Below are 54,230 nucleotides of genomic sequence, written 5' to 3' on the forward strand. Positions count from 1 at the left end.
GCCCAGCGGGGAACCGTCCGCCACCGAGTCCGCCGCCTCCGGCACACCGGGCGACGCGGCCTCCGGGTCGGCGCCGGAGGAGACCCCGGCCGGGGGCTGAGCCCCGTAGGTCCGCGGGTCCGTGGGCCCGCAGGCACGTGGGTCCTCGGGTCCGTGGGTCCTCAGGTCTGTGGGCGCCCTCGGGTCCGTGGGCGGGAGTGGGACAGCGGCGACATGCGAAGGGCGGGGCCTCCTGAGGGGAGGTCCCGCCCTTTCGCTGTCGCCCGTCGCGGCGGGTAGCGCGGTTTACGGCTCGAACTTGTAGCCGAGGCCGCGGACCGTGACCAGGTAGCGCGGGGCGCCCGGGTCCGGCTCGATCTTGGCGCGCAGGCGCTTGACGTGGACGTCGAGGGTCTTGGTGTCCCCGACGTAGTCGGCGCCCCAGACGCGGTCGATGAGCTGCATCCGGGTCAGGACGCGGCCCGCGTTGCGCAGCAGCATCTCCAGCAGGTCGAACTCCTTGAGCGGCAGGTCGACCTTGGCGCCGCCGACGGTGACCACATGGCGGTCCACGTCCATCCGGACCGGACCGGCCTCCAGGGCGGCGGGGGCCACCTCCTCGGGCTCGCCGCGGCGGCGCAGCACGGCCCGGATACGGGCCACCAGCTCCCGCGAGGAGAACGGCTTGGTGACATAGTCGTCGGCTCCTATTTCCAGCCCGACGACCTTGTCGATCTCGCTGTCCTTGGCGGTCACCATGATGACCGGGACATTGGACCGGCCGCGCAACTGGCGGCAGACCTCGGTGCCCGGCAGGCCGGGCAGCATCAGGTCGAGCAGGACGAGATCGGCGCCGTTGCGGTCGAACTCGTCGAGTCCGTCGGGCCCGGTGGTCGCGACGGCGACCTCGAAACCCTCCTTGCGGAGCATGTACGACAGGGCGTCGGAGAAGGACTCCTCGTCCTCGACGACGAGCACTCGGGTCACGGAAGGACCTCCGGGGCGGAAAGCGTCTGGTACGCGGTTGAGTCGGGGGCTGGATGGGATCGGGCGTGGGACGAACCCGCGGACTGCCCGGCCTCGTCGAGGGCGGGGGTGTGCTGCTGCTGCGCCCGGTCGCGGGCGACTCCCGCCTCCGGCAGCCGCAGGGTGAACGTGGAGCCCTGTCCCTCGGAGCTCCACACCGTGACCTCCCCGCCGTGCGAGGCGGCCACGTGCTTGACGATCGCGAGACCGAGGCCGGTGCCGCCGGTGGCACGGGAGCGGGCCGGGTCCACGCGGTAGAAGCGCTCGAAGATGCGCTCCTTGTCCTTGTCGGAGATGCCGATGCCCTGGTCGGTGACGGCGATCTCGATGGCGTCACCGCCCCGGGCGCCCACCCGGCGGGCGGCTATGCCGACGCGGGTGCGGGCGGGCGAGTAGTTGACGGCGTTCTCCACCAGGTTGCCGAGGGCGGCGGCGAGCTGGCCGCGGTTGCCCCAGACATGCAGCTCGGCGGTGCCGCCGGCCGCCATGGTGATCTGCTTCGTCCCGGCCGCGTGGCGGCAGCGGTCGACGGCCTCGGCGACCAGTTCGTCCACCCGGACCGGCTCGGCGTCCTCCAGCGGGTCGTCGTTCTGGACGCGCGAGAGGTCGATCAGCTCCTGGACCAGGTTGGTCAGCCGGGTCGCCTCGATCTGCATCCGCCCGGCGAACCGCTGCACGGCCTCCGGGTCGTCGGAGGCGTCCATGACGGCCTCGGACAGCAGGGAGAGCGCACCGACCGGGGTCTTCAGCTCATGGCTGACATTGGCCACGAAATCGCGCCGGACGGCCTCTATGCGGCGGGCCTCGGTGAGGTCCTCGACCAGCAGCAGGACCAGCCGGGAGCCGAGCGGGGCGACCCGGGCGGAGACGGCGAGAGCCTCGCCGCGGCCGGTGCCGCGACGAGGCAGGTCCAGTTCGACCTGGCGTATCTCTCCGTCGCGGCGGGTGTCCCGGGCCATCTGGAGCATGGGTTCGACGGCGAGCTTGCCGCCGCGCACCAGTCCGAGGGCGTAGGCGGCGGAGCTGGCCTTGACCACCGCGTCGCCCTCGTCCAGGACGACGGCGGAGGAGCGGAGGACCGACAGCACCGTGTCCACCCCGGGCGGGAGGACCGGGTCGGTGTGCAGGGACGTGCGGGTCGGGCGCCTCAGGTCGCGCTCGCTCCAGCGGAACGCCAGCATGGCGATGACACCGGTGAGCACACCGGCGATCGCTGCCGCTGCGGCAACCGCCGCGTTCACGTCCATGCTCCCAGGTTAGGCATGGGGTACGACATGCCCACAGCCATCGGCGGTCCACCTCGAACACTCGTCGCCCAGAGTTCACCTTGGAGCCAGTATCGGTTCATTTGTGGTGGCGGATTCCGACGCGTACGCGGTCGAGGGTGACAGCGTGGGGTCCACGGTGCCCGAGGGCACCCCCCGGACGACGGTGTGTGATGCCGTAGGGCAAGGTCGGAACCCTGACCCCGAGCACCCTGGAACGACGTACGAGAGGGAACCGAAGATGCGGGACGCGTACCACGAGGAACTCGACTCGATCAGTGACAGCCTGGTCGAGATGGCCCGGCTGGTCGGGTCGGCTATCGGACGCGCCACCACGGCGATCCTCGACGCCGATCTGAAGCTGGCCGAGAGCGTCATCGAGAACGACAAGAAGATCGACGAACTCCAGCACGATCTGGAGGCCCGCGCGATAGACCTGCTGGCGCGGCAGCAGCCGGTCGCCACGGATCTGCGGATCGTCGTCACCTCGCTGCGGATGTCCGCCGACCTGGAGCGCTCCGGTGATCTGGCCCAGCATGTGGCCAAGCTCACCCGGCTGCGGTTCCCGGAGCGGGCCATCCCGCACGACCTGCACTCCACGATCCTGGAGATGGGCCAGCTCGCGCAGCGGCTGATGGCGAAGGCGGCGGAGGTGATCATCACCAAGGACGTCGATCTCGCGATGCAGATGGAGACCGACGACGACGCGATGGACCTGCTGCACCGCACGCTCTTCCAGCACCTGATGGACGACCGCTGGAAGCACGGCATCGAGACCGCGGTCGATGTCACCCTGCTCGGCCGCTACTACGAGCGCTTCGCCGACCACGCGGTGGCCGTCGCCAAGCGGGTGGTGTTCCTGGTCACCGGTGAGCACGCGGACGAGCTCCAGCCGGACGCGCAGGCGGTGCCCGGCGTGGAAGGCGCGTAGCGCAGGCGACAGGGCAGGCGATAGGGCGAGCGCAGGGCAGGCGCCAAGGCGGGCGAAACGGGCGCATAGGCACCCGGCATCTCCCCTGCGCGCCGGGGGCGCGCGTGAGCATCGATGCGCCGTTGATGCGACCGCGGGAGGGGGCGTCCAATGGGCACAGGTACGTGCCCCCAGTCCCCCAGGGAGGGACCCATGGCCGATTCCCCCAGCACCCCGCCCGACCCCACCCGGGACCGCCCCACCGAACAGCCGGTCCGGCCGCTCGCCCTTCCCCTGATCGCGGCCTGCGGCTGCGGTTCGGGCTGCGGCTGCGGCTGCCAGCAGGGCAACCCCTGTCAGTGCGGGTGACCCCACCTCCACCGCCGCTCCGTCTCGAAGGGCCCCGTACTCCGGTACCGGGCCCTTCGCGCGTTCCGCGCCCGGTCGCCCCGGTGGGGCGGGAGGGCCCGCTCCGCATCCCGGTCGCCCTCGCGGGGCGGGAGGCGGACGATGGAGTGAGGAAGCGCGGTCATGAGGGGAGTTGTGGATCATGGCCCAGTACATGGACGTCCACCATGGGATGAACGGCATCACGGCCGATCAGTTGCAGCAGGCCCATCAGGCCGACCTGGCCGCCGAGAGCGCGGAAGGGGTGCACTTCCAGCGCGCCTGGGCGGACCCGGAGTCGGGCACGGTCTACTGCCTGTCCGAGGCACCCTCGGCGGAGGCGGTGCAGCGCGTCCACGAACGCTCGGGGCACCGGGCGGACGAGATCCATGAGGTGCCGTTGTCGGTGTAGGGCGCGGTACCCCGGCGCGGTACCCCCACGCTGAGGGCCCACCGTGGGCCCAGGGCGTGAGAATGCCCCCGACTCGCGCCGTGTGCGCAGGTCGGGGGCATGGTCACAGAACCTACTTCTTCTTGCCCTGGTTCTTGACCGCCTCGATCGCCGCCGACGCCGCCTCGGGGTCGAGGTAGGTGCCGCCGGGGTTGAGGGGCTTGAAGTTGTGGTCGAGGTTGTAGGAGAGGGGGATGCCGGTGGGGATGTTGAGGCCCGCGATGTCGGCGTCCGAGACGTCGTCCAGGTGCTTGACCAGGGCGCGCAGGCTGTTGCCGTGGGCGGCGACCAGGACCGTGCGGCCGGACAGGAGGTCGGGGACGATGGCGTCGAACCAGTACGGGAGCATCCGGACGACGACGTCCTTCAGGCATTCCGTGCGCGGGCGCAGCTCCGGCGGGAGGGCGGCGTAGCGCGCGTCGTCGAACTGGGAGTACTCGGCGTCGACGGCCAGCGGCGGGGGCGGGGTGTCGTAGGACCGGCGCCAGAGCATGAACTGCTCCTCGCCGAACTCCGCGAGGGTCTGGGCCTTGTCCTTGCCCTGGAGGGCGCCGTAGTGGCGCTCGTTCAGGCGCCAGCTCCGGTGGACCGGGAGCCAGAGGCGGTCGGCGGCTTCGAGAGCCAACTGCGCCGTGCGGATCGCGCGCTTCTGGAGGGACGTGTGGACCACGTCGGGGAGCAGGTCGGCGTCTTTCAGCAGCTCACCGCCGCGGACCGCCTCCTTCTCGCCCTTCTCGGTGAGGTTCACGTCCACCCAGCCGGTGAACAGGTTCTTCGCGTTCCACTCGCTCTCGCCGTGGCGGAGCAGGATCAGCTTGTACGGTGCGTCGGCCATGGGGTCGAGCGTAATCGAAGGGTTGCGCGGCCCGCGCGGGCCGCCCGCACCGCGGACGGGGGCCGCACCCACGGGCAGGGGTGGGCGGACCGACGGGCAGGGGTGGGCGGAGCAGGGGGCAGGGGTGGGCGGAGTAGCGGGGAGGGGTGGGTGGAGTAGTGGGGCGGGGTCGGCGGGCGGTGGGGGCTCGGACGGTTGACGGGAATTGTTAATTCGCTCGATTCCGGTGGGGCCTCGATCGTAAGGTCTGCTCCGTAGGAGTGACTCTTACATCCGGCCCCGGTCGGCTGACCGGTCGGCTGACCTTCTCATCGCGGCTTCGGCCATCAGTGTCCTCGGGGGGATCCTCTTGTCCGTCGCCGCTGTCAGACGTGCCCTGTCCGAGACCGTCTCCGGTCTCCCGCGCGAGTTCTGGTGGCTGTGGACCAGCACCCTGGTCAACCGCCTCGGCGCCTTCGTCGCCACCTTCATGGCGCTCTATCTGACCCTGGAGCGCGGCTACTCCGCCTCCTACGCCGGACTGGTCGCCGCCCTCTACGGGCTCGGCGGGGTCATCTCCTCGCTCGGCGGCGGGGTGATGACCGACCGGCTCGGGCGGCGGCCCACCCTGGTCATCGCGCAGGGCTCGACCGCCGTCTCCGTCGCGCTGCTGGGCTTTATGCAGCACCCGGTGGCCATCGCCGCCGTGGCCTGTCTCGTCGGCGCCGCCTCCAACGCGTCCCGCCCTGCCGTGCAGGCGATGATGGCCGACATCGTGCGGCCCGAGGACCGGGTGCGGGCCTTCTCCCTCAACTACTGGGCGATCAACCTGGGCTTCGCGATCTCGGCGGCCGGTGCCGGGTTCATCGCCGAGTTCAGCTATCTCGCCGGGTTTCTGATCGAGGGCGCGATGACCGCCGTCTGCGCGGTGCTGATCTTCATCAAGCTGCCCGAGTCCCGGCCCGAGCGGACCGCCAAGGAGGCCGCCGCGCACAACGCGGTCGGGCTGGGGACGGTGCTGCGCGACGGGCGGTACATGGGGGTCGTCGGGCTGTCGTTCCTGATCGCGCTGATCTTCCAGCAGGGGGCCGTCGGGCTGCCGGTCGCCATGGGCGCCGCCGGGTTCACCCCGGCCGACTACGGCATGGCCCTCGCCGTCAACGGGGTGCTGATCGTCGCCCTCCAGATCCCCATCACCCGGTTCATCGAGCACCGCGACCCGCGCCGGCTGCTGGTGGTGTCCTCGCTGCTCGCCGGGTACGGGTTCGGGCTGACCGCGTTCGCCGGGTCGGTCGGGGTGTTCGCGCTGACCGTCGTCGTCTGGACCCTCGCGGAGATCGTCAACGCGCCGACCCAGACCGGGCTCGTCGTCCGGCTCTCCCCTGTCCATGGCCGGGGGCGCTACCAGGGGATGTACACCATGTCCTGGTCGGTCGCCGGGCTGATCGCCCCGCTGATGTCCGGCTTCGTCATCGACCGCTGGGGCGCGGATCTGCTGTGGGGGCTGTGCGCGGTGCTGGGGATGGTGACGGCGGCGGGGTATGCGGCGCTGATGCGGGCCCTGCCGGAGGGGGAGGCGGGGGGCCTGCCGGAGCGGGAGGCGGAGGGGGGCGTACGAACCGCCGCCGCGCCGGCGCCCGCCACCGAGGTAAGCGCCGACCAGTAGTTCAGTGAGTGGCAGAGAGTGGCAGTAAGTGCCAGAGAATGTCAAGGAGCGTCAGGGGTGCATTCGGGCGCCCTTCATCACCTTGTCCACCGCGTTCCTCGGTCCGTACACCGCGAGCCCCACCAGGTCCAGGTCCGCCGTGCCGACCGCGCGGACGGCGGAGCGGTTGTCGCGGTCGTTGCCGGTGGTGAAGAGGTCGGCGGTGAACAGGGCGCGCGGCAGGGCACGGGTCAGGGCGCGGGTGTGGGCCGCGCGGAGCGTCTCCTCGGTGCCCTCGAAGACCAGCACCGGCTGCCGGAACATCCGCAGATAGGCGACCCGGTCGGCGTCCGCGTAGGGCTCGCCGATGACCTCGGGGAGTTCCGTGCCCAGGCCGCTGACCAGGAACGCGGTCACATTCAGCCGCTGCCAGGTCGCCAGGTCGTCCCGCAGCAGGACGGCGATCTTGGTGTCGAAGCGGACGGGGGGCAGGGCGTCGGAAGTGGTCATGAGCGGCAGCCTTGCCGGTGGGCCGCCGGACGGTCTTGTACGTTCTTTGCATGGCCCCCTCGCGGCTGGACGCCACCGTCTCCGCCTGGCGCCCGCCGGTCCCGGGCGTCGTGGAGGTCTTCCACGCCCACTTCCCCGCGTACACCTACCCGATGCATGTCCACGAGGCGTGGACGCTGCTGATCGTGGACGACGGGGCTGTGCGGTACGACCTGGAGCGGCACCGGCACGGCACGCCCGGTGACACCGTCTCCCTGCTGCCGCCGCACATCCCGCACAACGGCTCCCCCGCCACCCCGGGCGGTTTCCGCAAGCGGGTGCTGTATCTGGACACCTCCCGGCTGCCGGAGGAGCTGATCGGCGCCGCCGTCGACGGCCCCGATCTGCGGGACCCCCTGCTGCGGCGCCGGGTCGGGCAACTGCACGCGGCGCTGGCCCGGCCCGGCGAGGAACTGGAGGCGGAGAGCCGGCTGACCTTCGTCGCGGAGCGGCTCGGCGCGCTGCTGCAACCCCGGTCCGCCGCCGTCGCCGCCTCCGTCGCCGCCGTCGCCGCCGATGCCCCGCGCACCGGTCCCGCCCTGGCCCGGCGGCTGCGCGAACTCCTCGACGCCCGGGTGACCGAGGGGGTGGGGCTGGCGGAGGCGGGTGCCCTGCTGGGCGCCCACCCGGCCCACCTCGTACGGGCGTTCAGCGCCGCCTACGCCATCGCCCCGCACCAGTACCTCACCGCCCGCCGGGTCGAGCGGGCCCGCGCGCTGCTGCTGGCGGGGGCGGGCCCGGCCGAGACGGCGAGCGGCACCGGGTTCTACGACCAGGCGCATCTGACCCGGCACTTCCGGCGGCTGGTGGGGGTGACCCCGGGCCGGTTTCAGCGCAGCGCGCGCTGAGCCTCGTACAGGTTCGGCGGGTGCACGGCGTCGGTGGTGCCGTACAGCTCCAGGCGGGAGTGGAGGTCGCCGGTGAAGTCGGGGACGTCGATCTGGTCGAACTCGCGGACCTCGTTGATGCCGACGGTGGCGGAGTAGGGGGCGAGGCCGTCGATCTTCATCAGACCGGCGCGGCCGTTGGTGACGCGGATGTTCCAGTGGGCGAAGCGGGCGCCGAAGAGGGGGCCCGCGATGGCGTCGCCGCCGTGGCGGCCGTTGTTCTCGACGGTGATGTCGGTGCGGACGTTGGCGAAGGGCAGGCCGCGATGGCTGTCGAAGGTGCCCATCTCCATCACGCCCCGCGACCACACGTTGTAGGAGGACAGGCCCTCGACGTTGATGCCGTGGAGCTGGGTGCCGGGCGGGGCGGGGGTGGTGCGGCGCTCGACGGTGAAGTCCTCGATCAGGTTGTCGTGCGAGCCCTCGCGACAGAAGTAGGGGTGGTGGACGCCCCGGCCGCTCACGCGCGTGCGGCGCAGGGTGCAGGCGGAGGCGGCGACCAGCCCGAACCCGTTGTCGACATGGCGGACGGTGACGTCGTCCACCCAGCAGTCGTAGGCGCATTGCAGGGTGACCCCGTTGTGGCCCTTGTCGAGGAGGTGGGGTTGCTGGGGGGTCTGGACCGCCTCCAGGGTGAGGGCCTCGACGCCGGAGCCGGTGAGGGCGGGGACATGGGTGGTGAGGCGGGGGTTCCACTCGGGGCGGGTGTCGAGCGGGAGGGGGCGTTCGAGGGTGACGCGGCGGCCCCGGACCCGGGTGATCCGGACCGGCCACTCGTAGGGGACGTAGGAGGTCAGCTTGGTCATGGCGGGCCAGTCGTAGGCGTCGGTGCCGGGGCCGTCGCCGCACATGTGCTTCAGGAGGGAGTGGTCGGGGGCGTCGGCGAGCTGGAGGAGGACCAGGTCGCCGGGGCGCAGGGGGGCGGGGTCGGTGACGGTGACCGTGCGGTCGCCCTGGCGGGCGGGGGCGACGGCGGTGAGGGTCCGCCATTCGTCGCGCCGGTTGCCGGTCCAGCCCTCGAACGGCCAGGCCCTGGCGCGGATCGCGGCGGTGAGGGAGGCGTAGCGGGCCTCGGGGGCGAGCCAGATCAGGCCGCCCGCCCAGGACCAGGACGACTTGTCGCCGCCGTAGCGGGAGCCGTAGACGCCGATGAGTTCGGTGAGGCTGCGGGTGGCGAGGAGGGTGGTGCGGGTGCTGCCCGCGCCGCGCAGAACGACGTTCGAGTGGCCGACGCGGATCACGTCGTCGACGCGGAAGGTGCCGGGCGGGACGGTGACCGTACCGCCGCCGGCCGCGCCCGCCGCGGCGAGGGCGCGGTTGATCGCGGGGGCGGAGTCGGTGGTGGCGTCGGGGACGGCTCCGTAGTCGCGGATGTCGGCGACCACGCGGGGGCGGGGGAAGCGGGGGGCTCCGCCGCGCCGGCCCGCTTGTCCGGTGTAGGGGATCTGGGGGTGGGTGTACGGGGTGCGGGTGAACTCGCGCCAGAGGGCGGGGGTTCGGGGGGTGGGGGGTGTGGGGGGTGACGGGGGTGTGGGGGCTGCGGGGGGTGTGGGGGTCGGGGGTGGGGTGCCGGGTGCGGCGGTGGCGGGGTGGGGGGTGAGGGCGGCGGTCGCCGCGGCGGCGGTGATCGCGGTGCCCAGCAGGGTGCGTCGGGTGATGCCGTCGTGCGCGTGGCCCATGCTCGTCCGCCCTTCTCCTGACGGGGCGGCCGTCCCGGCCGTCGCCCGTCCACCAGCGTGTGGATTTCAAGGATGTGAACGATGTTCAGGTGTGCGTTGGTGGTGAGCATGCCACGGGAGGGAGGGGCAGGGTAAGGGGTGCGCAGGGGTCGGGGGCGGTCAGTCCGACGGGCGCTGGATCAGATGCATGAACGCGTCCAGATTGCGCGTCGATTCGCCGCGCTCGGTCCGCCAGGCGTACTCCTTGCGGATCGCGGTGGCGAAGCCCAGTTCGAGCAGGGTGTTGAAGGCGCCGTCGGCGGCCTCCAGGATCTGGCCGAGCAGTCGGTCGACGCTCTCCAGGGTGACCGCGGCGAGCGGCTGCCGGCCGGTGACGTAGATGTCGCCGAGCGGGTCGACGGCGTAGCTGACGCCGTAGAGCTTGAGGTTGCGCTCCAGCAGCCAGCGGTGGACGGCGGGCTCGTTCTCGTCCGGGTGGCGGATGACGAAGGCGTTGAGGGAGAGGGAGTGGCGGCCGACGATCAGGGAGACGGTCGTGGACAGCTTGCGGGTGCCGGGGAGTTTGACGACGTAGTGGCCGGGGCCGGGGCTCTCCCACGCGATGTCGTCGTCGCCGAGCACACCCTCGATGACCTGGGCCGCACGCCGCTGCGCCGCCGTCAGTGCTTCCGCCATGGGGGGAGCGTACGTCAGTGCGGCCCGGTGTCAGGCGTGGTGGGTTCGGGCGCGTCAGGGGTGGTGGGGTCAGGGGTGGTGGGCCTGTCCGGCTCAGGACGGGCGGGGTCAGGGATGGTGGGCCTGTCCGGCTCAGGACGGGCGGGGTCAGGCGTGGTGGGCCTGTCCGGCTCAGGACGGGCGGGGTCAGGCGTGGTGGGTGCGGGCGCGGCGGCGGTGGGCGTGGATGGCGGCGGTGTAGACCTCGGCGGTGGCGGCTGCCGCCGCGTCCCAGCCGAAGGAGCGGGCGTGCCGGGCCGCCGCGGCGCCCATCCGGTCGGCCAGCTCCGGGAGGTCGGCGAACCGGCCCAGCACCCGGGCGTACGCGGCCGGGTCGTGCCCCCGCACCAGGAACCCGGTCTCGCCGTCCCGCACGGCCACCGGCAGCCCGCCCACCGCCGCGGCCAGCACCGGTGTCCCCGCCGCCTGCGCCTCTATGGCGACCAGCCCGAACGACTCGCTGTAGGACGGCATCACCAGCACGGACGCGGCCCGGAACCAGTCGGCCAACTGGTCCTGCCCGACCGGCGGCCGGAACCGTACGACATCCGCGACGCCCAGCCGCGCGGCCAGCTTGTGCAGCCCCTCCGGTTTGGCGAGGCCGCTGCCGCTGGGCCCGCCGACGACCGGGACGACGATCCGGGAGCGCAGTTCGGGGCGCTCGTCGAGGAGGACGGCGACCGCGCGCAGCAGTACGTCCGGTGCCTTGAGGGGCTGGATCCGGCCGGCGAAGAGCGGGATCAGCGCGTCCTGGGGCAGACCGAGCCGGGCGCGGGCGGCGGCGCGTCCGGCGCCGGGGTGGAAGCGGCCGAGGTTGACCCCGGGGTGGACGACGGCGACCTTGCCGGGGTCGGCGCCGTAGTGGTGGACGAGTTCGTCGGCCTCCTCGGCGGTGTTGGCGATCAGCCGGTCCGCGGCGGCGACGATCTGGGTCTCGCCGATGACGCGGGCGGCGGGCTCGGGGGTGTCGCCGTCGGCGAGGCTGGCGTTCTTGACCTTGGCCATGGTGTGCATGGCGTGCACCAGGGGGACGCCCCAGCGCTGGGCGGCGAGCCAGCCGACATGGCCGGAGAGCCAGTAGTGGGAGTGGACGAGGTCGTAGTGGCCGGGGCGGTGTCCGGCCCATGCCTGCATCACCCCGTGGGTGAAGGCGCAGAGCTGGGCGGGGAGGTCCTCCTTGGCCAGCCCCTCATAGGGTCCGGCGTCGATGTGGCGGACCAGGACGCCGGGGGCGAGTTCGACGGTGGGCGGGAGGGCGGCGGAGGTGGCGCGGGTGAAGATCTCGACCTCGATGTCGATCGCGGCGAGGCGCTGGGCCAGCTCCACGATGTAGACGTTCATGCCGCCGGCGTCGCCGGTGCCGGGCTGGTGGAGGGGGGAGGTGTGCACGGAGAGCATCGCGACGCGGCGCGGGCGGCGATGGCCGAGGCGCCTGCCGCTCAGTCGGGCGGCGGCCGACGGGGAGCGCCGACCGAGCCTGCTGACGTAGTGGCTCACGTGCCGTTCCTCCCTGCCGCGGGCATGCCTCGGAGGGCGGCGCGCGCCCTCCACGGGGCTGCAACGCCGGAAGGCCGTGCTCCATTTCCGTGCCGTATCGGACGGCGGTTTCTTTACCGAACCATTACCGGTGCTCGCTCAACCGTTCGAGGGGACGGTGGTGCCGGGGCAGTGCCGGGGCAGTGCCGGGGTGGTCCCGGGGTGGTGCCGGGGTGGTCCCGGGGTGGTGCCGGGGTGGCGCTTACCCTCGTAGCCATGACCGCCCGTTCGACCTCCCGTCCCGTGGGCACGGTGACGCGCGGCACGACCAACCCCAACCGGCTGCGCCGCATGGACCGCTGGATCGCGGCGGTCCACGGCCCCGCACTGCGCCGCGCGGCCGACCCGCTCGCCGTCGACCTGGGCTACGGGGCGGCCCCCTGGACGGCGGTCGAATTGCTCCAGCGGCTGCGCACCGCCGCGCCCGGCGTCCGCGTCACCGGGATCGAGATCGACCCGGAGCGGGTCGCGGCGGCGCGGCCCTACGCGCGCGAGGGGCTGTCCTTCCGGCACGGCGGCTTCGAGATCCCGCTCCCCGGCCGCCCGCTGCTGATCCGGGCGGCGAATGTGCTGCGGCAGTACGAGGAGGGGGAGGTCGCCGGGGTCTGGGAGCGGCTGTGCGGACGGCTCGCCCCGGACGGGCTGCTGGTGGAGGGCACCTGCGACGAGATCGGGCGTCGGCATGTCTGGATCGCGCTGGGCCCCGAGGGGCCCCGGTCGGTCACCTTCGCGACCCGGCTCGGCTCCCTGGACCGCCCGTCCGACCTCGCCGAACGGCTCCCGAAGGCGCTGATCCACCGCAATGTGCCGGGCGAGCCGGTGCACGCCTTCCTGCGGGACTTCGACCGCGCCTGGGCCTCCGCCGCGCCCTACGCCGCGTATGGCGCCCGCCAGCGATGGGTGCGCGCGGTGCGCGAACTGGCCGCCGACTGGCCGGTCCTGGACCGCGCGGGGCGGTGGCGGCAGGGGGAGGTGACGGTGGGGTGGGGGGCTTTGGGGCCTCGGGGGTAGGGGGGTTGGGGGGTAGGAGGGTTCGCTGGTTTGGGGTGGTGGGGGGGCGGCGGCGGTTGGGGGTGGTGGGGCCGGGGCTGTGGGGGTCGGCTGGGTGAGGGGTGGTGGCGTCCGGGGGGTGGGGGGCGGTGGCGTTGGGGGGCGCGGTCAGGGCGGTGGCGGCGGGGGGATGGGGCGCGGTGAGGGCGTGGGCGGCGGAGGGTTGGGCGCGGTGGGGCTTCGGTCTCGGGCGGGCAGGCGCAGGGGAGAGGGCCAGCGGCCCGGGTGCGGGGGCGGGGGCCAGGGCTTCGGCCCCGCGCGGGCAGGCTCGGGGTGTGGCCGGTGGGGAGGTGTTGGCGCTGAGCGGAGTGGCGCGGCGGAGCGGCGCGGCGGAGTGGCGCGGCGGAGTGGCGCGAGGTGGGGTCGGTGTATGCCGTTGGGGTCCCGGACGTAACGGATTTCCCTCTCGTTTCCCCGCCGGGACGGCCCGCCAGGAACGATCTGACTGAGTCGTTCGTCACAAAGTCGGGGAGATCGTCGTACGACGCGGTGGCCTGGGGAGGCAGTTACCGCCTCTGTCGTTTCGCGCCGCGGCGTGGCACGATCCCTCGGGCGCCGCAGATTACTGACGGTTCATCAGTTGGGGGGCATGGGTATGGCACCGGGCAAGCGCGGGCGGCTCTCGGCGGCGGTCATGGTGGTCTGCGCGGTCTGCGCGGCGACCGTGCTGGCGATACCGGGGGGCGCGCTGGCCGCCCCGGCTCCCGACCCGTCCCCGAGCGGCCCGCCCGCCTCGGTGACCGTTCCGGACCCGGTCGCGGACGCGGCCCCGGCGACCGACGCCGAGCTGGAGGCCGTCCGCACCCGGCTCGAAGAGCTGTATCACGACGCGGCCGTGGCCACCGACGCCTACAACGCGGCGGAGGAGCTGGCCGATCAGCAGTCCGCGGAGATCGTGGCGCTGGCCAAGCGGATCGTGCAGGGCGAGGAGAAGCTGGCGGAGCTGAAGGAGCGGGCGGGGGCCGCGGCCCGCGCCCAGTACCGCACGGGCGGGCTGCCGCCCGAGGCGCAGCTCATACTGAGCGACGACCCGCGCCAGTTCCTGGACGGCGCCGGGCGCATCCTCCAGGGCGAGCGGGCCACCGACAAGACCCTCGCCGAACTCCAGCAGACCCAGGACGACCTGGAGCTGTACGCCAAGGACGCCGCCGCGGGCTGGGACGAGCTGGAGGCCAACCGCAAGGCCAAGGACACGGCGAGAGGGGAGATCGAGAAGCAGATCTCCGCCGCCGAGAAGCTGGAGTCCCAACTGGCGAAGGAGGAGAAGGAGCGCCTGGCCGAGCTGGAGCGGCAGGCCGCCGCCCGCGCCCAGACCGCCTGGGTCGACACCGGGATACTCGACGAACTGCCCGGCGGCACGGCGAGCGCCGAGGGCCGGCGGGCGGTCGCCTGGGCCAAGGCCCAGCTCGGCAAGCCGTACGAGTGGGGCGCCGAGGGCCCGGACACCTTCGACTGCTCCGGGCTCACCTCGGAGGCATGGGCCGCGGCCGGTACGCCCATCCCGCGCACCTCGCAGGAGCAGTGGCGGCAGCTCCCCCGTGTCGACCTCGCCGAGATGCGCCCCGGCGACCTGATCATCTACAACTCCGACGCCAGCCATGTGGCGATGTACGTGGGGGACGGGGCGATGGTCCACTCCCCTCGGCCGGGGCGGACGGTGACCATCGCGGGTGCCGGTTCCATGCCGATCTTGGGGGTTGTGCGCCCTGGGGGGTGAGCCCTCCGGGCGGGCCGGCCCCTCCAGACCGGCTGACCCTCAGGGCGGGCCGGCCCTCCGGATGGGCTGACCCCTCCGGGTCGGCTGGCCCTGCGGACGGGTGAGGGGAGAGCGAGGACGCGGATGCGGATACGGGGATGGACGGACAGGTGCGGTGGCTGGTCATGGCCCGTTTCATGTGACCCGGCACACGCCCGGCCAGGGCAAACCCCTCCCGGACGTGACCTTCGTCATTCCGCACCGGCGGTCGCCCTGCCCAACTGCGGTACGGATCGCGGCATATGACAGCGGCCCCGTGCCGAGCGACGTGCCTCACACCATTCCAATCGGGCACCGCCACCCGCTATGGTCCCCGTCGGTGGACCGAGCACCCTCGGTGCGCCGTGCCCTCGGGGGGAGGGAAGGAACCCAGGACCATGTCCGTACCCGTACCGCGGCAGAGAGCCGTCCCGGCCATGGAGGTGGACCGGGTCGTCGGCTCGGCGAGCGGAGGCCCGGTGAACGGTGGGCCGCTAACCGGAGACCCGGTGACCGCTGGTCCGGCGACCGGGGACCCGGTGGCCGGTGGACCGGCGACCGCTGACCCGGCAACCGGAGACCAGATGGCCGGTGGACCGATGACCGCCGGATCGGTGACCGGAGACACGGTGACCGGCGGTCCAACGACCGAAGACCCGGAGGCCGGCGCTCCAGCGACCGGCGGAGCGCTGACCGCCGCCCCGGTCAAGGACCCCGGCACCGGCGGAGCCCTCACCCTCCTCCTGATCGAGGACGACCCCGGCGGCTCGGCGATCGTGCCGGAGATGCTCGACACCGCCGGACAGCCGATCCGCATCCGTACGGCCCGCAATCTCACCGAGGCCGCCCGGCTGCTCACCCACGATGTGCAGTGCATCCTGCTGGACCTGGCGCTGCCCGCCTCCGGCGGCTCGGGCGGCGCGGCCTCCGCCGCCGCTCCGGATCAGAAGGGCGAGGAGCTGGCCGTGCTCCGCGACGTCCTGGAACTCGCACCCCGGCACGCCGTCCTCGCCCTCACCGCGTCCGGCGACGCCGAGCGCGGCACCGAGGCGGTACGGGTGGGCGCGCAGGACTATCTCTTCCGCGACGAACTGGACGGCCGCCTGCTGAGCCGGGCGATCCGGTACGCCGTCGAGCGGAAACGTTCCGACACCGCCGAGCGACGGCTCGCCGAGGGACGGCTCCGGGCGCAGGAGAACGCCCGCCTGGAACGCGGACTGCTGCCGACGCCCCTGCTGGAGGGCTCCTCGCTGCGGTTCGCGGCCCGCTACCGCCCCGGCCGCTCCCGCGCCCTGCTGGGCGGCGACTTCTACGACATCGTCCGCACCCCCGACGGCACGGTGCACGCCATGATCGGCGATGTCTGCGGCCATGGGCCGGACGAGGCGGCGCTCGGCGTGGAGCTGCGGATCGCCTGGCGGGCGCTGACCTTCGCCGGGCTGTGCGGGGACGACCTGCTGAGCACGCTCCAGCAGGTCCTGGAGCACGAGCGCGACGACGACGAGATCTTCGCGACGCTGTGCACGGTCGACATCGCGCCGGACGGCCGGCGGGCCGGGCTGTGCCTGGCCGGGCACCCGGCCCCGCTGATCGCCCGCGCGGGCCACCCGGCGGGGCTGCTGCCGTACGACAACAACGGCCCCGCGCTCGGGCTGCTGTCCGGGGCGCGGTGGCCGCGGATGCAGGTGGAGCTGGGGCCGGAGTGGAGCCTGATGCTCTACACGGACGGGCTGATCGAGGGCCGGATCGGCGACGGACGGGAGCGGCTGGGCCAGGAGGGCATGGTCGAGATGGTGCGGCGGCAACTGGCGGAGGGGCTGCGCGGGGAGTCCCTGCTGCGGGCGGCCGTGCAGGAGGTACGGCAGCTCAATGGGGGCGAGCTGACGGATGACGTGGCTGTGGTGCTGCTGGAGCGGTAGGGGGTCCGCCGTGGACCCACGGCGTACGGACCAACTACCGACCGGAATCCATCCGCCTACCCAACTCTCTACCGACCGCCGTTGTACGGACCGTACGGGCCGTCGCTGCTGGAGCCGCGGTGGGGACGGCCGCCGCCGGGCAGGGCGCGCAGGGCGGGGCGGACGTCGACCATGTACACGATCGTGGCGATGAGGCCGATGATCGGGAGGAAGGACAGGACGCCGAAGATCAGGTTCACCACGAGGGCGAGCGCGAGGATGATCAGCCAGAACGGCTTGGTCTTCTTGTCCGCCGCGCGATAGGCGTCCTCGCGGCGGATGGCGGCGTCGACCAGCGCGAAGGCGCTGAACACGGTCAATCCCAGGTTCAGCAGCCACAGGAAACCGGTGAAGCCCTGCATCAGCACTACGTCCACCACCCGAATCGGATCGTCGTCTCTACCTCGTCACCATCACCACTACCCCGTCACCGTACCCCCAACGGTGTCGGCGCTACCCGGATCAACGGACCGGGCACCCGGTAAGTGCCCGGCCCTCCTCCCCGGAACCACCCCTCTCACTCGGCGGGCGGCGTGGTCTTCTTCGCGGTCGTCCGGCGCGCGGCCGGGGCCTTCTTGGCGGGGGCCTTCTTCGCCGGAGCCTTCTTGGCGCCCGCGGCGACGGGCGGCTCGGCGACCGGGGTGGCCTTCGGCTCGGTGACCGGGGTGGCGGCCGGCGCGGTGCCGGGCTCGACGGCGACGGCGATCTCCCCGACCTCCCCGGCGTCCCCGGTCCCCTCGGCGGCCTCCCCGCGCCAGGTCTTCACCGTCTGCTCACCGTGCTCGGCGACCCGCTCATAGGTCTCGCGCGCCTTGACGACGTACTCGGCGGCGACGCCGACCCCGCGCAGGGCGAGATCCTGGGCGCTCTCGCCGAGCTTCTTCAGATCGGCGTCGAAGGTGCTGCCGAGCTTCTTGAGGTCGCCGTCGAGGCTGTTGATGAACTCGTTGACCTTGGTCTGGACGTTCTCCTGGGTCTCCTTGACCCGGGCACCGGCCTCCTTGGCGCGGGCGCCCGCCCGCTCCTGGACGGCCTTGGTGTCCGTGTTGCGCACGGCCTCGAAACGGGCCGGGGCCTCGGACCGCAACTGCTCGACCAGCGCGGGCACCTTCTTGGCCTGCTGGTAGGCCAGGTCGGCGGTGCCGGCGGCGAAGTAGAGGGGGGTCGGGTCGCTGAAGGTCTTGCGCAGGTCGTCGCTGATGGCCATGGTGAGGGTCCTCCCGGATGCAGATTCGGCTGAGGTTCGGTGGTGGTCCGCGGCGGACTCCGGAGTTTCCCTGGTCCGGTTCATCCGGTACTCCGCTGCGGGCCGGCATCGCGCGTGAGATCGTCACCGTCGCCCCGGGCCCCGGCTCCGCCGTCGGCGGGAGCTTCCGCCTCGGCCGCGCCGAATCCGTTCTCCTTGCGGAAGGACTCGTACACCTGGAGCAGTACCTGCTTCTGCCGCTCGTCGAGCGTGGGGTCGGCGAGGATGGCGGCGCGGGTCTCGACCTCGGCCGGGTCGCGCTCGGCATCCAGGATCCCGGCCCGCACGTACAGCGTCTCGGCGGAGATCCGCAGCGCCTTGGCGACCTGCTGCAACACCTCCGCGCTCGGCTTGCGCAGCCCGCGCTCGATCTGGCTCAGATACGGATTCGACACCCCGGCGGCCTCGGCGAGCTGCCGCAACGAGAGCTGCGCGGTGCGCCGCTGCTCGCGCAGATACTCACCAAGATTCCCGACGTTGAGCGATGCCATGCCTCCACTGTGCCTCACCTCCGCTAACTATTGCAAGCAGACGCTTGCAAAAGTGTGCGGGGGTGTCGAGGGGGGCGGGGGCTGGGGAGGGGGCCGGGGCCGGGGAAGCGGAGGGCCGTAGTGGCGGAGGGGCAGCGAGACGCACGGCAAAGCGACCGGCAACGGAGTGCCCGGTGGCGGAGTGGCCGGTCGCGGGGTGGCCGGTCCGCGGAGTGACTGGTGGCGGAGTGGCCGACGGCGGGAGACGGCCTTGCCCGCATCGACCCGGCCGCCCCATCATCGGCGGATGGACGACACCCCGGACCGCCCCCCGGTCGCCCTGCCCGCGCTGCGGGCCAAGGCGCGGGACGTGGGCTTCACCAGGTCCTGCGACGACCGCACGGGAAGCCTGCTGGCGGCACTCTCCACCGCGCGGCCCGCGGGGCGGATCCTCGAACTCGGCACCGGCGTCGGGGAGGGCACCGCCTGGCTCCTCGCCGGGATGGACGCCGCCACCCGGCTGACCACCGTCGAACGCGACCCCGCCCTCCAGGCCATCGCCCGGGAGGAACTGGGCGACGATCTCCGGGTGACCTTCGTCCCCGGGGACGGCGGCGCGTGGCTGGACGAGTTCGACGGGGCTCCCTTCGACCTGGTCTTCGCCGACACCCGGCCGGGCAAGTTCACCCACCTCGACCGGGCACTGGACCTCGTGGCTCCCGGCGGGACCTATCTGATCGACGACCTCTCCCCGCGCCCCGACTGGCCGGAGGGCCATGACGTCGCCGTCCGGCACCTGCTAGCCGAACTGGACGCCCGCGAGGACTTCCGGCGCGTCCGGCTGAGCTGGGCGAGCGGCCTGCTGATGGCGGTACGCCGGGCCTGACGGGGATATGCCGGGTCTGACGCCGGTACGCCGGACCTAACCACGCCGGTAGCGGCACGCCCGGTGACAGCGGCACACCGCGCTCGGCAACCGTCCCCGGCGGCCCAGCCCCGGACATCCGCCAGGCCCCCGAGACTCCGGGGCACCGGGACCCCGGGACGCCGAGGCCCCGTTCAGCGCGGGACGATGCAGAAAGGGTGCCCGGCGGGGTCGGTGAGGACCCGGGCCCGGTCGCCGTGCGGCTGGTGGTCCGGTCTGCCCGCGCCCAGCTCCAGCAGCCGCGCCTCGGCCGCGTCCAGGTCCTCGTAGACGTCGAAGCAGAGATGGAGTTGCTGGGGGACGGTCTGGTCGGGCCAGCTCGGTGCGCGGTAGCCCTCGGGTGCGGTTCAAGCCCCGGTGATCCGCTGGTAGAACGCCGCCAGGGCCGGCGGATCGGGGCAGTCGAGCGTGATCGCGGCCAGCCGCATCCGCACCAGCCCTGCCGGGCCGATCGCCTTCACCACCCCCCTTCGACGCCACGCCCTCCGCCCCGCACCCCCGCCCCCTCGACACCCCGCACCCGCATCTCCACGCCCTCCATCCCCATCCCCCACCCCCGCCCCCCGCAAGGCACCCCCCTTGCTTCTTGGTCAGTGACCCAGTTTACTGCGAGAGAGTAAATATGGTCACCGACCAAGAGAAGGATCCCGGTCGGGAGAGGAAGGGCACGCGCATGAGTGAGCAGCATGTCGTCATCGCCGGAGGCGGCCCCGTCGGGCTCTGGCTCGCCACCGAGCTGCGGGCGAACGGCGTCCCCGTCACCGTCGTCGAGCAGCGCACCGAGATCGACGGGCACTCCAAGGCCCTCACCATCCACCCCCGCACCATCGAGGTGCTCGCCTCCCGCGGGGTGCACGAGACGTTCCTCGACGAGGGCGTGCACATACCCAGCGGGCACTTCGCCAACCTCGCCAGCCGGCTCGACTTCCGGTCGCTGGACACCCCGTACCCCTTCACCCTCGCCCTCCCCCAGGCCCGTTCCGAGGAACTCATCGAGCGGTACGCCCTCCGGCTCGGCGCCGACATCCGCCGCGGGCACCGGGTCACCGGGTTCGAGGAGCACGAGGACTCCGTGACCGTACGGGTGGAAGGGCCGGACGGCGCCTACACCCTCGACGCCGCCTACCTCGCCGGGTGCGACGGAACCCGCAGCACCGTCCGCGAGGCCGCCGGTATCGACTTCCCCGGCACCCCCTCCACCGTCCTCGGCTGGATGGGCGATGTCGCCCTCGACAACGCCCCGCCCCTCGGTTTCAACCGGTTCAACAGCGAGGGCGGCCTGATGATCGCCCCGCTGCCCGGCAACCGCTGGCGGGTCGTCGGCACCTGTCCCGACGGGCTGACCACCGAGTGGCCCGGCGATCTCACCATGGCGGAGATGCGGGCCAAGACCATCGCCATCACCGGCGAGGACTTCGGGATGCGCGACCCCTCCTGGCTCTCCCGCTTCGGCAACACCACCCGCCTCGCCACCGACTACCGGCGCGGACGCGTCCTGCTCGCCGGTGACGCCGCCCACCAGCACTTCCCCACCGGCGGCGTCGGTATGAACGTCGGTATCCAGGACGCCCACAACCTCGGCTGGAAACTCGCCGCCACCCTCGGCGGCTGGGCCCCCGCCGGTCTCCTCGACACCTACCACGCCGAACGCCACCCGGTCGGCGCCCAGCTCGAAGAGCACAGCAGCGCCCAGACCCATCTGCTGACCAGCTTCACCCCGCAGGGCCTCGCCGCCCGCTCCCTGTTCAGCTCGCTGATCCGCTCCGTACCGGAGCTGGCCGAGCAGCTCGCCCTGCGGCTCACCGCCCTCGGCGTCCACTACGGCGGCCCCGGCGCCGACGCCCACCCGGTCACCGGCAGCCGCGCCCCCGACCTCGCCTTCGGCGGCAGCGGCGGCGACACCCTGTTCGGGCTGCTGCGCGCGGACGCGTATCTGCTGGCCGACCTCACCGACGGCGGTGTCCTCGCCGACCGCGCCCAGGAGCGGATCCGGGTGCACGGCGGCGCGACCCCCGGCGACCGGGAGACGTGGTCCGGCGTCCGCGCCGCGCTGATCCGCCCCGACGGCCATGTCGCTCACGCCTGGACCGAGCCCGACGACGACAAGCTGGCCGCCACCGTGGACGAGACCCTCGCCACCACCCTCGGCCGCTAGCCGCACCGGGAGGGGGGCGCGACAGGGACCGCCCCCCTCCCGGGGCACCCCTTACGCCCCGGCCCCACCAGGGCAAGGATGACCCCATGACGACGACCACCACCACGCCCCGCGACGACCTCCACCGCTATCTCCAGTCCGCCCGCGAGGCCGTGCTCTGGAAGCTCGACGGGCTCGGCGAGTACGACGTCCGGCGGCCCCTCACCCCGACCGGCACCAATCTGCTGGGCCTGGTGAAGCATCTGGCCGGGGTGGAGCTGGGCTATCTCGGCGTCGCCTTCGGCCGCCCGCACGGCGAGGACCTGCCCTGGCTGCTGGACGCGGGCACCACCAACGGCGACATGTGGGCCACCGCCGATCAGTCGCGCGAGGACATCGTCGGGCTGTACCGGCGGGCCTGGGACCATGCCGACGCCACCCTCGACGCGCTGCCGCTGGACACCGTCGGCACCGTGCCCTGGTGGCCCGCCGACCGGGCACGGCTCACCCTGCACCACGCCGCGGTCCGGGTGATCGCCGACACCGACCGCCACGCCGGCCAGGCCGACATCCTGCGCGAACTCCTCGACGGCAAGGTCGGCATGGCCGAGTCCAACAGCAGCATGACCGACGGCGACGAGACCTGGTGGGCCGAGTACCGGGAACGGCTGGAGCGCACGGCCCGCCAGGCGGCGGACCACCACCCCGACGCCTAGATCGGCCTCACCCGCCCCCACCCCTGTCCCTCACCTCTCCAGCCACTCCCGTACGGCGGTGAAGTCGGCCGGGGTCAGGGCACTCCGGTGATCCACCCGGTGCAGCAGGGCCGGGCCGGGGTGGTGGGCGCGGACCCAGGCGTGGTCGGCGGCGGTGATCTCGTCGTCCAGCCAGACGAAGGCACGGCCGGCCGCGTGGGCGACCAGCGGCCGGGTCTTCCAGTGCACGCCCCGGGCGGGCCCCGCCGCCCCAGCAGCGTCCTCCCCCTCCCCCTCTCCCTCCGGCCAGTCCAGGAGGGGCAGCGGGGGCAGGCCCAGCCAGGGGGAGATCACCTCGTTGGCGTCGTCCAGCCAGGTCGTGGCCCACACCAGGACGCAGTCCAGGGCGCGCAGCCGGTGGCCGAGGGCGGGGTCGATGCGCGTGAGCAGCGGATGGGCGGCCGGATCCGTACCGCCGGACTCGTACACCGGATACGGTCCCGGCCCTCCGAACGGCAGCAGCGTGCCGTCGACGTCGAGGAACAGCAGTGGGCGCACGGAAACCACGTTGCCGCACCCGGGCCGCCGCCGCTACTGTCGCGCGTATGACTGCCGGGTCGGCCTTGTGCCACGAGAGAGTTGGGTGCCCGGCCTCTGAGTGAGGCGGGCGCGGGCCAGAGGTCCGCCGTTTCCTCTCTTCACCTCCACCGTCGTACGGCGGGACGACATCCGCCGTGAGCGTCCGGGGAAACCGAGGAGAAGGAGACCACACCCCAGCATGTCCCACGACAACGACATCGCACCGAATCAGCACCCCGTCGACTTCAATCAGCAGGTCATCGATGAGTTCCGCGCCCATCACGGCCGCGTCGGCGGGTATTTCGAGAACGCCCGGCTGATCCTGCTCACCACCACCGGTGCCCGCAGCGGCGCCCCGCACACCACCCCCGTCGGCTATCTCCACGACGGCGACGGCCGGATCCTGGTGATCGCCAGCGCGGGGGGCGCGCCCCGGCACCCGGCCTGGTTCCACAATCTGGTCGCCCGTCCCCGGGTGACCGTCGAGAGCGGGGCCTTCACCTACGAGGCCGACGCGACCGTCCTCACCGGCGAGGAGCGGGCGCGGGCGTGGGCGCGGGCGGTGGAGAGCGAGCCGGGTTGGGCCGAGTATCAGCGCGGGACGGACCGGCTGATCCCGGTGGTCGCCCTCCGGGAGGTCCCGCCGGAGGGGCCACCGCAGATCAACGCCTCCTCGCCCGGCGAGGCGATCAAGGTCGTGCACGACGCCTTCCGCCATGAACTCTCCCTTCTCCGCGAGGAACTGAAGGAGCCGAAGGAACCGAAGGAAGCGAAAGCAACGAAAGAAAGGAAGGAGCCGGGGGAGGCCGACGGCACCTCCGGTACGGCGCTGGGCGCACAGCTCCGCGTCAACTGCCTCACCTTCTGCCACGGGCTGCACAACCACCACACCGGCGAGGACCTCGCCCTCTTCCCCTTCCTCGCCGACCGCCATCCCGAGGCGGCCCCGGCGCTGGCGCGGCTGCGCGAGGAGCACGAGCGGATAGCGGAGCTGGTGGAGGAACTGCGGGCGGTGCTCACCGAGGAGGGCCCGCGGGCGGCCGTCCGCGCGGAGGTCGAGCGGCTGACGGCGGAGCTGGAGGCCCATCTGGCCTACGAGGAGGAGCAGTTGCTCCCCCTGCTCGGCTGATCCCCCTGCTCGGCTGACCCCCGGCACGGGAGACCGACCGCTGTGCGGCGGCCGGGCCCCGGTGGCGCGCGGCCCTCAGAACGGCAGCGGTCTCCCGTGCACCACGTCCAGCCGGGAGACCGCCCGGGTGAGCACCACATACAGCCGGTGCAGCCCGCGCTCCTCCGCCGCCGCGATCGACGCGGGCTCGACGGCGACGACATGGTCGTACTCCAGCCCTTTCACCACACCCGCCGGAACCACCGCCACCCGCACACCCCCCTCCCCATCTCCATCCCCCTCCCCATCTCCCTCCCCCGTCACCGCGATCCCGCCCCCGGTCAGCGCCTCCCGCACCCACCCCAGGTCCCCGTCGGCGGCGATCACCCCCACCGACCCCTCCCGCTCCAGCGCCTCCCGGACGGCCGTCAGCACCAGCCCCGGCAGCTCCCCGGCCGTCGCCGCCCGGCGCAGCCGCAGTTCGCCGTCGGTGCGCAGCGAACGCCCCGCCGGTACCTCGACGTCGAGCCGCGCGAGCAGCCGGTTGGCCAGGCCGAGGACCGCTTCGGGGACCCGGAACCCCGTGGTCAGCGCCACCACGGCGGCGTCCGGCCGGCCGAGGTGGCGCAGGCTGGCGGCCCAGGAGCGGGCAGCCCACGGGGTGGTGCCCTGGGCGAGATCACCGAGCACGGTCAGCGAGCCGAACCGGGACCGGCGGGCGATGGCCCGGCACTCCATCGGGGAGAGGTCCTGCGCCTCGTCGACGACGACATGGCCGTACCCCTCCGGGTGGGCGATCAGGCCCGCCACCTCGTCCAGCAGCACCAGATCGGCCGCCGACCAGCGCGCCGAGCGCCAGGACCGGGGCGGCCGGGCCCAGCCGAGGGCCGCGCACTCCGCCGCGTCCAGCAGTCCGCCCGCCGCCCGCGCGAGCGCCTCCGGGTCGCCGAGCAGCCCGGCGACCACCTCCTCGGCCCGCACCCGGGGCCAGACGGTGTCGAGGTACGGGGTGAGCGCCCGGGAGACGCTCCGCACCCAGGTGTGCGGCCGGGGCCCCGAACGGCGCTCGGCGCGCACCCGGATCCGCTCCAGCAGCCGGGTCCGCACCCGCTCCCGCCCGGTCCCGTACGGCGGGTCCTCGGCCAGCACCCCGGCGACCACCGCGGCGGCCTCCTCCGCCGCCACCCGCCACCGGTACGACCCGTCCGGCACGGTGAGCGGCTCGCCCCCGGCACCCCGCGCGTCGACGCGCCCGTACAGCGCCCGGCGCAGCACCTCCGCCATCCGGGCGTCGTGCTTGAGGAGGGCGGCGCGGGGCGGATCGGCGCCGGGGCGCCGCCCGGGAATCGCCAGGTCCTCCCGGAGGGCCTCGTGAAGGGTGGACTGCTCGACGCCGGTCTCACCGAGGGCGGGCAGCACGGCGGCGATGTAGCGCAGGAAGGCGCGGTGGGGGCCGAGGATCAGGAGCCCGCCGCGCCGGACGCGCTGGGGGTGGGTGTAGAGGAGATAGGCGGCGCGGTGCAGCCCGACGGCGGTCTTCCCGGTCCCCGGAGCGCCCTGCACGCACACCGAGAGGGCGAGATCGCCCCGTACGAGATCGTCCTGGTCGGGCTGGATGGTGGCGGCGATGTCCCGCATGGGGCCGACGCGGGGCCGCTCGATCTCCCGGGCGACCAGCGCGCTGAGCCCCCCGCTCCCACCCTCCAGCGGCTCGTCCTCCAGGGACGTCAGATCGGCGGAGTCCCCCCGGCTGCCGGGTGCCCAGCCGAACCGGCGGCGCACGGCGACGCCCTGCGGATCGGCGGGACCGGCCTGGTAGAAGGCGCGGGAGACGGGCGCCCGCCAGTCGACGACGAGGGGCGGGTCGGCGGGCCGCTCGCTGATCCGGAGCCGCCCGATGTGCAGCGCGGGACGGTCGCCGTCGGCGGCGCGGAAGTCCAGCCGCCCGAAGAACAGCGGCCCCTCGGGCAGCTCCCGCAGCTCCTTGGCCCGGCTGCGCAACCGATAGCCGAGCACCTCGGCGTCGGCCCCGGAGGCGGAGGCGTCGGCCCCGATGACCACCTGCTCGTCGGCCCCGTCGACCATGGCGGCGAGGGCGGCCCGGCACAGCTCGTGATGGGCACGCTCCTGAACCAGGGCGAGGCGGGCGGTCCCCGGACGGGGATCGGAATCGGAGGCACAGCCGGGATCGGGATCTGGGTCGGGATCGGAAGCCGTCATGGGCCAAGCCTACCCAAAAAAACGAAACCGAGTTACATTTTTGACCGAGCCTCGCGATTCAGCAGGGACGGCGGACGACGGACGACCGTCCGGCCGTCCGGCCGTCCGACCAGCCGACCAGCCGACCAGCCGACCAGCCAGCGAGCCAGCGAGCCAGCCACAGAGGCCAACCCCTACCCCAGAAGCCTCGCCACCCCACCCTCCAACCCGTCGAACGCCCGCCCGGCGGCAACCACCGCGTCCGCCTTCACCACCTCCACCGCCTCCCCACCGGCGATCCGCCGCCAGTTCTCCAGCGCGAGAATCCGCTGGACGGCGATGATCTGCCCGGCCGCGAGCCGTGCGTCCAGATCCCCGCCGAGCGCCTCGGCGAGCGCGGCCTCCGACCGCTCCAGATGCGCCTGCGCCCGCGCGACCAGGGACGGGGTCCCATAGAGCAGGGCGTGGAAGGCGAGCACCTGGGGATGCGCGTTCAGCCCGGTCACCGGGTCCTCCCGCTCCAGCCCCGCCAGAAAGTGCCGCCGCAGCGCCGCGATCGGCGTCGGCCCCTCCCCGACGACCCGCGCGGCCTCCCCCTCGTGATCGGCGATCCGGTACAGCACCAGATCCTCCTTGGCCGGGAAGTACCGGAACAGCGTCGGCTTGGAGATCTCCGCCGCCGCGGCCACCTCGGCGACGGACACCGCGTCGAACCCCCGCTCCAGGAACAACCGGATCGCGGTCTCCGAGACGGTCTCGTACATCCGCCGCTTCTTGCGCTCCCGCAGCCCACCGCCGGCACTGTCAGTCATGGGGAGAGCCTACGCAGGGCGGGAGGCCGACCGACCGGGCAGCGGCGTGCGCTCCGGGAGGTCGGCGGGGACCCGGGTCCGCTCCGCAAGGTCTGCCGGAACCGGCAACCGTCCCGGAAGGTCTGCCGGGACCGGCGTCCGCTCCGGGCGAAGGGTCCCGCCGGACGCCGCCGCGGGCATCGCGTCGATGCCCCGCGGCTGGTCGGCGTCCGCGCACCAGCCGGGTCCGGTCCCGGGTCCGGTCGCGGTGGCTGGGGCGTCCGGCGGGGTACGGGGCCAGGTGGCCAGATCGCGTGCGTGCCACTCGCGCAGGGCGGCTGCCGCCGTCGCCGGGTCGGCCGGGGCGTCGGGGTGGCCCAGCGGCTCCCGGGCCCGCTCCAGCGCCCCGCAGATCCGCAGCGCCGCGTCGGCGTAGTGCTCGGGACCGGCCTCGTCGGGCAGGGCGAGGGCGGCGCGCATCACATCGGGGAACACGGACTGGACGTACTCGAAGCCCAGATAGGTGGCGAGGTCGGGGTCCAGGGCGGCCGTCAGTTCCGGGCGGCCCGCCCGGCGCATCGCGTCCGCCCAGAGGTCGACGGCGAGTTTGCGCTCCCCCTCGTCGTAGCCCATGCGCACCACATGGGTCGCGAGGTCGTGCAGGGGGTCGCCGAAGAGGCTGAGTTCCCAGTCCAGCAGGGTGAGCCGCTCGCCTTCCGGGGTCGGGGTGACGATCACGTTCGCCCGGTGGACATCGGTGTGCAGCAGGATGAAGGGGCGGCGGGTGAGTGCCGGGCGGGTGGCGAGGAAGTCACCGACGATGCCGGGCCGGACTCCCAGGGCGGCGAACAGCGCGCCGAAGCGGCCGAGGTTGTGGCGGTGGACGCGGTGGTCGGCGAAGTGGGCCAGCCGGTGCAGGAATCCGGCGCTGTCACCGTCCTCCGGCCAGTCGGCGGGCAGCGCGGGCAGTTCCTCGGCCGGGACGGTGGCCAGCTTGGCGAAGAGGCCGGCCAGTTCGGCGATCCGGGCGACGCCGAGCGGCCGGTCGGCGGGCTCCTCGGACAGGGGCCGCCCGGTGACATAGGCGTGCAGAGACCATTCTCCAAAGTCCCAGAGGCAGCGCGGCACATCGTCGAGCCGCGCGCTCACCACCCGCAGCACCTCGGACTCCCGCCAGATCCGGGGCACCACCTCGACCGTCTCCAGCGGCATCCGGAACTTGGCCCGGACCTGGCCGGAATCCATCCCCAGCAGATAGGCCAGCGGCTGGCCCAGCGGAAGGATGTGATTGCTGTTGTGGTGGCCGACCACCACGTCCCCGGCGGCACGGGCGCGACGGCGCCCCGCGAAGTAGCGCACCAGCGCGTGACGCGCCGGATGGGGCTGGTGGTGCTGCATGGACGCAGAGCGTACCTCCCGGGGTGATCGTTCTCACGTTTGCCCAAAATCTGGACAGGGACGGAGAAACGCCCAGGCCACCGCCCAGGCCACGCCCCGGCCATTCCCCGGCCATTCCCAGGCCACCCCTAGACCGTCCCCCTCACCGCGGCCAGCAGCGGTTCCAGTGTGGGCAGGATGTCCCGCTCCGGCACCCCGGCGGCCCGCATCCGCCACACCGCCCGCTCGCTGCTCGCATAGCCGAGAAAGGGGACTTCGGCGCTGCGGGCGGCGTAGTAGTCGGTGTCGCTGTCCCCGATCATCAGCGCGCTCCCGCCCGCCGCCCCCAGCGCGCGCAGGGCCCGCCGCAGTGCGTGCGGGTGCGGCTTGAGCAGATGGAGTTCTCCGGTACGTCCATAGATGTGCGGGGCGAAACAGGACAGCAGATCGCGGCCCTTGAGGTACTCCTCGACCGTGCGGGCCGAGTTGTTGGTCACGATGGCGAGTTGGGCGCCGCGCGCCAGCCAGGTGCGGATCAGCGGGTCCGCGTACGGGGTGGGCCAGGCGCTCCGGGCCGCCTCCAGCTCCCGCAGGGTGAGGTGTTCTTCGAGGTCGAGGACCAGATCGGTGCCGGGATGCCGGGCGGCGACCCCGCTGAGCACCCCGTGCGGATCGGCGCTGTGCAGTTCCGCCTCGTTCAGCAGACTCACCAGGCCGCGCGCCCGCAGCCATTCCACCTGGGCTCTGGCGATGTCCGAGGCCGGGTGACCGGCGAACAACCGGCAGATCGGCCCGTCGAAATCGAACAGGACATGCCGTGTGCTCGCGACCAGTTGTGCAAGTTCCTCAGCATCTCGCGCCACCAGATCCGTCCGTCCCGTCTCAGGAGTCACCAGCCGAGTGTCTGCCTCGGTCAGCTCGATTCCCAGAGCGCGTCGAAGCAATTCTGGGTGTCCTCGACGATCGCCGCGTCCTGGCCGCCCCGGTCGTGCCGGAACTCGAACAGCGAGGAGCTGAATCCGCCGACGTCGAACACCTCGAAGGGCGGGGTGTCCGGCAGATCCTCGTAGAGCCTGGTGCCCACCTGGTAGTTGCCCTGGATCACCAGGCTGCCGTTGAGCACGTACTGCTTGACGGTGGGAACGAACGGGAGAGATTTGAAGGCCACCCGCGCGTCCACGCCGTATCCCCCCATGACCGAGGTCAGATAGAACTCCATGACCTGCTTCTGATCATTGATCTGCTGCCGCAGCCGGTCCCGGACCGGTTCCCGCATCCCCGCCGCCGCCCGCTCCACCGGCCGCGGATAAGGCAACTCCACCCCCTCCCCCGGCAGCAGGCACCGCACCTCCACCTTCTCCGGGCGCACCTCCCCGCGCCCCACCGCCGTGCACATCTCGCCGATGGCCCACAGGAGGGTCTCCGCGGTGAAGCACAGGGCGTCTATCCGTACCCGCGGGGAGCGGAACGCCTCGGCGAGGTAGGAGATGAGGACCACCCGGGCCGCCCGGGAGCGGTCGGGGTCGGTGCGGGACTCGGCGATCCGGGGCGGGCTGCCCTTGCTGACATGGGTGAGCAGACCGTCGTCCTGGAGAGCGCGCAGCGCCTGGCGGATCGTGCCGCGCTCCACACCGAACTCCTCCACCAGGTCCGCCTGGGTGGGCAGCCGGTCGCCCGCCTTCAGTTCGCCGGCCCGGATCCGTTCCCGGAGCGCGTCGGCGATCTCCCGGGCGGTCGTGCGGCCGGCGTCGGTGCTGTCGTGCTCGTTCACTGTGGTGCTCCTGGGGCCCGGGTCAGCCGAGGGTCAGATCTGTGGTGATGGTTTCCCAGAGGGCGTCGAACCATTTCTGGGACTCGGCGACGAACGCCGTGTCCCGCTGGCCCGTCCGTGCCAGGAAGGAGAAGAGGACCGCGTCGGGGCCGACGGTGTCGTACAGCTCCAGGGTCCCGCTGTCGGTGGCCGCCTCGCGCCGGGTGATCGTGTAGTAGGAGAGCAGTGCCTCGGCCTCGTTGAAGAGGAACAGTTTCAGGGGCGGGGTGAAGGGCAGGGCGCGGAAGCGGACGGTGACGTCGATGCCGTGCGAGCCGCGCAGGGAGCGCAGATTGTGCCGCAGGACATGCCCCTGCGCGTTGCGCTGGGCGAGCCACTGCCGGTGCACGGACTCGTCGTCCCCGGTGACCGGCGCCGGAAACGCCAGGTCGATGTGGCGGGACGGCAGCAGCAGCCGTACGTCGATGGATTCCGGGCGCAGTTCGCCCGCGTGGATCCGGCGGAGCGGCTCGCCCAGGGCGAGGATCAGGGTCTCGGCGGTGAGGCAGACCGCGTCGATCCTGACCTGTGGCGCGGTGAACGCCTCCATCAGCCTCGGGGCCAGCCCGACGGCCGTCGGCCGGGGTTCGTCACCGGGGGACTCCGGGCGGGCGATCCGGGGCGGGCTGCCCTTGCTGACATGGGTGAGCAGACCGTCGTCCTGGAGGGCGCGCAGCGCCTGGCGGATCGTGCCGCGCTCCACACCGAACTCGTCGGCGAGTTCGGCCTGGGTGGGCAGCCGGTCACCGGCCTTCAGCACACCGCGCTGGATGCGCTCGCGCAGGATGCCGGCGATCTCCTGGGCGGTACGCCTTCTGCTGCCGTTCACTGCCACGTTCTCCTGGGTCACGACCAAACGGTACAACTCGGGGATGGATGGTGGGAGTTGCAGGAAAGTTGTTTATGACTCACTGCCAAGTGGGGACAACCATTGCAGAGTTGGTTACCAACTTGATGGAGTTGGCGGAAGCTTTGCCTCCCGCCGTCCCGCATCCTCCCGCACCTTTCCCGCTTTCCCCACCTTCCCCACCTTTCCCCTCTCCTGTGCCTTCCCCGGACTTTCTCGCACCTTCCCGCCCCGTGCCCGACCCGCCGCCCCGGCTGCCCGAAGGGGGATCACCATGCCAGTCCTCGCCCTCCTCTCCGCCGTCTTCGTCATCGGGTTGCAGCAGTTGGTCCAGTGGAAATACGGCGCCACGGGCATCGTCGGGCTGCTGCTGCTCAGCATCGGCCTCAAGGCCAAGAGCCCGGCCATCACCTCGGCCGGCGCGGTGCTGCTCGCCCTGCTGGTCACCGGCCCGGCGATGTGACCGGCGGCGGTCCCGCCTCCGGAGCCCGCCCCGGGAGCCGCCCCGGGAGCCGGTCGGCTCGGCTCAGGTCGTCAGCAGCAGATCGGAGCTGATCGTCTCCCACAACGCGTCGAACCACACGCCCGACTGCTCCACGAACGTCGCGTCCCGCCGGTCGTCCTCCCGGTCGAAGGCGAACAGCATCGACCGGGTGCCCTCGGCGTCGTACATCTCCAACTGCTCCTGCCCGACCTCCTCCTCGCGCCGCGTCAGCGTGTAGTACGCGAAGAGCGCCTCCCGCCCGTTGAGCAGATACAGCTTCACCGGCGGGGTGAAGGGCAGGGCCCGGAACGAGACGCCCACCTCGATCCCGTGCGTCGCGCGCAGCGCCAGCAGATTGTGCCGCAGCACCTGCCCCTGCGCGTTGCGCTGCGCCAGCCAGCCGCGGTGCACCGGATCGTCCTCCCCCCGCTGATCCACCCGGCGCGGAAAGGCCAGGTCGATATCGCGCGAGGGCAGCAGCACCCGCACATCGACCTTGGCCGGTTTCAGCTCCCCGGCGTGGATCCGGCGCAGCGGCTCGCCGATCGCCAGGGTCAGCGAGATGGAGGTCAGGCAGAGCGCGTCGATCTCCACATGCGGCACCGCGAACGCCTCCGCGATCCTCGGCGCCAGCGCCACCGTCGTGGGCAGCGGCGCGGCCGACGGGCCGCTCGGCAGCCGACCCGGGTCCGGGGCCACGGTCGCCGGGCTGCCCTTGGAGACATTGGTCAGCAGCCGCTCCGCCTGGAGCAGCCGCAGCGCCTGCCGGACGGCCCCGCGCTCGACGCCGAACTCCGCCGCCAACCGGGCCTGGGTGGGCATGCGCTGGCCCGGCCGCAGCTCCCCGGACCTGATCCGGGCGCGCAGCACCTCGGCGACCTCGCGGTGTGTCGGATGGGGCCCCGGGGGCCGAGGGGACCGCAGAGGCCGGTTCCCCCCAGTGACGGAGGCGTGTTCCGCGTCCACAACCAAAACAGTACAACTTCCCGCCATCTTCAGACAGTTCAAGAGGAGGTGGTTATGAGACGATCCAAGCGGAGATAACTACAGAGAAGTTGGTCACCAACTTCCACAACATGGTCAGACTCCCAGGAGGTTGGCCATCAGAAGCCGGCAGTCCGGCTGACCGGGCTCTCATCCGGAGGGGAGCCGGGAGTCCGGCCAGTCGCAGGCACAGCACGGCGCGGACAGCCACAACTGAAAACACCGCAGGTCACGGCACAGCCACAACTCCATACAGCTCAGCCACAACCGAATCCGCACAGCCACAACCGAACAGCACCAGCACGCTACGGATGCGTGAGTCAGTCAGCCATTGAATTCAGTGAGCCCCATCGTCCCCGGGAGGAGATCCCAGGAGGAGTCCCCGGGAGGAGACCCCAGGGGGACCGGGGGGGGAGAGGAGGTCTCAGAAAATGTCCGGGCACCAAGGCCGCCTGGACGTACGCAGCAGGGCGTCGGCCTTCCGGGCGGCGCCCGCTCGTTCTTCCCGGACCCGGCCGAGCGCGGCCAGCCGCACCGCCGAGCCGTCGCCGAGCCACAGCGCGCCCAGCGTGCCGAGGTCCAGGGCGAGATCGGCGCTCTCGGTGGTCGGCGCGCAGGACGCCCCGTCCGGGGACGCCTCCAGCCGGTACCGCCCGGCGCCGCCCAGCCCGGACGCGTCGGCGAGATCGAGCACCAGCGTGCCCTCGCCGCCGTAGGTCCGCGCCTCCAGGGCCCGGACGACGTCCAGGATCCGCACCCAGAGCCAGTCGGCGTGACTGGTGAGCAGGGCGGCGCGCGGGTCGGGCAGGAGGTCGGGGAGCAGATCGTCGGGGGCGCGGTTGCCGGACTTGACGGCGGTGATCCAGTCGATCGAGCAGAGGTAGTGCCACAGGGCGCGCTCGGCGGCCGGGGTGAGGGCGATCAGGTCCCGCACGGTCGCCGTGTCCTGCGGCTGCTTGCGCTCCCCCCAGACATCGTCGGCGGTGTAGGCGACGTACCCCTCGACCTCGCCGCCCGCCGAGCGGTACACGGCGTAGAAGGGCTCGGTCCAGGGCGCCCGTTCCAGCAGGACGGCACCGGTCGCCACATTCCACCAGCGTTCGTCGCGGTTGATGACGCCGTGCCGGACGCGGCTCAGCCGCTCGTGCAGTTCGGGGCCCAGCTTGCGGAGGTCCTCGCCGTCGACCAGGTCGATCCGCCCGCCGTCGGACGGCGACGGCACCGGGCGCCGCCGGTCGAGCCCGGAGCGGGCCACGTCGACGGTCCAGTGCGCGGTGGTGACGGCCGGGCCGAAGCCGTACCGCCCGTAGATCGGGTACTCGGCGGCGATGAGGGTGGCGACGATCTCGCCGCGCTCCCGGGCGGCGGCCAGGTCGTGGCGCATCATCCGGGTCAGGATGCCCCGGCGGCGATGGGTGGGGCTGACGGTGACGTTGGAGATGGCGTCGGCGGCGACGGTCCGTCCGCCGACCGCGGTGAGCCGCTGCGGGAAGGACCGGAAGGTCGCCACACACCGCCCGCCGTCGAAGGCGCCGAGGGTACGGTCCGGGTCCACGTACGACCCCCGGTCCGCGGCCTCCGCCTCGGACACCGTCGGGGTGCGCAGAAACCCGGTGTTCAGCGCGCGGCTCCACTCCGCGACCTCGGCACGGGCGATCGGACGGACGGTGATGTCGTCGCTGGGGGTCATGGGCCCACGGTAGAGGGCGGGCGCGGGCGCGGTCACCGGGTTTTGTCCCGGCCCCGGCGGCGAACCCCCGGCCGACCTGCACGTCTCCGATACCCCCGCCGGCCCATCGACGGCTCCCCGGCACCCCCCGATCCACCGGCAGCTCCCCACCCGCTCGCCGACAACCCCGGGGCGGCGCTCCCGGTACCCCCGGGCCCGGGCAACCCCGGCGACCCGACCCCCGGCCCACCGGGGCCGCTCCCCCTACACCAGCAGATCGTCCACCTGGGCCTCGCCGTCGCGGTAGCGGCGGGCGATCTCCGCGCTGCACTCGTCGGTGGTCCGCTGGAGGGTCTGGCGGCGCCGGGAGACCTGCTGTTCGTAGCGGACCAGACGGCCCATGGCCGAGGTGAGTTCCGGATCGGTACGGGCGTCCAGCGCGGACAGTTCGACCTCGGCCAGCATCTCTGCGGCCAGCCGCCGGTACTCCTCGCTCTGCGGGGTGCCCAGGGTGACATGGCGGGCGGACGAGCGCTGCCGGGCGGGTGCGTCGGTGAGGATCTCCGGGAGCCGCTCGACCACGGACGCCTCACCCGGCGCCACCGGGGAGGCGGTGCCGCGCCGGGCGAGTTCGGCGCGGAGGATGTCGATACGGCCCTGGAGCAGCCGGCGGACATAGCTCAGGTCCGCCTCGTCGCGCTGGGCGTCCCGGCGCAGGGTGCGCAGTTCGGGCAGGCTCAGGACGGTCAGATCGGGCTCGGTCAGATCGGGCTCGGCCGGGGCGGGCGGGAGCGGGGCCGACGGGAGCGGCGGGAGCGGGGCGCCGCCGGTGCGCTGGGCGGGCGGGGCGACCACGTGCGGGACCGGGGCGGGACCGGGCGGGCGGGCCGCGTGGGTCGCCGAGACCGGGCCTGGTGGGCGGGCCGCGTGGGCGGGCGGGACCGGGCCGGGTGGGCGGGCCGCGGGTGGGCGTGGAACTGGGCCGGGCGGCTGCCCGGTGCTCGGTGTGCTCATGTGCCTCAACCCGTCCCCTCGACCGGCGTGTGGCAAGCATCGTGCCACCCCGAGTGGCCGCTATGTGACCGAGTGCCCCCGATCGGCCCCAGATGGGGGGTTGTCGGGAGCGTGATCCGCACCCGGCATGATGGTCGTATGCGAGCGGTGGTGCAGCGGGTGGACGGCGCGAGTGTCGTCGTGGACGGCGAGACGGTGGGCGAGATCCGGGGCGAGGGTCTGTGCGTCCTGGTCGGGGTGACCCATGAGGACACCGCCGAGCAGGCGGCGCGGCTGGCCCGCAAGCTGTGGACGCTGCGGATCCTCGGCGACGAGAAGTCGTGCAGCGATGTGGCGGCGCCCCTGCTGGTGATCAGCCAGTTCACGCTGTACGGCGACGCGCGCAAGGGCCGCCGCCCCACCTGGAACGCGGCGGCCCCGGGCCCGGTCGCCGAGCCCCTGGTGGAGGAGGTCGTCCGGCAGCTCCGCGCGCTGGGGGCGACGGTGGAGACGGGCCGGTTCGGGGCGGGGATGCGGGTGTCCCTGACGAACGACGGCCCGTTCACGGTGCTGCTGGAGATCTGACATCCGGCCCGGCGTACCCCCGGGCGTACTCCCCGGCGTATCCCCAGGCCGCTACGGCGCGACCACGACCTCCTGCGCCGCCGCCGTGTCCCCCGCCAGCAGCGGAGCGTCCACCGGCACATTCCGCTTCACCAGCGCCAGCGCCACCGGCCCCAGCTCGTGGTGGCGGGCGGAGGTGGTGATGAACCCGATCTTCCGCCCCTCCGGCTCCCCGGCCGCCTCCGCGACCCGCAGTTCGGTGCCCGGCGCGGGCAGATGCACCTCGCTGCCGTCGAGGTGGAGGAAGACCAGGCGGCGCGGCGGCTTCCCCAGGTTCTGCACCCGGGCCACCGTCTCCTGCCCCCGGTAGCACCCCTTCTGGAGGTGCACCGCGGAGCCGATCCAGCCCAGCTCGTGCGGAATCGTCCGGTGGTCGGTCTCGAAGCCGAGCCGCGGCCGGTGCCGCTCGACCCGCAGCGCCTCGTACGCCAGCAGCCCCGCCGCCGGGCCGGCCGCCGCCGCGAACTCCTCCAGCCGCTCCCGGGGCAGGAACAGATCCCGCCCGTACGGCGTCTCCCGGACCACCGCCCCGTCCGCCGCCACGATCGACCCGGCGGGCAGGTACACCACCGCGTGGCTCTCGGTGCGGTCCTCGACCTCGACGCGGTAGAAAAACTTCATCGACTCCAGGTAGGCGATCAGCGCGCCCTGGGTGCCCGGCTCGACATGGGCCCAGACCGTCGTACCGTCGTCGACCAGATACAGCGCGTGCTCGATATGGCCGTTGGCGGACAGCACCAGTGCCTCGGTGGCCTCACCGGCGGGCAGATCGCTGACGTGCTGGGTGAGCAGCAGATGCAGCCAGCTCAGCCGGTCGTCGCCGGTGACGGCGATGACCCCCCGGTGGGAGAGGTCCACGAATCCGGTGCCGTCGGCGAGGGCGCGCTGCTCGCGGAAGAGGTCGCCGTAGTGCGCGGCGACGCCTTCGTCCACACCCTCGGCGGGAACGGCGCCGGGCAGGCTCAGCAAAGGGCTCTTCATACGCTCAAGCGTACGGCCAACGCTACGAGTCGGTAGTTTGGGCGGTTTCCACGGATCCGACGGCCTCAGCGGCCTCAGCGGCCTCAGCGGCCTCAGCGGCCTCAGCGGCCTCAGCGGCCTCAGCGGCCCCGGCGGCTTCCGTGGATTCGGCGGGTTCGGTGGTCGAGGCCGCCTTGAGTGTGCAGTCCCGGCAGCGGCCGAAGATCGCGAAGTGCTTCATATCGGTGTCGAAACCGAACTGCTCGCGCAGTTTCGCGGTGAAGTCGGCGGCGACCCCCACCTCCGCCTCGATCACCGTCGTGCAGTCCCGGCACACCAGATGCAGATGGTGGTGCCGGTCAGCCAGATGGTACGTCGGCGCCCCGTGCCCGAGGTGGGCGTGGCTGACCAGCCCGAGTTCCTCCAGCAGCTCCAGCGTGCGGTACACCGTGGAGATATTGACCCCCGAGGCGGTCTTCCGGACCTCGCCCAGAATGTCGTCGGGGGTCGCGTGCTCCAGGGTGTCCACGGCTTCGAGCACGAGTTGCCGCTGCGGGGTCAGCCGGTAGCCGCGCTGCCGCAGATCGCTCTTCCAGTCGGTGCTCACCACACCACGAGTCTAGAACTACTTGAAGAAGGCGATCCCGTCGTCCGGCAGGTCACCCGGCAGCGCCTTCGCCCAGCGCTCCACGTCCTCCGGCGAGACGACCTTCTTCAGATGCGCCGACATGTACGGGCGCAGCGCGACCTCCGGGGTCTGCTTCTCGCCGACCCACATCAGATCGCTCTTGACATACCCGTACAGCCGCTTGCCCCCGGTGTACGGGCGGGACGCCGCCGTGCGGGCCACGGCGTCCGTGACCAGGTCGATCTGCGGCTTCTGGTGGGCCAGCTCGCCGTACCAGATCTCGATGACACCGTCGTCGCGGGTCATGGTGACCTCGACCTTGCGGGTGTCCTCGATCCGCCAGAAGCCGTGCTCGGTCTCCAGCGGGCGCACCTTGTTGCCGTCGTTGTCCAGCACCCAGGTGTGCGACCGGTACTCCAGGAAGTCCCGGCCGTCGTGGGTGAAGGTGACCTCCTGCCCGAAGTTGCACTTCTCGGAGCCGGGGAAGTCGTGCACGCCCGCGCCGGCCCAGGTGCCGAGCAGGAAGGCGAGCGGGACGAGGTCCTTGTGGAGGTCGGACGGGATCTCGATCATGAGCGGTGGTTCCTCGGGAGGGGTCGGCCGGGCGGCGGGCGGGTCAGCGCTGACCCTGGTACAGCTTCTTCACGGCGAGCCCGGTGAACGCGAGCACCCCGACACAGACCAGGGCCAGCAGGACTTCGAAGAAGATGATCACGGAATTGCTCCTTGGTGAGCGGATACGCCATGCACGGGGCCGCGCCCCAGCTTACGCGGCCGGACCCCGGCGCTCCCTGTGAGGTACGCCCGCCGGGGCCCGCCGTCCGGCACCCCCCGGGCCCCTCACCCCAGGAGCTGGCTCTGGAGGACGACGGTCTGGTGGAAGGGAACGTCCGCCACCCCGCCCGCCCGCGACTGCACGATCACCGCGTACACGTTCCCGGCGGCCAGATACGCCTCCCGGACCTGCTCGGCGCCGTAGGGCTCGGGCTCGGCGTAGGCGGCGCGCTTGACCCCGGGCACACCCCCCGCCGGGAACTTCTCGTCGTAGACCGAGTCGTGCGCCCCGGCCAGCCGGTACGTGGGCGGGACGAACGCGATGGCCTCGTTCGCGATGTCCACCTCCACCTCCTCCGCGGTGCCGAACCGGAGGAGGTAGATCCGGGTGTGCGTGCCGTCCGGGGTGGTCCAGCCGCGCGCGGCGATGTGCCGCAGGCCGGTGTCGGTCAGCTTCTGCCCCAGTTCCTCGCGGTTCGCCTCCCCCTCGATCGCGGCGAGGTAGTCCCCGGTCGCCAGCCAGCCGTCCTCTCCGCGCAGCGCCTTGTCCTCTCTCGCCCCGGCCGGGGCGGGCAGCACCAGGGCGCGCAGATCGGCGTGGTGCGCCCCGGCGGTGTTGCCCTCGGCGAACGGCTCGGGACTGCCGGACGGCAGCGGCGGGCGGGTCAGCTCGGGGTAGTCCCACCGCCCGTCGGAGGCGGTGGCCAGCCCCGGTACGTCGGTCCGGGTCATCCCGGTGATCCCGTACGCCGTGGCCGAACCGGCCGCCGCGAACGCCACGGCGGCGGCGGTCCACCGCAGCACCGCCCGCAGCACCCGCCGCTCCCGGGGCACCGGCCCGGAGCCAGTGTCGAGGGCGTCTGTACTCGCCTCCTGGCTGGTGTCGCCGGTCACGCCGGTCACGCCGATGCCGCTGGTCTCGCCGGTCTCGCCGGTCACGCCGGTCTCGCTGGTCACGCTGCTCATACTGCCTTCCCCGGTTCCGCGATCCGGTCGAGCTGGGTCTTGACGAGGTCGGCCACCCCGGTCCGGTCGAAGGACCCGGGACCGTGGGCGATGACCGTCACCAGGACGTCCCCGACCGCGGCCGAGCAGAAGACCATGCTCAGGCTCTCGGACCCGTCGGCCGCCTTCCCGCCGGTCGTCGTGGAGCACCCGGCCTCCTTGTGCCCCTTGATCGCCGGTCCCTCGTCGTCGGTCAGCGTGCCGATCAGTTCGCGCTGGAGGCGAGCGGACTCCTTGACGGCGGCGGCGTCCGACCGGCGCTCCAGCATGACGGTCGCCGTGAACGCGTCCTCGTCGTAGGCGTAGAACCCCGGCTCGGACCGGACGTAGCTGCGCAGGGCGATCCCCTTGCTGCCCTGCCGGTCGATCTCCTTCTCCAGTTCCTGGCGCGCCGAGCGGGGCAGCGTGCGCAGCGACTCCTTGTGCAGCGCCACCGCCTGTTCACCGCTCAGCTCGACATCATGGCCGTAGTGCGCGATGTCCGGTCCGCGGTACCAGCCGCCGCCCTCGCCATAGGGGACCAGCATCCCGGCGAGCCCGTCCCGTACCGGCTCCTGCGCCTTCTCGGCGGTGGCCTTGGGAAACGCCCAGCGCGGTGGGCCCGGGTCGGTGTCGGCGTTCCGTACGGTCATCACCGTCGCGCCGACCCCGGCGACGACCGCCCCGGCGACCAGCAACGCCCCGGCCACGACGGCGATCCGCCGCCCCCGCCCCGCCCCGCTCACAGCCGCTCCATCTGTCGCTCGGCCAGGTCCATGATCAGCTTCTCGGGGATCTCCCGCGCCCCGTTCACCCAGATCTCCATGGCGATGTCCCCGCGCCAGGCGTGCGCCTCGGCCAGGTACACCGGCTGGTAGCCCGGCGCGGCGTCCGACTCCGGGTGGTTGTAGACCGCGCCCTCGCCCGTGCCGGGGATGGGCCGGCGGACCACGTCGGGATCCTCCTCCGCCCACCGGGTGTGGTTGCTGACCGAGTTGGACGACGCCAGCGTCTGCTCGTTCCAGAACTGCACCAGCCGCACGGTGACGTGGAAGGAGTCCTGCTCCCAGCCGATGACCGCCGAGCGGCGGAACTCGCTCTCGACGAGCAGGGCGAACATGTTCCCGGGATCGCTGAAACGGGAGGCGTAGACAGAAACGTCCTCCCACCCGTCCACATCCTCCAGCCGGTCCGACTCCTTGGCCCCCTTCGGCTTGTCCACCAGCAGTGTGCGCAGGTCACCGTCGGTGCGCAGCTTGGGGTCCCGGGCCGCCGACAGGACGGGCACCTTCCCCTCGGCCCGGTCGATCGACGGCTGGGACAGCGGCGGCAGCCGGGTGGGCTCCCGCCCGGCCTGCACGATGTATCCGGCACAGGCCCCCGCGACCACACCCAGAGCGGTGGCCGCGGCGATCAGCAGGGCGCCTCGGCCACCGCGTCCGCCCGTGCGTCTTCCCGAGACTTCCAAGGGTCCCCCCACAGAGACATGAAGCGAGAGACATGAAGCACGGATTCCGCCCCGCGCCCCCAGACTGACTCGCGGCAAACATCTCCGGTTGCCCCGCCGTTGATCACGATTCGGCACCGCCCGGCCGGGGCTGTCTACGATGCGGGCATGGCGAAGAAGCTCGTGATCAAGGTGACCGCCGGGGCCGACGCCCCCGAGCGGTGCTCGCAGGCGTTCACCGTCGCCGCGGTGGCCGTGGCCAGCGGGGTCGAGGTGTCGGTGTGGCTGACCGGGGAGTCGGCCTGGTTCGCGGTACCGGGGCGGGCCGCCGAGTTCGAGCTGCCGCACGCCGCGCCGCTGCCCGAGCTGATCGAGTCGGTCCTCGGGGCCGGGAAGCTCACCCTGTGCACCCAGTGCGCGGCGCGGCGGGGCATCACCGAGGGGGAGGTGATCGAGGGCGTCCGGATCGCCGGGGCGCAGCTCTTCGTCCAGGAGGCCCTCGCGGACGACACCCAGGCGCTGGTCTACTGACCCGTCCCGACGGGACCCGCGGTACGGACCGGGCTCCCTACCGGCGCGGTTTCTTCCCGTCCAGTTCGTCCCACCACTCGTCGGACTTGGGGTCCCCGGAGGGGGCGTCCCACCAGCGGTCCTCCGGTCCCCGCCGGTTGGCGACGATCGCGGCGAGCGGCGGGATCACCATGGCGACCACGCACATCGCCACCGCCGCCGGGAGCGACCAGAGCCGTACGACGGCCCAGGCCAGGACGAACAGCGCGATACACGTGCCCATCATGGCGAAGTAGACATGACGCCTACGCGCGTACATATGACTAGCTTAGGCCCGGGGGCGCCGGAAGGCGCCGGTCCGCGCACCCCCTGGACGCCGGAAGGGCCGCGTCCCGGGAGTCCAACCCGTGGGACGCGGCCCTTCCTGCCGTATCGGTGCCGTCAGACCGCGATGGCGACCTCGGCGAGACCGCCCTGCTGGGCGACGACCGTGCGGTCGGCGGTGCCGCCGGGCACCAGCGCGCGGACGGTCCAGGTGCCCTCGGCCGCGTAGAACCGGAACTGGCCGGTCGCGGACGTGGGGACCTCGGCGGTGAACTCACCGGTCGAGTCCAGGAGCCGGACGTAACCCACGACGGGCTCGCCGTCCCGGGTCACCTGGCCCTGGATGGTGGTCTCACCGGGCTTGATCGTCGAGGCGTCGGGGCCGCCGGCCTTCGCTCCACACATAGCTGTCTCTCCAGAGGTCTTGAAGGTCGGGCTTGTCTGTTGACTTACTTGTTGGCGCCCAGCTCGATCGGCACGCCGACCAGGGAGCCGTACTCGGTCCAGGAACCGTCGTAGTTCTTGACGTTCTCGACGCCCAGCAGCTCGTGCAGCACGAACCAGGTCAGGGCCGAGCGCTCACCGATGCGGCAGTACGCGATGGTGTCCTTGGCGAGGTCGACCTGCTCGTCGGCGTACAGCTCCTTCAGCTCGTCGTCCGACTTGAAGGTGCCGTCGTCGTTGGCGTTCTTCGACCACGGGATGTTGCGGGCGCTCGGCACGTGGCCGGGGCGCTGGGACTGCTCCTGCGGCAGATGGGCCGGGGCGAGCAGCTTGCCGGAGAACTCGTCGGGCGAGCGGACGTCGACCAGGTTCTGCGCGCCGATGGCGGCGACCACGTCGTCCCGGAAGGCGCGGATCGAGGTGTCCTGGGCCTTGGCCGCGTACTCGGTCGCCGGGCGGGCCGGGACCTCGGTGCCGTCGACCAGCTCGCGGGCGTCCAGCTCCCACTTCTTGCGACCGCCGTCGAGCAGCTTGACGCTGTCGTGGCCGTACAGCTTGAAGTACCAGTAGGCATAGGAGGCGAACCAGTTGTTGTTGCCGCCGTAGAGGATCACCGTCTGGTCGTTGGCGATGCCCTTGGCGGACAGCAGGGCCTCGAAGCCCGCCTGGTCGATGAAGTCGCGGCGGACCGGGTCCTGGAGGTCCTTGGTCCAGTCGATCCGGATCGCGTTCTTGATGTGGTTCTTGTCGTACGCGGAGGTGTCCTCGTCGACCTCCACGATGACGATGGACGGGTCGTCGACGTGCTCCTGAAGCCAGTCGGCGTCTACCAGGACGTCGCTGCGGCTCATGCTCTTTCTCCTCCGGGGCAGTTGCGGCGGGGCGTACGGAACGTGCGCGGTGCGATGCGATGCGTGCGGTCGCGCTGGGGCGGCGCACGGGTGCCCAGATCAGGGCGGTGCGGGAAGGCGGGAGGCCGAGCGCGGGACGCGGGGCTTCCGCCTGATCAGAAGGGGCGACAGAGCATGGCGGCAACGCGGCACAGGTCCACTGCCCGCCGCTTGGTGAGATCCGCCTGTCGCTTCATGCGGTCGATCGTAAGGACGGACGGGCGGGCATGTCACCGGTGTGTCGGATGGTGAGACGCGATCGTCCGCGATGTGGGAACAGATGCGCGAGGGGCCCGGCCCGGCGGGGCCCGGGGACCCCGGCGGGAAGGGCGGCGGCCCGCCTATCTACGGGCCGGACATCTACGTCTCATCCCTCGGACGCAGACCGACTCCTGAGCCGAGCGCCTGCCGCCATCCCACAGGCTGCCGCCCCACGGCCTACCCGGCCAGCCGTACGTCCGAACCCTTCACCGAGATCTCCACACCATCCGCCGCGGCCTGCACCCTGTCCAGCCCGATACCGCCCGGGAGGTTGTCGATGACCGTCTGGAAGTCGGTGATCTCGCGGATCGCGCCCTCGGCCAGATCGATGCCCGCGAGTTCCGGCAGCGAGTCGGTGCGCACCTCGACCTTGTCGCCCTCGACGCTCACCGTGCTGAGCACGGGCAGCTCCCGCGTCCCGATCACCGGCGCCTCGACCTCCACAGTGACCTCGATCTTCCCGTTGCCGCCGTCGGACAGGCCGACCACCCGCGCGGTGACCCCGGGAGCCACCTCGGTGGGCTCGGACCGGGCCGCCTTCAGCAGTTCGTCGTACGCGATGGTCGCGGTGCCGGTCGCGGAGGCGGCGGTGGCGGAGCTGAAGCCGCCGGAGAACTCGACGCCCTTCATGTTCGCCCGCAGATCGTCGATCCGGATCTGCTCCTCGCCACCGGCCGGGACCTGGTAGGTGTCGATGCCGACCTCGATGTCGTCCAGCGTCCCGCCGACGAGCTGGGTCAGGAACGGGAAGCCCTTGATGGACACGTCCGGCTTCCGCGCGAGGGACTCGGTGGTCTGGAGCCGGCCCGCGGCCTCGTCCTCGGCGAAGTACACCGCCAGCCGGTCGGCCCCGACGAACAGACCGCCCAGGATCACCACGGCGATCAGAAGTATTCGCAGCGCTCGCATGTTCCCCACCTCGGCGGACTTCACGGACGCCAGTCACCGTAACCCCGGCGGGCGGACCCGCCCGGGGTTTGTCGATTAGCTGTGACAAGGGACGAGCCGCCGGGACTCCGGGACTCCGGGGCTCCGGGACCCCGGGGCTCCGGGACCCCGGGACTCCGGGACCCCGGGACCCCGGGGTCAGACCACGGCCCGTCCCAGCACCCACACCACCGGCGCCGCGGCGGCCAGCGGCAGCGCCACCCCGGCGGTGAAGTGCACGAACCGGGACGGATAGTCGTAGCTCGCCACCCGGTGCCCGATCAGCGCGCACCCGGCGGCCCCGGCCCCGAGCAGCGCCCCGCCCCCGGCGCCCACGTCGGTCATGCCGCCCACCGCGATCCCGGCCCCGGCGGCGGCCAGCAGCGCCACCACCACGGAGGCGGGCGTCGGCAGCGGCAGCGCCCGCGCGAGCAGCGCCACGGCCACCGCGGCGGCCCCGACGCTCACCGCCTCGGGCTCGGCTGCCAGATAGCCGGTCGCCACGATCGCCAGCGCGGCGGACACCACCGTCGCCATCAGCCCGTACATCCGCTCGTCCGGGTCGGCGTGCGAGCGGAGCTGGAGGACGAGGGTGAGCAGCACCCACACCCCGAGGGTGCCGAGGATCGCGGCGGCCCCCTGGTCGCGTCCGACGCCGAGCAGCACCGCGTCCGCGGTGAGCGCCCCGGCGAACGCCAGCGCGATGCCCTGCCGGGCGGGCCACATCCCGTTCAGCCGGAACCACCCGGCGGCGGTGACGGCCTGGAGCGCGACCAGCGGCACGACCAGCGCGTACGGCCCGAGGGGCGCGGCGGCGGCGAGCAGCGCGCCGAGCAGCGCGGTCAGCGCGGCGGGCTGTCCCCCGGGTTCGATGACCGGCGACCGCCCTTCGAGGCGGGCCCGCTGGGCGTCGGTGACCCGGGAGTTCCCGGCGAGGGTGGCGGGGCCGTAGGAGGGGCCGGGGGTGGGGGACGGAGCGGGGGTCGGAGAGGGGGTCGGCTTCCGGGCAGGGGCGGCGGGCGCGGCGGGGGCCGGGCGGGGGGCCTGATAGTCCTGCGGCGGCAGATACGCGGTCTGCTCGGCGGCGTTCACCGGGGCCTGGAGCTGGGTCTCCCAGGTCTGGCCCTGCCACTGCTGGGTGTGCTGCTGATCGGCGTAGGGGTCACCGCCGTGGCCGGGCTGCGGGGCGTGCGGCTGCTGCCAGGAGGGGTCGTACGCCTGCTGGTACTGCGGCTGTTGCTGTTGCTGTTGCTGCGGGTACGGCTGTTGGTAGTGCTGCTGCTGATGTGGCTGCTGGTACTGCTGTTGCTGCTGCGGGTACTGCTGGTACTGGGGCTGCCGCCCCTGACCCCCGGCGCTGTCACCGGCGTTGGTGTCGCTGGTGTCGCTGGTGCCATGGGTGCCATGGGTGTCGTACGGCTGGTAGCTCATCCGTCATCCTCCTGCGAACGGCGGGAGCACCTCGACCGTGCCGCCCTCGGCCAGCCGTACCGTCTCATGCGCGCGGGTCCCGACGGGGTCGCCGTCGACGAGGAAGGAACAGCGCAGCAGGACCCGGGTCAGCTCCCCGGGGTGCCGCTCGCGCACGGCGGCGAGCACACCGGCGAGGTCGGCCGCGTCGAACGGCTCCTCGGCGATACCGGCGGCGGCCTTCGCGGCGGCCCAGTAGCGCACCGTGACCTGTGCCATCTGGTCCCTCTGCTCGTCCCTCGTGGGCGCCCGTCCGGATCCCGGTCGGATCGGTGCGGCGGGTGAACAGGCCAAGGCTAGCCCGCCCGGCCGGCCGCCCAGTCCCCGATGCGGGCGAGGAGGCCGTCACCGGCGGCGTGCTCGGCGTGGCCCATGCCGGGTTCCAGCCAGAGTTCACCGTGGTCACCGGCGGCGGTGGCCAGCATCCGGGGGTGGTCGACGGGGAAGTACCCGTCGCGGTCGCCGTGCACGATCAGCAGCGGGGTCGGCGCGATCAGGGGGACGGCCTCGACCGGGGAGAGCGGTACGGGGTCCCAGCCGCCGTTCTGGATCCGGGTGCGCAGCCCGTACCGGCCGACGAGGCGCCCCTCCGGCCGGGTGATCAGCCAGTGGACGCGGCGCATGGGGGCGGTGCCCCGGTAGTACCAGCGGGCGGGGGCGCTGACCGCGACGACCGCCGCGGTGGCGCCGGGGTGCAGGGCGGCATGGCGCAGGACGACCGAGCCGCCCATGGAGAAGCCGACGGTCACCACCCGGTCGTGCCCCCGCGCGCGGGCCCAGTCGACCGCCGCCGCCAGATCGAGCACCTCGCGGTCGCCGACGGTCGAGCGCCCGCCGGAGGCGCCGTGGCCGCGGAAGGAGAAGGTGACGACCGCGCCGTACCGGCCGAGGGCGGTGGCGATCCGGCGGACATGGGGCTTGTCGGCGGTGCCGGTGAAGCCGTGCGCGACGACGAACGCGAGCCGGCCGGCGGGTGGCGTCAAGGTGTCGTATACAACGTGACCCCTCTCGTATACGGCGTCGACCCGGACACCGTCCGCGGTCTGCAAAAACGTCCGCAGGGGCGCTGAGCTGGCCGTCTGGGCCGTCTCACACTGCGGACGCAGGGGCGTGGATCGGCCCACAGGACCTGCCGGACCGTTGCTCATGTGGGTATTCTGCTGGGCAGAGGACTCGGGCAGTGAAGCCCCCGGGTCCTTTTGTGCTTTCGAACGCGTTGTATACGAAGCGGAAAACGCCAGATGACGGGCGGTGACCGCGGTTGTGTACGGGGCCGACGGGATCGCAGCGCAGCGACGCACCGCAGTGACGCACCGCTCACGTCCTCGCAGGGACCGAGGAGGAACCAGACGTATGAGTTCTCTGCTGCTCCTGACCAACGCCCTCCAGCCGTCGACGGAGGTGCTCCCCGCGCTCGGCCTGCTGCTGCACAACGTGCGGGTGGCTCCCGCCGAGGGCCCCGCCCTTGTCGACACCCCGGGTGCCGACGTGATCCTGATCGACGGCCGCCGTGACCTCCCGCAGGTCCGCAGCCTCTGTCAGTTGCTCCGCTCGACCGGCCCCGGCTGTCCGCTGATCCTGGTGGTGACCGAGGGCGGCCTCGCCGCGGTGACCGCGGACTGGGGCATCGACGACGTCCTGCTCGACACGGCCGGCCCGGCCGAGGTCGAGGCGCGGCTGCGGCTGGCCACCGGCCGCCAGCAGCTCGTCAGCGACGACTCCCCGATGGAGATCCGCAACGGCGACCTCTCGGTCGACGAGGCCACCTACAGCGCCAAGCTCAAGGGCCGGGTCCTGGACCTGACCTTCAAGGAGTTCGAGCTGCTGAAGTACCTGGCCCAGCACCCCGGCCGGGTCTTCACCCGCGCCCAGCTCCTCCAGGAGGTCTGGGGCTACGACTACTTCGGCGGCACCCGGACCGTGGATGTGCACGTACGGCGGCTGCGCGCCAAGCTCGGCGTCGAGCACGAGTCGCTGATCGGGACCGTCCGGAACGTCGGTTATCGATTCGTTACCCCGGAGAAGGTGGAGCGGGCGGCCGACGAGGCGAAGGCGAAGGCGGCCCGCCCGAAGCCGGAGTCCCCGGCAGCACATGGGGAGATCACGGACAAGTCGCCCGAGGTGGCGGCCGTCGAGGTCCCCGCGGAGGCATGAGGAACGGGGCCGGGCACTCCCCCGGCCCCCGCACCCCGCCCGGACCGTCGCGCCCGCCCCGTTGCGCCCGCACAGAGCGCGCACAGCCGGACCCGCTCATGCCCTGCCCACGGCGGGTCCATCCGCGTAGACTCCGCGCGTGGCCAAGGTGACAAGAGATGATGTGGCGCGGCTGGCGGGAACGTCCACAGCCGTCGTCAGCTACGTCATCAACAACGGACCCCGGCCGGTCGCCCCGGCCACGCGCGAACGCGTGCTCGCCGCCATCAAGGAACTGGGCTACCGCCCGGACCGGGTGGCACAGGCCATGGCGTCCCGGCGTACCGATCTCATAGGTCTGATCGTGCCGGACGCGCGCCAGCCCTTCTTCGCGGAGATGGCGCACGCGGTGGAGCAGGCGGCCTCCGAGCGCGGGAAGATGGTGCTGGTCGGCAACTCCGACTACGTCGGCGAACGCGAGGTGCACTACCTCCGCGCCTTCCTCGGCATGCGGGTCTCGGGTCTGATCCTGGTCAGCCACGCCCTCAACGACAACGCCGCCGCCGAGATCGACGCCTGGGACGCCCGGGTGGTCCTCCTCCATGAGCGCCCCGAGGCGATCGACGACGTGGCGGTGGTCCTGGACGATGTGACCGGCGCCCGCTCCGCCGTCGCACATTTGCTGGAGCACGGCTACGACTACGTGGCCTGCGTGGGCGGCACCGCCGACACCCCGGCGGTCGGCGACCCGGTCTCCGACCATGTCGAGGGCTGGCGCCAGGCCATGCAGGACGCCGGTCTGCCGACCGAGGGCCGCCTCTTCGAGGCCCCCTACAACCGGTACGACGCCTACCGCATCGGCCTGGACATCCTCTCCGGCCCGGACCGCCCCCCGGCCGTCTTCTGCTCCACCGACGACCAGGCCATCGGCCTGCTGCGCGCGGCCCGCGAACTCCGCATCGACGTCCCCGGCGAACTCGGGGTGGCCGGGTTCGACGACATCAAGGAAGCGGCCCTCGCCGACCCGCCCCTGACCACGGTCGCCTCCGACCGCTCCGGCATGGCCCGCGCGGCGGTCGACCTGGTCCTGGACGACGGGCTGCGGGTGGCGGGGTCGCGCCGGGAGCGGGTGAAGGTGTTCCCGTCGCGGTTGGTGCAGCGGCGTTCCTGCGGGTGCGGGTAGCGCTCCGCCGGGGGCGGGGCAGGACGGGGCGGTCGGCATGGGGTGACCGGTGATCCGCGTTCCCCGTTCCGCGTTCCGCTGACGGGAGCGGCTCGCGTCGGCTTCAATGGCGCGATGGCCACACCCTCCCCCTCACCGACGGAGCAGAACGGGCTCGCCCTGCTCCTCACCAACGAGGCGTCCCTGTGGCTCCCCCGGCAGCGCGGCAAGCCCACCCGGGACGAGGAGTTCCGCATCCACCAGGGCCGTGAGCTGAGCGGCACCCTGCTCTGGGGCGGTGGCGACCACCCGGCCAACACCCGGGTGCTGCGCGGCACCTACTCCCTGGGCTGGCGGCGCTACAGCGAACCGGGCGGACCGGCGGGCGAGTTCCGGTGCCTCGCGGTGTGGATCGAGCCCGCCGCCCTCCCGCTCACGTCTCCGTCCGGTACATCAGATCCGTCTCGTACGTCGTGAACCCCAGCCGTTCGTAGACCGTCACCGCCGCCTTGTTGTCGGCGTCGACGTAGAGCATCGCCGTCGGGATGCCCTGGGCGGCCAGGTGGCGCAGGCCGATCGTGGTGAGGGACCTGCCGAGGCCGCCGCCCTGGGCGTCGGGGGCGACGCCGACGACGTACACCTCACCGAGTTGTTCCTCGGCGTGGACCTTCGTCCAGTGGAAGCCGATGACCGTGCCGTCCGCGGTGCGCTCGGCGAGGAAGAAGCCCGCCGGGTCGAACCAGGGCTCGGCCTTGCGGTCGTCCAGGTCGCGCTGGGTGAGGGAGCCCTGCTCGGGGTGGTGGGCGAAGGCCGCGGCGTTGACCGCCAGCCAGGCCGTGTCGTCCGCGCCGGGGACGAAGGCACGGACGGCGACGCCCGGGGGCAGGGCCGGGTCTGGGAGGTCGAGGTCCGTCAGGGGGCGGCGCATCTGACGCAGTTCGCGGAACAGGGTCAGGCCCAGGACCTGGGCGAGATGCCGGGCCGCCGCGTGGCCGCCGTGCGCCCAGACGCGCAGGCGCTTGCCGGAGGCGGCGAGCAGGGCGGCGCCGAGCGCGCGGCCGTGGCCCCGGCCCCGGTGGGCGGGGTGGACGACCAGTTCGGCGGCCGGGGCCTCCACCGGGTCGGTGTCCTCCAACTGGGCGTAGCCGACCAGGTCGTCGCCGGCGGTGAGGAGGAGGTGGGAGACGCCCGTGCGCCGCCCGCCGCGCAGTTGGAGGCGGCCCTGCTCCGACACCGCCTGCTGGCCGTCGTGGCGCGCGGCCTCGGCGAGGAGGTCGAGGACGGCCTCGACCCGCTCCGGGGCGAGCACGGCATGGGTCTCGATGGTCCGGGCCTGTCCCTGCTGCCCCTGGCGTGCGCTGTCGTCGCTGGTCATGACTACGAGGGTACGGGGCCCGCGGAGGGTGCGGCGGTGAGCCGTCGAGCGGGGAATCCAGCGAGGGGAAACCAAGAAGTAACCCCATACCCCCTGTCGCGCTACGCGCGTTGACCCTAGGCTGCGGCCCGGACGGGGGCGATTCAGCCAGTCAGTATCTCCACAGCACCCACAGCACCCACAGGGGGGCGCATGCCACTCAACAGCCAGGACGAACGCCGCGGCAGGCGTCGTAGAACCCGGGTCCTCGCCGCCGTCGCGGGGCTGACCACGGCGGGGGCGCTCGCCGCGGCGGCGCTGCCCGGTACCGCGAGCGCCGGGGAGGACCGGCGCCACCAGCCGGGCCGCTACCAGGACGTGCAGTTGCTGTCCTTCAACGATCTGCACGGCAACCTGGAGCCCCCGGCCGGCTCCTCCGGGCGGGTCACCGAGGTCCAGCCCGACGGCACCACGAAGACCGTCGACGCGGGCGGCGTCGAGTACCTGGCCACGCATCTGCGCGAGGCGCGCGAGGGGCAGAAGTACTCCATCACCGCGGCCGGCGGTGACATGGTCGGCGCGTCCCCGCTCATCTCCGGGCTCTTCCACGACGAGCCCACCATCGAGGCGCTGAACAAGCTCGACCTCGATGTCTCCTCCGTCGGCAACCACGAGTTCGACGAGGGGGCGAAGGAGCTGAGCAGGCTCCAGAACGGCGGCTGCCACCCCACCGCGGGCTGCTACACCGACAAGAGGTTCCAGGGCGCCGACTTCCCCTATCTCGCCGCGAACGTCCTCGACGAGAAGAGGAACAAGCCGATCCTCAAGCCCTACTGGGTGTGGAAGCAGAACGGGGTGAAGGTCGGTTTCATCGGCGTCACCCTGGAGGCCACCCCCGACATCGTCTCCGCCGAGGGCGTCAAGGGCCTGGTCTTCAAGGACGAGGTCGAGACGATCAACAAGTACGCGAAGGAACTCCAGCGCCAGGGCGTCAAGTCCATCGTCGCGCTGATCCACGAGGGCGGCTTCCCGGCCTCCGGGTCCTACAACTACAACTGTGACTCGCCGGGCGCGGGCGACGGTGTCTCCGGCCCGATCGTCGACATCGCCAAGAACATCACCCCGCAGGTCGACGCGGTCGTCACCGGCCACACCCACGCCGCCTACGTCTGCACCATCCCCGACCCGGCCGGCAACCCCCGCACGGTCACCTCGGCCTCCTCCTTCGGCCGCCTCTACACCGACACCACGCTGACCTACGACCGCGCCACCGGCGACATCGCCCGGACGGCGGTCACCTCCGCGAACCATGTGGTCAGCCGCGATGTCGAGAAGGCGCCGGACATGACGGCCCTGATCGGCAAGTGGAACGCGCTGGCCGCCCCGATCGGCAACCGCGCCATCGGCCATATCTCCGCCGACATCAACAACTCCGGCACCGAGTCCCCCCTCGGCGACCTCATCGCCGACGCCCAGTTGGCCCACGGCAAGGCCCTGGACCCGGAGACCGACGTCGCCCTGATGAACCCCGGCGGCATCCGCGCCCCCCTGACCTACGCGGCCAAGGCGGGCGAGGGCGACGGGGTGGTGACCTACGCGGAGGGCTTCACGGTCCAGCCGTTCGCCAACACCGTCAACCTCCAGAACCTGACCGGCGCCCAGCTCGTCCAGGTGCTCAAGGAGCAGGTCAGCGGCGCCAACACGGCCTCCCCGAAGATCCTCCAGCCGTCGGCCGGGCTGACCTACACCCTGGATCTGACCAAGGCCGGGGCGGACCGGGTCGTCACCGACTCGATCCGGCTGAACGGTGCCGCCATCGACCCGGCGGCCACCTACCGCGTCGCCTCCAACAGCTTCCTCGCGGGCGGCGGCGACGGCTTCCCGACGCTGGCCCTGGGCACCGGCGACCTGGTCGGCGCCGACGACCTCACCGCGCTGGAGCAGTACCTGACCGCCAACAGCTCGGCGACCAGCCCCCTGGCCCCGCCGGCGGCCGACCGGATCACCATCGTCCGGTAGGCGACTGACGCACGCATCACCCTCTCCGGTGAGCGGCTGACATCTGCGGGAGAGGCGGGATCCCAGACGGGGTCCCGCCTCTTCGGCGTCCTACTCCGGCGATGTGCCCGACGCTCTACTCCGGCGATGTGCCCGGCGCTCTACTCCGCCGGAGTCCCCGGCGGTGGCATCGGTGCCCCCGGCAGCCGCAGCGTCGCCACCGTGCCGCCGCCCTCCGCGCGGGCCAGGGTGACCTCGCCGCCCGACTGGTGGACCGTACGGGCCACGATGGACAGGCCCAGGCCCGAGCCGGGCAGGGCGCGGGCGCTCGGGGAGCGCCAGAAGCGGTCGAAGACATGCGGGAGTTCCTCGGCCGGGATACCCGGGCCGTGGTCGCGGACGGTCAGGATGCCGCTGCCGAGGACCACCTCGATCGTGCCGCCCTCGGGGCTGAACTTCACCGCGTTGTCCAGGATGTTGACGATCGCCCGCTCCAGCGCGGCCGGTTCCGCCCGGACGTACCAGGGGTGCAGATCGGCGGTGATCGTCAGTTCCGGGCCGCGCAGCCGCGCCCGGCGCAGCGCCGACTCCACGGTGTCCTCGAACGACACCACCTGCACCCGCTCCCCGCGCTGGCCCTCCGAGCGGGACAGCTCCTGGAGGTCCCCGATCAGCGCCGCCAGCTCCGTCATCTGCGCCTTCACCGAGGCGAGCAGCGCCTTGCGGTCGGCCTCCGGGAGCGGTCTGCCCGTCTCCTCGCTGCGGGTGAGGAGTTCGATGTTGGTCCGCAGGGAGGTGAGCGGGGTGCGCAGCTCATGGCCCGCGTCCGCGATCAGTTGCTGCTGGAGGTCGCGGGAGTTGGCGAGGGAGGTGGTCATGGAGTTGAAGGAGCGGGAGAGGCGGGCCACCTCGTCCTCGGCCTCGTCGTCCACCGGGATCCGGACGGTGAGGTCCTCGGTGCGGGCGACATGCTCGACGGTCTGGGTGAGCCGGTCGACGGGACGCAGCCCGGCACGGGCCACCGCGAGCCCGGCGGCGCCCGCGCCGATGACCCCGACGCCGGAGACGACGAGCAGGAGCAGGGCGAGTTCGTTGAGGGTGCGCTGGGTGTCGGTGAGGGGGATACCGACGAGTACGGCCACCCCCTCCAGCGGGTGCAGCGGGACGGTCGTCAGCCGCACCGGGTTGCCGTCGGTGTCCTGTCCGTTGCGGATGCTCGTGGGCAGGCCGGGATCCCGGGCGATGGCCACATCGCTGTCGTTGATCTTCACCGCGCCCCGGGAGGTGCCGAAGACGCAGTACTGGCCGTCGGAGGTGACCAGCTCCAGATAGCTCTGGGTGGCCGGGCCGACCGGCGGCCCCGCCGCGGGCTCCTGCGAGCAGTTGGCCAGGGCGTCGCGCACCTCGGCGCCGTCCAGCCGCACATTGCTGTTGCGCAGGGTGTCGTCGATCTCGTCGTACAGCTTCCCCTGCACCACGAACCAGCAGGCCACCGAGACCGCCGCCACCGCGAACGCGACCGCCGCCGCGACCAGCAGGGCCAGCCGGGAGCGGATCGGCAGGGACTTCAGCCGACGCCCGAAGCGGCGGCCGAAGCGAGGACCGGACCCATGACCGGACCGGTGGCCGAATCCGTTGTCCACTCGGCTCACTCGGCCCCGCCCTGGCGCAGGACATACCCCACGCCCCGCACGGTGTGCACCAGGCGCGGCTCGCCGCCCGCCTCGGTCTTGCGGCGCAGGTACATGACGTAGACGTCGAGGGAGTTGGAGGACGGCTCGAAGTCGAAGCCCCAGACCGCCTTCAGGATCTGCTCACGGGTGAGCACCTGGCGCGGATGTGCCATGAACATCTCCAGCAGGGTGAACTCGGTACGGGTCAGCTCGACCTGCCGTCCGCCCCGGGTCACCTCCCGGGTCGCCAGGTCCATCCGCAGATCACCGAAGGCGAGCGCCTCGTCCTCGGGTGCGCCACCGGCCGTGGCGTAGGAGCTGCGGCGCAGCAGCGCGCGGATCCGGGCGAACAGCTCGTCCAGCTCGAAGGGCTTGACCAGGTAGTCGTCCGCGCCCGCGTCCAGACCGGTGACGCGGTCGCCGACGGTGTCGCGGGCGGTGAGCATCAGGATCGGGATGGTCTCCCCGGCGCCCCGGATGCGGCGGGCGGCGGTGAGGCCGTCCATCCGGGGCATCTGGATGTCGAGGACGACGAGGTCGGGCCGGTAGACGGCGGCCTTCTCCAGGGCGTCCGCGCCGTCGACCGCGACCTGTGTGTCGTAGCCCTCGAAGGCGAGGCTGCGCTGGAGCGCTTCGCGCACCGCGGGCTCGTCGTCGACGATCAGGATGCGCTGGGGGTCGCGGTCGCCATCGGCGGGGCTCATGCTCATGTCCTCGGGTACGGGGGATAGGGGGCCGGTCCGACGTTCTCAGCATTCAGCCTCGCACGTC

The 54,230-nt window shown here is 72.6% G+C and carries 57 protein-coding genes and 1 pseudogene (1 of these 58 only partly in view); 20 read left to right on the forward strand and 38 right to left on the reverse strand.

All coding sequences use genetic code 11. From position 1 onward, the window contains the following. Positions 1 to 100, forward strand: the final stretch of a protein-coding gene (locus AB0O01_RS08465; protein ID WP_365311689.1) for a DUF461 domain-containing protein. 569 nt of this gene lie to the left of the window's left edge; 100 of the gene's 669 nt are visible here — the last part of the coding sequence; the start codon falls outside the window, past its left edge; its stop codon occupies positions 98 to 100. A 185-nt stretch (positions 101 to 285) separates the two neighbouring features. On the opposite strand, the gene AB0O01_RS08470 is transcribed toward AB0O01_RS08465, so the two are convergent. Further along, positions 286 to 966: a response regulator transcription factor gene (locus tag AB0O01_RS08470; RefSeq protein ID WP_365311690.1), complete on the reverse strand. Its 681-nt coding sequence runs from the start codon at positions 964 to 966 to the stop codon at positions 286 to 288. Further along, positions 963 to 2,252 (reverse strand): ATP-binding protein, encoded by a 1,290-nt coding sequence (locus AB0O01_RS08475; RefSeq protein WP_365311691.1) that lies wholly within the window; start codon positions 2,250 to 2,252, stop codon positions 963 to 965. The genes AB0O01_RS08470 and AB0O01_RS08475 overlap by 4 nt, the downstream gene beginning before the upstream one ends. 259 nt (positions 2,253 to 2,511) lie before the next feature. Here AB0O01_RS08475 and phoU point away from each other — a divergent pair, with 259 nt between their 5' ends. From phoU to AB0O01_RS08490, 3 genes are all read left to right on the forward strand, one after another. Then, on the forward strand, positions 2,512 to 3,201 hold the full coding sequence (phoU, locus tag AB0O01_RS08480; RefSeq protein WP_355734123.1) for a phosphate signaling complex protein PhoU: 690 nt from the start codon (positions 2,512 to 2,514) through the stop codon (positions 3,199 to 3,201). Between the two features lie 192 nt (positions 3,202 to 3,393). Next, positions 3,394 to 3,549 carry a hypothetical protein gene (locus AB0O01_RS08485; protein WP_365311692.1) on the forward strand — a complete coding sequence of 52 codons (156 nt, stop codon included), beginning with the start codon at positions 3,394 to 3,396 and terminating at the stop codon, positions 3,547 to 3,549. 181 nt (positions 3,550 to 3,730) lie between these two features. Further along, positions 3,731 to 3,979 carry an SCO4226 family nickel-binding protein gene (locus tag AB0O01_RS08490; RefSeq protein ID WP_365311693.1) on the forward strand — a complete coding sequence of 83 codons (249 nt, stop codon included), beginning with the start codon at positions 3,731 to 3,733 and terminating at the stop codon, positions 3,977 to 3,979. Positions 3,980 to 4,091: 112 nt separating this feature from the next. Here the strand turns inward: AB0O01_RS08490 and AB0O01_RS08495 are convergent, their stop codons facing one another. Beyond that, positions 4,092 to 4,853: a phosphoglyceromutase gene (locus AB0O01_RS08495; RefSeq protein ID WP_365311694.1), complete on the reverse strand. Its 762-nt coding sequence runs from the start codon at positions 4,851 to 4,853 to the stop codon at positions 4,092 to 4,094. A 349-nt stretch (positions 4,854 to 5,202) separates the two neighbouring features. On the opposite strand from AB0O01_RS08495, the gene AB0O01_RS08500 reads away from it, so the two are divergent. After that, on the forward strand, positions 5,203 to 6,498 hold the full coding sequence (locus tag AB0O01_RS08500; protein WP_365311695.1) for an MFS transporter: 1,296 nt from the start codon (positions 5,203 to 5,205) through the stop codon (positions 6,496 to 6,498). Between the two features lie 51 nt (positions 6,499 to 6,549). On the opposite strand, the gene AB0O01_RS08505 is transcribed toward AB0O01_RS08500, so the two are convergent. Continuing rightward, complete coding sequence (locus tag AB0O01_RS08505) at positions 6,550 to 6,987, reverse strand: DUF2000 domain-containing protein (RefSeq protein WP_365311696.1); 438 nt, start codon at positions 6,985 to 6,987, stop codon at positions 6,550 to 6,552. Between the two features lie 50 nt (positions 6,988 to 7,037). Here AB0O01_RS08505 and AB0O01_RS08510 point away from each other — a divergent pair, with 50 nt between their 5' ends. Next, positions 7,038 to 7,874, forward strand: a complete 837-nt coding sequence (locus AB0O01_RS08510) for an AraC family transcriptional regulator (protein ID WP_365311697.1) — start codon at positions 7,038 to 7,040, stop codon at positions 7,872 to 7,874. Here AB0O01_RS08510 and AB0O01_RS08515 read toward each other — a convergent pair. The 3 genes from AB0O01_RS08515 to mshA form a co-directional block, all read right to left on the reverse strand. Continuing rightward, positions 7,856 to 9,592 (reverse strand): glycosyl hydrolase family 28-related protein, encoded by a 1,737-nt coding sequence (locus AB0O01_RS08515; protein ID WP_365311698.1) that lies wholly within the window; start codon positions 9,590 to 9,592, stop codon positions 7,856 to 7,858. The two genes, AB0O01_RS08510 and AB0O01_RS08515, sit on opposite strands and share 19 nt — an antisense overlap. A gap of 159 nt (positions 9,593 to 9,751) precedes the next feature. After that, complete coding sequence (locus AB0O01_RS08520; RefSeq protein ID WP_365311699.1) at positions 9,752 to 10,267, reverse strand: YbjN domain-containing protein; 516 nt, start codon at positions 10,265 to 10,267, stop codon at positions 9,752 to 9,754. 186 nt (positions 10,268 to 10,453) lie between these two features. Further along, entirely contained in the window at positions 10,454 to 11,803 is a 1,350-nt protein-coding gene (gene mshA / locus AB0O01_RS08525) for a D-inositol-3-phosphate glycosyltransferase (protein ID WP_365311700.1), read from the reverse strand. Between the two features lie 255 nt (positions 11,804 to 12,058). Here mshA and AB0O01_RS08530 point away from each other — a divergent pair, with 255 nt between their 5' ends. From AB0O01_RS08530 to AB0O01_RS08540, 3 genes are all read left to right on the forward strand, one after another. Continuing rightward, positions 12,059 to 12,853, forward strand: a complete 795-nt coding sequence (locus tag AB0O01_RS08530) for a class I SAM-dependent methyltransferase (protein ID WP_365311701.1) — start codon at positions 12,059 to 12,061, stop codon at positions 12,851 to 12,853. 634 nt (positions 12,854 to 13,487) lie between these two features. Further along, positions 13,488 to 14,609, forward strand: coding sequence for an NlpC/P60 family protein (locus AB0O01_RS08535; RefSeq protein WP_365311799.1), 1,122 nt, complete (start codon positions 13,488 to 13,490; stop codon positions 14,607 to 14,609). Between the two features lie 416 nt (positions 14,610 to 15,025). Next, positions 15,026 to 16,546, forward strand: coding sequence for a SpoIIE family protein phosphatase (locus tag AB0O01_RS08540; protein ID WP_365311702.1), 1,521 nt, complete (start codon positions 15,026 to 15,028; stop codon positions 16,544 to 16,546). Between the two features lie 68 nt (positions 16,547 to 16,614). On the opposite strand, the gene AB0O01_RS08545 is transcribed toward AB0O01_RS08540, so the two are convergent. The 3 genes from AB0O01_RS08545 to AB0O01_RS08555 all read right to left on the reverse strand — a co-directional run bounded on the left by AB0O01_RS08545 (position 16,615) and on the right by AB0O01_RS08555 (position 18,322). Then, positions 16,615 to 16,947, reverse strand: coding sequence for a DUF2516 family protein (locus AB0O01_RS08545; protein ID WP_365311800.1), 333 nt, complete (start codon positions 16,945 to 16,947; stop codon positions 16,615 to 16,617). Positions 16,948 to 17,102: 155 nt separating this feature from the next. Further along, positions 17,103 to 17,792, reverse strand: a complete 690-nt coding sequence (locus AB0O01_RS08550) for a hypothetical protein (RefSeq protein WP_365311703.1) — start codon at positions 17,790 to 17,792, stop codon at positions 17,103 to 17,105. Positions 17,793 to 17,872: 80 nt separating this feature from the next. Next, a complete protein-coding gene (locus tag AB0O01_RS08555; protein ID WP_365311704.1) occupies positions 17,873 to 18,322 on the reverse strand; it encodes a helix-turn-helix transcriptional regulator in 450 nt (149 codons plus the stop codon). 286 nt (positions 18,323 to 18,608) lie between these two features. Here AB0O01_RS08555 and AB0O01_RS08560 point away from each other — a divergent pair, with 286 nt between their 5' ends. Continuing rightward, entirely contained in the window at positions 18,609 to 19,187 is a 579-nt protein-coding gene (locus AB0O01_RS08560; protein WP_365311705.1) for a class I SAM-dependent methyltransferase, read from the forward strand. 173 nt (positions 19,188 to 19,360) lie between these two features. Here the strand turns inward: AB0O01_RS08560 and AB0O01_RS08565 are convergent. Next, a pseudogene (locus AB0O01_RS08565) lies at positions 19,361 to 19,654 on the reverse strand (VOC family protein). Positions 19,655 to 19,899: 245 nt separating this feature from the next. Here AB0O01_RS08565 and AB0O01_RS08570 point away from each other — a divergent pair. Both AB0O01_RS08570 and AB0O01_RS08575 read left to right on the forward strand, forming a co-directional pair. Next, complete coding sequence (locus tag AB0O01_RS08570) at positions 19,900 to 21,381, forward strand: FAD-dependent monooxygenase (protein WP_365311706.1); 1,482 nt, start codon at positions 19,900 to 19,902, stop codon at positions 21,379 to 21,381. Positions 21,382 to 21,467: 86 nt separating this feature from the next. Further along, complete coding sequence (locus AB0O01_RS08575; protein WP_365311707.1) at positions 21,468 to 22,076, forward strand: DinB family protein; 609 nt, start codon at positions 21,468 to 21,470, stop codon at positions 22,074 to 22,076. A gap of 30 nt (positions 22,077 to 22,106) precedes the next feature. Here AB0O01_RS08575 and AB0O01_RS08580 read toward each other — a convergent pair whose 3' ends face one another. Continuing rightward, on the reverse strand, positions 22,107 to 22,613 hold the full coding sequence (locus AB0O01_RS08580; protein WP_365311708.1) for an HAD domain-containing protein: 507 nt from the start codon (positions 22,611 to 22,613) through the stop codon (positions 22,107 to 22,109). Positions 22,614 to 22,833: 220 nt separating this feature from the next. On the opposite strand from AB0O01_RS08580, the gene AB0O01_RS08585 reads away from it, so the two are divergent. After that, a complete protein-coding gene (locus AB0O01_RS08585) occupies positions 22,834 to 23,763 on the forward strand; it encodes a nitroreductase/quinone reductase family protein (RefSeq protein WP_365311709.1) in 930 nt (309 codons plus the stop codon). 75 nt (positions 23,764 to 23,838) lie between these two features. On the opposite strand, the gene AB0O01_RS08590 is transcribed toward AB0O01_RS08585, so the two are convergent. The 6 genes from AB0O01_RS08590 to AB0O01_RS08615 form a co-directional block, all read right to left on the reverse strand. Beyond that, positions 23,839 to 25,962, reverse strand: a complete 2,124-nt coding sequence (locus AB0O01_RS08590; protein ID WP_365311710.1) for an AAA family ATPase — start codon at positions 25,960 to 25,962, stop codon at positions 23,839 to 23,841. A 173-nt stretch (positions 25,963 to 26,135) separates the two neighbouring features. Continuing rightward, complete coding sequence (locus tag AB0O01_RS08595) at positions 26,136 to 26,753, reverse strand: TetR family transcriptional regulator (RefSeq protein WP_365311711.1); 618 nt, start codon at positions 26,751 to 26,753, stop codon at positions 26,136 to 26,138. A gap of 9 nt (positions 26,754 to 26,762) precedes the next feature. Continuing rightward, complete coding sequence (locus AB0O01_RS08600) at positions 26,763 to 28,130, reverse strand: phosphotransferase (protein ID WP_365311712.1); 1,368 nt, start codon at positions 28,128 to 28,130, stop codon at positions 26,763 to 26,765. Between the two features lie 128 nt (positions 28,131 to 28,258). Beyond that, positions 28,259 to 28,972 carry an HAD-IA family hydrolase gene (locus AB0O01_RS08605; protein ID WP_365311801.1) on the reverse strand — a complete coding sequence of 238 codons (714 nt, stop codon included), beginning with the start codon at positions 28,970 to 28,972 and terminating at the stop codon, positions 28,259 to 28,261. Positions 28,973 to 29,022: 50 nt separating this feature from the next. Further along, positions 29,023 to 29,880, reverse strand: a complete 858-nt coding sequence (locus AB0O01_RS08610) for a GntR family transcriptional regulator (protein ID WP_365311713.1) — start codon at positions 29,878 to 29,880, stop codon at positions 29,023 to 29,025. Between the two features lie 22 nt (positions 29,881 to 29,902). After that, positions 29,903 to 30,775 (reverse strand): GntR family transcriptional regulator, encoded by an 873-nt coding sequence (locus tag AB0O01_RS08615; protein WP_365311802.1) that lies wholly within the window; start codon positions 30,773 to 30,775, stop codon positions 29,903 to 29,905. Positions 30,776 to 31,040: 265 nt separating this feature from the next. Here AB0O01_RS08615 and AB0O01_RS08620 point away from each other — a divergent pair, with 265 nt between their 5' ends. Then, the gene (locus tag AB0O01_RS08620) at positions 31,041 to 31,229 is read left to right on the forward strand and encodes a hypothetical protein (protein ID WP_365311714.1); all 189 of its coding nucleotides are present in this window, start codon (positions 31,041 to 31,043) and stop codon (positions 31,227 to 31,229) included. A gap of 63 nt (positions 31,230 to 31,292) precedes the next feature. On the opposite strand, the gene AB0O01_RS08625 is transcribed toward AB0O01_RS08620, so the two are convergent. The 3 genes from AB0O01_RS08625 to AB0O01_RS08635 all read right to left on the reverse strand — a co-directional run bounded on the left by AB0O01_RS08625 (position 31,293) and on the right by AB0O01_RS08635 (position 34,917). Beyond that, positions 31,293 to 32,222: a winged helix-turn-helix domain-containing protein gene (locus AB0O01_RS08625; RefSeq protein WP_365311803.1), complete on the reverse strand. Its 930-nt coding sequence runs from the start codon at positions 32,220 to 32,222 to the stop codon at positions 31,293 to 31,295. Positions 32,223 to 32,658: 436 nt separating this feature from the next. After that, positions 32,659 to 33,924, reverse strand: a complete 1,266-nt coding sequence (locus AB0O01_RS08630) for a GNAT family N-acetyltransferase (protein WP_365311715.1) — start codon at positions 33,922 to 33,924, stop codon at positions 32,659 to 32,661. 243 nt (positions 33,925 to 34,167) lie between these two features. Continuing rightward, complete coding sequence (locus AB0O01_RS08635) at positions 34,168 to 34,917, reverse strand: aerial mycelium formation protein (protein WP_365311716.1); 750 nt, start codon at positions 34,915 to 34,917, stop codon at positions 34,168 to 34,170. 138 nt (positions 34,918 to 35,055) lie between these two features. On the opposite strand from AB0O01_RS08635, the gene dtd reads away from it, so the two are divergent. Next, positions 35,056 to 35,481 carry a D-aminoacyl-tRNA deacylase gene (gene dtd, locus AB0O01_RS08640; RefSeq protein WP_365311717.1) on the forward strand — a complete coding sequence of 142 codons (426 nt, stop codon included), beginning with the start codon at positions 35,056 to 35,058 and terminating at the stop codon, positions 35,479 to 35,481. Positions 35,482 to 35,532: 51 nt separating this feature from the next. On the opposite strand, the gene AB0O01_RS08645 is transcribed toward dtd, so the two are convergent. From AB0O01_RS08645 to AB0O01_RS08670, 6 genes are all read right to left on the reverse strand, one after another. Next, positions 35,533 to 36,501, reverse strand: a complete 969-nt coding sequence (locus AB0O01_RS08645) for a folate-binding protein (protein ID WP_365311718.1) — start codon at positions 36,499 to 36,501, stop codon at positions 35,533 to 35,535. A gap of 22 nt (positions 36,502 to 36,523) precedes the next feature. Next, a complete protein-coding gene (locus AB0O01_RS08650; RefSeq protein WP_365311719.1) occupies positions 36,524 to 37,090 on the reverse strand; it encodes a transcriptional repressor in 567 nt (188 codons plus the stop codon). Positions 37,091 to 37,105: 15 nt separating this feature from the next. Further along, a complete protein-coding gene (locus AB0O01_RS08655; protein WP_365311720.1) occupies positions 37,106 to 37,681 on the reverse strand; it encodes an FABP family protein in 576 nt (191 codons plus the stop codon). Positions 37,682 to 37,948: 267 nt separating this feature from the next. After that, the gene (locus tag AB0O01_RS08660; RefSeq protein WP_365311721.1) at positions 37,949 to 38,848 is read right to left on the reverse strand and encodes a hypothetical protein; all 900 of its coding nucleotides are present in this window, start codon (positions 38,846 to 38,848) and stop codon (positions 37,949 to 37,951) included. Further along, positions 38,845 to 39,612, reverse strand: coding sequence for a hypothetical protein (locus tag AB0O01_RS08665; protein WP_365311722.1), 768 nt, complete (start codon positions 39,610 to 39,612; stop codon positions 38,845 to 38,847). The genes AB0O01_RS08660 and AB0O01_RS08665 overlap by 4 nt, the downstream gene beginning before the upstream one ends. Further along, a complete protein-coding gene (locus tag AB0O01_RS08670) occupies positions 39,609 to 40,334 on the reverse strand; it encodes a hypothetical protein (protein ID WP_365311723.1) in 726 nt (241 codons plus the stop codon). Before AB0O01_RS08670 ends, AB0O01_RS08665 begins: the two co-directional genes overlap by 4 nt. Before the next feature lie 147 nt (positions 40,335 to 40,481). Between AB0O01_RS08670 and AB0O01_RS08675 the strand changes: the two genes are divergently transcribed. Continuing rightward, on the forward strand, positions 40,482 to 40,844 hold the full coding sequence (locus tag AB0O01_RS08675) for a DsrE family protein (protein ID WP_365311724.1): 363 nt from the start codon (positions 40,482 to 40,484) through the stop codon (positions 40,842 to 40,844). Between the two features lie 37 nt (positions 40,845 to 40,881). Here AB0O01_RS08675 and AB0O01_RS08680 read toward each other — a convergent pair whose 3' ends face one another. The 8 genes from AB0O01_RS08680 to AB0O01_RS08715 all read right to left on the reverse strand — a co-directional run bounded on the left by AB0O01_RS08680 (position 40,882) and on the right by AB0O01_RS08715 (position 46,287). Further along, positions 40,882 to 41,142 (reverse strand): DUF3099 domain-containing protein, encoded by a 261-nt coding sequence (locus AB0O01_RS08680; RefSeq protein ID WP_365311725.1) that lies wholly within the window; start codon positions 41,140 to 41,142, stop codon positions 40,882 to 40,884. A 122-nt stretch (positions 41,143 to 41,264) separates the two neighbouring features. After that, complete coding sequence (locus AB0O01_RS08685) at positions 41,265 to 41,552, reverse strand: DUF1416 domain-containing protein (RefSeq protein WP_007382995.1); 288 nt, start codon at positions 41,550 to 41,552, stop codon at positions 41,265 to 41,267. A 44-nt stretch (positions 41,553 to 41,596) separates the two neighbouring features. Then, positions 41,597 to 42,442 carry a sulfurtransferase gene (locus tag AB0O01_RS08690; protein WP_365311726.1) on the reverse strand — a complete coding sequence of 282 codons (846 nt, stop codon included), beginning with the start codon at positions 42,440 to 42,442 and terminating at the stop codon, positions 41,597 to 41,599. Positions 42,443 to 42,597: 155 nt separating this feature from the next. Further along, a complete protein-coding gene (locus tag AB0O01_RS08695; protein WP_350751515.1) occupies positions 42,598 to 42,678 on the reverse strand; it encodes an Ms5788A family Cys-rich leader peptide in 81 nt (26 codons plus the stop codon). Positions 42,679 to 42,919: 241 nt separating this feature from the next. Further along, positions 42,920 to 43,651: a DUF2993 domain-containing protein gene (locus AB0O01_RS08700; protein ID WP_365311727.1), complete on the reverse strand. Its 732-nt coding sequence runs from the start codon at positions 43,649 to 43,651 to the stop codon at positions 42,920 to 42,922. Between the two features lie 177 nt (positions 43,652 to 43,828). Then, positions 43,829 to 45,100: a hypothetical protein gene (locus tag AB0O01_RS08705; protein WP_365311728.1), complete on the reverse strand. Its 1,272-nt coding sequence runs from the start codon at positions 45,098 to 45,100 to the stop codon at positions 43,829 to 43,831. Positions 45,101 to 45,103: 3 nt separating this feature from the next. Next, a complete protein-coding gene (locus AB0O01_RS08710; RefSeq protein ID WP_365311729.1) occupies positions 45,104 to 45,358 on the reverse strand; it encodes a MoaD/ThiS family protein in 255 nt (84 codons plus the stop codon). A 77-nt stretch (positions 45,359 to 45,435) separates the two neighbouring features. Next, the gene (locus tag AB0O01_RS08715) at positions 45,436 to 46,287 is read right to left on the reverse strand and encodes an alpha/beta fold hydrolase (protein WP_365311730.1); all 852 of its coding nucleotides are present in this window, start codon (positions 46,285 to 46,287) and stop codon (positions 45,436 to 45,438) included. A gap of 205 nt (positions 46,288 to 46,492) precedes the next feature. Here AB0O01_RS08715 and AB0O01_RS08720 point away from each other — a divergent pair, with 205 nt between their 5' ends. The 3 genes from AB0O01_RS08720 (at position 46,493) to AB0O01_RS08730 (ending at position 48,911) form a co-directional block, all read left to right on the forward strand. Further along, a complete protein-coding gene (locus AB0O01_RS08720) occupies positions 46,493 to 47,293 on the forward strand; it encodes a response regulator transcription factor (protein ID WP_365311731.1) in 801 nt (266 codons plus the stop codon). 139 nt (positions 47,294 to 47,432) lie between these two features. Next, positions 47,433 to 48,455 carry a LacI family DNA-binding transcriptional regulator gene (locus tag AB0O01_RS08725; RefSeq protein ID WP_365311732.1) on the forward strand — a complete coding sequence of 341 codons (1,023 nt, stop codon included), beginning with the start codon at positions 47,433 to 47,435 and terminating at the stop codon, positions 48,453 to 48,455. 114 nt (positions 48,456 to 48,569) lie between these two features. Next, positions 48,570 to 48,911: a hypothetical protein gene (locus AB0O01_RS08730; protein WP_365311733.1), complete on the forward strand. Its 342-nt coding sequence runs from the start codon at positions 48,570 to 48,572 to the stop codon at positions 48,909 to 48,911. Here AB0O01_RS08730 and mshD read toward each other — a convergent pair. Beyond that, entirely contained in the window at positions 48,868 to 49,809 is a 942-nt protein-coding gene (gene mshD / locus AB0O01_RS08735) for a mycothiol synthase (RefSeq protein ID WP_365311734.1), read from the reverse strand. The genes AB0O01_RS08730 and mshD overlap by 44 nt on opposite strands. A gap of 192 nt (positions 49,810 to 50,001) precedes the next feature. Between mshD and AB0O01_RS08740 the strand changes: the two genes are divergently transcribed. Continuing rightward, positions 50,002 to 51,807, forward strand: coding sequence for a bifunctional metallophosphatase/5'-nucleotidase (locus AB0O01_RS08740; RefSeq protein WP_365311735.1), 1,806 nt, complete (start codon positions 50,002 to 50,004; stop codon positions 51,805 to 51,807). A gap of 140 nt (positions 51,808 to 51,947) precedes the next feature. Here the strand turns inward: AB0O01_RS08740 and AB0O01_RS08745 are convergent, their stop codons facing one another. Both AB0O01_RS08745 and AB0O01_RS08750 read right to left on the reverse strand, forming a co-directional pair. After that, positions 51,948 to 53,357: a HAMP domain-containing sensor histidine kinase gene (locus tag AB0O01_RS08745; RefSeq protein ID WP_365311804.1), complete on the reverse strand. Its 1,410-nt coding sequence runs from the start codon at positions 53,355 to 53,357 to the stop codon at positions 51,948 to 51,950. A 77-nt stretch (positions 53,358 to 53,434) separates the two neighbouring features. Further along, positions 53,435 to 54,163, reverse strand: a complete 729-nt coding sequence (locus AB0O01_RS08750; RefSeq protein WP_365311736.1) for a response regulator transcription factor — start codon at positions 54,161 to 54,163, stop codon at positions 53,435 to 53,437. Positions 54,164 to 54,230 lie beyond the last annotated feature (67 nt).

Origin of the sequence: Streptomyces sp. NPDC093252 (assembly GCF_040683675.1) — a bacterium.
Taxonomy (GTDB): domain Bacteria; phylum Actinomycetota; class Actinomycetes; order Streptomycetales; family Streptomycetaceae; genus Streptomyces.

Excerpts from the sequence above, each read along its gene's own strand:
- AB0O01_RS08475 (WP_365311691.1), bottom strand. The coding sequence starts at position 2,252 with ATGGACGTGAACGCGGCGGTTGCCGCAGCGGCAGCGATCGCCGGTGTG.
- phoU (WP_355734123.1), top strand. The coding sequence starts at position 2,512 with ATGCGGGACGCGTACCACGAGGAACTCGACTCGATCAGTGACAGCCTG.
- AB0O01_RS08485 (WP_365311692.1), top strand. The coding sequence starts at position 3,394 with ATGGCCGATTCCCCCAGCACCCCGCCCGACCCCACCCGGGACCGCCCC.
- AB0O01_RS08490 (WP_365311693.1), top strand. The coding sequence starts at position 3,731 with ATGGCCCAGTACATGGACGTCCACCATGGGATGAACGGCATCACGGCC.
- AB0O01_RS08495 (WP_365311694.1), bottom strand. The coding sequence starts at position 4,853 with ATGGCCGACGCACCGTACAAGCTGATCCTGCTCCGCCACGGCGAGAGC.
- AB0O01_RS08505 (WP_365311696.1), bottom strand. The coding sequence starts at position 6,987 with ATGACCACTTCCGACGCCCTGCCCCCCGTCCGCTTCGACACCAAGATC.
- AB0O01_RS08510 (WP_365311697.1), top strand. The coding sequence starts at position 7,038 with ATGGCCCCCTCGCGGCTGGACGCCACCGTCTCCGCCTGGCGCCCGCCG.
- AB0O01_RS08515 (WP_365311698.1), bottom strand. The coding sequence starts at position 9,592 with ATGGGCCACGCGCACGACGGCATCACCCGACGCACCCTGCTGGGCACC.
- AB0O01_RS08520 (WP_365311699.1), bottom strand. The coding sequence starts at position 10,267 with ATGGCGGAAGCACTGACGGCGGCGCAGCGGCGTGCGGCCCAGGTCATC.
- AB0O01_RS08530 (WP_365311701.1), top strand. The coding sequence starts at position 12,059 with ATGACCGCCCGTTCGACCTCCCGTCCCGTGGGCACGGTGACGCGCGGC.
- AB0O01_RS08535 (WP_365311799.1), top strand. The coding sequence starts at position 13,488 with ATGGCACCGGGCAAGCGCGGGCGGCTCTCGGCGGCGGTCATGGTGGTC.
- AB0O01_RS08540 (WP_365311702.1), top strand. The coding sequence starts at position 15,026 with ATGTCCGTACCCGTACCGCGGCAGAGAGCCGTCCCGGCCATGGAGGTG.
- AB0O01_RS08545 (WP_365311800.1), bottom strand. The coding sequence starts at position 16,947 with ATGCAGGGCTTCACCGGTTTCCTGTGGCTGCTGAACCTGGGATTGACC.
- AB0O01_RS08550 (WP_365311703.1), bottom strand. The coding sequence starts at position 17,792 with ATGGCCATCAGCGACGACCTGCGCAAGACCTTCAGCGACCCGACCCCC.
- AB0O01_RS08555 (WP_365311704.1), bottom strand. The coding sequence starts at position 18,322 with ATGGCATCGCTCAACGTCGGGAATCTTGGTGAGTATCTGCGCGAGCAG.
- AB0O01_RS08560 (WP_365311705.1), top strand. The coding sequence starts at position 18,609 with ATGGACGACACCCCGGACCGCCCCCCGGTCGCCCTGCCCGCGCTGCGG.
- AB0O01_RS08570 (WP_365311706.1), top strand. The coding sequence starts at position 19,900 with ATGAGTGAGCAGCATGTCGTCATCGCCGGAGGCGGCCCCGTCGGGCTC.
- AB0O01_RS08575 (WP_365311707.1), top strand. The coding sequence starts at position 21,468 with ATGACGACGACCACCACCACGCCCCGCGACGACCTCCACCGCTATCTC.
- AB0O01_RS08585 (WP_365311709.1), top strand. The coding sequence starts at position 22,834 with ATGTCCCACGACAACGACATCGCACCGAATCAGCACCCCGTCGACTTC.
- AB0O01_RS08590 (WP_365311710.1), bottom strand. The coding sequence starts at position 25,962 with ATGACGGCTTCCGATCCCGACCCAGATCCCGATCCCGGCTGTGCCTCC.
- AB0O01_RS08595 (WP_365311711.1), bottom strand. The coding sequence starts at position 26,753 with ATGACTGACAGTGCCGGCGGTGGGCTGCGGGAGCGCAAGAAGCGGCGG.
- AB0O01_RS08600 (WP_365311712.1), bottom strand. The coding sequence starts at position 28,130 with ATGCAGCACCACCAGCCCCATCCGGCGCGTCACGCGCTGGTGCGCTAC.
- AB0O01_RS08620 (WP_365311714.1), top strand. The coding sequence starts at position 31,041 with ATGCCAGTCCTCGCCCTCCTCTCCGCCGTCTTCGTCATCGGGTTGCAG.
- AB0O01_RS08630 (WP_365311715.1), bottom strand. The coding sequence starts at position 33,924 with ATGACCCCCAGCGACGACATCACCGTCCGTCCGATCGCCCGTGCCGAG.
- AB0O01_RS08635 (WP_365311716.1), bottom strand. The coding sequence starts at position 34,917 with ATGAGCACACCGAGCACCGGGCAGCCGCCCGGCCCAGTTCCACGCCCA.
- dtd (WP_365311717.1), top strand. The coding sequence starts at position 35,056 with ATGCGAGCGGTGGTGCAGCGGGTGGACGGCGCGAGTGTCGTCGTGGAC.
- AB0O01_RS08645 (WP_365311718.1), bottom strand. The coding sequence starts at position 36,501 with ATGAAGAGCCCTTTGCTGAGCCTGCCCGGCGCCGTTCCCGCCGAGGGT.
- AB0O01_RS08655 (WP_365311720.1), bottom strand. The coding sequence starts at position 37,681 with ATGATCGAGATCCCGTCCGACCTCCACAAGGACCTCGTCCCGCTCGCC.
- AB0O01_RS08660 (WP_365311721.1), bottom strand. The coding sequence starts at position 38,848 with ATGAGCAGCGTGACCAGCGAGACCGGCGTGACCGGCGAGACCGGCGAG.
- AB0O01_RS08675 (WP_365311724.1), top strand. The coding sequence starts at position 40,482 with ATGGCGAAGAAGCTCGTGATCAAGGTGACCGCCGGGGCCGACGCCCCC.
- AB0O01_RS08680 (WP_365311725.1), bottom strand. The coding sequence starts at position 41,142 with ATGTACGCGCGTAGGCGTCATGTCTACTTCGCCATGATGGGCACGTGT.
- AB0O01_RS08685 (WP_007382995.1), bottom strand. The coding sequence starts at position 41,552 with ATGTGTGGAGCGAAGGCCGGCGGCCCCGACGCCTCGACGATCAAGCCC.
- AB0O01_RS08690 (WP_365311726.1), bottom strand. The coding sequence starts at position 42,442 with ATGAGCCGCAGCGACGTCCTGGTAGACGCCGACTGGCTTCAGGAGCAC.
- AB0O01_RS08695 (WP_350751515.1), bottom strand. The coding sequence starts at position 42,678 with ATGAAGCGACAGGCGGATCTCACCAAGCGGCGGGCAGTGGACCTGTGC.
- AB0O01_RS08700 (WP_365311727.1), bottom strand. The coding sequence starts at position 43,651 with ATGCGAGCGCTGCGAATACTTCTGATCGCCGTGGTGATCCTGGGCGGT.
- AB0O01_RS08705 (WP_365311728.1), bottom strand. The coding sequence starts at position 45,100 with ATGAGCTACCAGCCGTACGACACCCATGGCACCCATGGCACCAGCGAC.
- AB0O01_RS08710 (WP_365311729.1), bottom strand. The coding sequence starts at position 45,358 with ATGGCACAGGTCACGGTGCGCTACTGGGCCGCCGCGAAGGCCGCCGCC.
- AB0O01_RS08715 (WP_365311730.1), bottom strand. The coding sequence starts at position 46,287 with ATGAGCAACGGTCCGGCAGGTCCTGTGGGCCGATCCACGCCCCTGCGT.
- AB0O01_RS08720 (WP_365311731.1), top strand. The coding sequence starts at position 46,493 with ATGAGTTCTCTGCTGCTCCTGACCAACGCCCTCCAGCCGTCGACGGAG.
- AB0O01_RS08730 (WP_365311733.1), top strand. The coding sequence starts at position 48,570 with ATGGCCACACCCTCCCCCTCACCGACGGAGCAGAACGGGCTCGCCCTG.
- mshD (WP_365311734.1), bottom strand. The coding sequence starts at position 49,809 with ATGACCAGCGACGACAGCGCACGCCAGGGGCAGCAGGGACAGGCCCGG.
- AB0O01_RS08740 (WP_365311735.1), top strand. The coding sequence starts at position 50,002 with ATGCCACTCAACAGCCAGGACGAACGCCGCGGCAGGCGTCGTAGAACC.
- AB0O01_RS08750 (WP_365311736.1), bottom strand. The coding sequence starts at position 54,163 with ATGAGCCCCGCCGATGGCGACCGCGACCCCCAGCGCATCCTGATCGTC.